Source organism: Marinoscillum furvescens DSM 4134 (assembly GCF_003386095.1).
GTDB classification, from domain to species: domain Bacteria; phylum Bacteroidota; class Bacteroidia; order Cytophagales; family Cyclobacteriaceae; genus Marinoscillum; species Marinoscillum furvescens.
This window is the reverse complement of the sequence record NZ_QREG01000014.1, coordinates 115,343-173,013: the sequence shown is the minus strand read 5'-3', so window position 1 is coordinate 173,013 and position 57,671 is coordinate 115,343. Positions and strand designations below refer to the sequence as shown.

General features: G+C 45.1%; 48 protein-coding genes, 1 other RNA gene and 1 pseudogene (2 of these 50 running past the window's edge). 14 read left to right on the top strand and 36 right to left on the bottom strand.

Annotation, left to right across the window (positions count from 1 at the left end; translation table 11 throughout):
- From ilvC to C7460_RS15155, 3 genes are all read right to left on the bottom strand, one after another.
- Window positions 1-6 carry the 5' portion of a ketol-acid reductoisomerase gene (gene ilvC, locus C7460_RS15165; RefSeq protein WP_115868963.1) on the bottom strand. 1,476 nt of this gene lie to the left of the window's left edge, so 6 of the gene's 1,482 nt are visible here — the first part of the coding sequence; it begins with the start codon at window positions 4-6; its stop codon lies beyond the left edge, outside the window.
- Window positions 7-92: 86 nt separating this feature from the next.
- A complete protein-coding gene (locus C7460_RS15160; protein ID WP_115868962.1) occupies window positions 93-977 on the bottom strand; it encodes a helix-turn-helix transcriptional regulator in 885 nt (294 codons plus the stop codon).
- 496 nt (window positions 978-1,473) lie between these two features.
- Window positions 1,474-2,694, bottom strand: a complete 1,221-nt coding sequence (locus C7460_RS15155) for an ATP-binding cassette domain-containing protein (protein ID WP_115868961.1) — start codon at window positions 2,692-2,694, stop codon at window positions 1,474-1,476.
- 107 nt (window positions 2,695-2,801) lie between these two features.
- On the opposite strand from C7460_RS15155, the gene C7460_RS24085 reads away from it, so the two are divergent.
- The 3 genes from C7460_RS24085 to C7460_RS15140 all read left to right on the top strand — a co-directional run bounded on the left by C7460_RS24085 (window position 2,802) and on the right by C7460_RS15140 (window position 4,203).
- Entirely contained in the window at window positions 2,802-3,041 is a 240-nt protein-coding gene (locus C7460_RS24085; protein WP_115868960.1) for a hypothetical protein, read from the top strand.
- A gap of 116 nt (window positions 3,042-3,157) precedes the next feature.
- Window positions 3,158-3,616: a mobile mystery protein A gene (locus C7460_RS15145; protein WP_115868959.1), complete on the top strand. Its 459-nt coding sequence runs from the start codon at window positions 3,158-3,160 to the stop codon at window positions 3,614-3,616.
- Window positions 3,607-4,203 carry a mobile mystery protein B gene (locus C7460_RS15140; RefSeq protein ID WP_115868958.1) on the top strand — a complete coding sequence of 199 codons (597 nt, stop codon included), beginning with the start codon at window positions 3,607-3,609 and terminating at the stop codon, window positions 4,201-4,203. The genes C7460_RS15145 and C7460_RS15140 overlap by 10 nt, the downstream gene beginning before the upstream one ends.
- Window positions 4,204-4,508: 305 nt before the next feature.
- On the opposite strand, the gene ssrA is transcribed toward C7460_RS15140, so the two are convergent.
- The 4 genes from ssrA to C7460_RS15115 all read right to left on the bottom strand — a co-directional run bounded on the left by ssrA (window position 4,509) and on the right by C7460_RS15115 (window position 7,939).
- Window positions 4,509-4,906, bottom strand: a transfer-messenger RNA (tmRNA) gene (ssrA, locus tag C7460_RS15130).
- Between the two features lie 188 nt (window positions 4,907-5,094).
- Window positions 5,095-6,084: a mechanosensitive ion channel family protein gene (locus C7460_RS15125; protein ID WP_115868957.1), complete on the bottom strand. Its 990-nt coding sequence runs from the start codon at window positions 6,082-6,084 to the stop codon at window positions 5,095-5,097.
- A gap of 73 nt (window positions 6,085-6,157) precedes the next feature.
- Complete coding sequence (locus tag C7460_RS15120; RefSeq protein ID WP_147302971.1) at window positions 6,158-7,294, bottom strand: THUMP domain-containing class I SAM-dependent RNA methyltransferase; 1,137 nt, start codon at window positions 7,292-7,294, stop codon at window positions 6,158-6,160.
- Window positions 7,295-7,306: 12 nt separating this feature from the next.
- Window positions 7,307-7,939, bottom strand: a complete 633-nt coding sequence (locus C7460_RS15115) for a DUF1684 domain-containing protein (protein WP_245986384.1) — start codon at window positions 7,937-7,939, stop codon at window positions 7,307-7,309.
- Window positions 7,940-7,980: 41 nt separating this feature from the next.
- Here C7460_RS15115 and C7460_RS15110 point away from each other — a divergent pair, with 41 nt between their 5' ends.
- Window positions 7,981-9,168 carry a thioredoxin family protein gene (locus C7460_RS15110; protein WP_115868954.1) on the top strand — a complete coding sequence of 396 codons (1,188 nt, stop codon included), beginning with the start codon at window positions 7,981-7,983 and terminating at the stop codon, window positions 9,166-9,168.
- Window positions 9,169-9,224: 56 nt separating this feature from the next.
- Window positions 9,225-9,842, top strand: a complete 618-nt coding sequence (locus C7460_RS15105; RefSeq protein WP_115868953.1) for a flavodoxin family protein — start codon at window positions 9,225-9,227, stop codon at window positions 9,840-9,842.
- Here the strand turns inward: C7460_RS15105 and C7460_RS15100 are convergent.
- The 7 genes from C7460_RS15100 to C7460_RS15070 form a co-directional block, all read right to left on the bottom strand.
- Window positions 9,839-10,384, bottom strand: a complete 546-nt coding sequence (locus C7460_RS15100) for a GNAT family N-acetyltransferase (protein ID WP_115868952.1) — start codon at window positions 10,382-10,384, stop codon at window positions 9,839-9,841. The two genes, C7460_RS15105 and C7460_RS15100, sit on opposite strands and share 4 nt — an antisense overlap.
- Entirely contained in the window at window positions 10,350-11,180 is an 831-nt protein-coding gene (locus C7460_RS15095) for an RluA family pseudouridine synthase (RefSeq protein ID WP_115868951.1), read from the bottom strand. The genes C7460_RS15100 and C7460_RS15095 overlap by 35 nt, the downstream gene beginning before the upstream one ends.
- Before the next feature lie 139 nt (window positions 11,181-11,319).
- The gene (locus C7460_RS15090) at window positions 11,320-11,625 is read right to left on the bottom strand and encodes a hypothetical protein (RefSeq protein ID WP_147302970.1); all 306 of its coding nucleotides are present in this window, start codon (window positions 11,623-11,625) and stop codon (window positions 11,320-11,322) included.
- A 160-nt stretch (window positions 11,626-11,785) separates the two neighbouring features.
- Window positions 11,786-12,790 carry a pirin family protein gene (locus C7460_RS15085; protein ID WP_115868949.1) on the bottom strand — a complete coding sequence of 335 codons (1,005 nt, stop codon included), beginning with the start codon at window positions 12,788-12,790 and terminating at the stop codon, window positions 11,786-11,788.
- A 46-nt stretch (window positions 12,791-12,836) separates the two neighbouring features.
- Window positions 12,837-13,715, bottom strand: a complete 879-nt coding sequence (cysM, locus tag C7460_RS15080; RefSeq protein ID WP_115868948.1) for a cysteine synthase CysM — start codon at window positions 13,713-13,715, stop codon at window positions 12,837-12,839.
- A 52-nt stretch (window positions 13,716-13,767) separates the two neighbouring features.
- Window positions 13,768-14,601 (bottom strand): serine O-acetyltransferase, encoded by an 834-nt coding sequence (locus tag C7460_RS15075; RefSeq protein ID WP_115868947.1) that lies wholly within the window; start codon window positions 14,599-14,601, stop codon window positions 13,768-13,770.
- Window positions 14,602-14,845: 244 nt separating this feature from the next.
- Window positions 14,846-17,218, bottom strand: a complete 2,373-nt coding sequence (locus C7460_RS15070; protein WP_115868946.1) for an ABC transporter permease — start codon at window positions 17,216-17,218, stop codon at window positions 14,846-14,848.
- A 378-nt stretch (window positions 17,219-17,596) separates the two neighbouring features.
- Here C7460_RS15070 and C7460_RS15065 point away from each other — a divergent pair, with 378 nt between their 5' ends.
- The 3 genes from C7460_RS15065 to C7460_RS15055 all read left to right on the top strand — a co-directional run bounded on the left by C7460_RS15065 (window position 17,597) and on the right by C7460_RS15055 (window position 21,920).
- A complete protein-coding gene (locus tag C7460_RS15065; RefSeq protein ID WP_115868945.1) occupies window positions 17,597-20,506 on the top strand; it encodes a response regulator in 2,910 nt (969 codons plus the stop codon).
- A 14-nt stretch (window positions 20,507-20,520) separates the two neighbouring features.
- Window positions 20,521-21,603, top strand: a complete 1,083-nt coding sequence (locus C7460_RS15060) for an AI-2E family transporter (protein ID WP_115868944.1) — start codon at window positions 20,521-20,523, stop codon at window positions 21,601-21,603.
- A 119-nt stretch (window positions 21,604-21,722) separates the two neighbouring features.
- Window positions 21,723-21,920 (top strand): hypothetical protein, encoded by a 198-nt coding sequence (locus C7460_RS15055; RefSeq protein WP_147302969.1) that lies wholly within the window; start codon window positions 21,723-21,725, stop codon window positions 21,918-21,920.
- 5 nt (window positions 21,921-21,925) lie between these two features.
- On the opposite strand, the gene C7460_RS15050 is transcribed toward C7460_RS15055, so the two are convergent.
- From C7460_RS15050 to C7460_RS15010, 10 genes and pseudogenes are all read right to left on the bottom strand, one after another.
- Window positions 21,926-22,603: a hypothetical protein gene (locus C7460_RS15050; RefSeq protein WP_115868942.1), complete on the bottom strand. Its 678-nt coding sequence runs from the start codon at window positions 22,601-22,603 to the stop codon at window positions 21,926-21,928.
- 42 nt (window positions 22,604-22,645) lie between these two features.
- Window positions 22,646-22,927: pseudogene (locus C7460_RS24310) on the bottom strand (alpha-ketoglutarate-dependent dioxygenase AlkB family protein); the annotation flags it as partial.
- Between the two features lie 12 nt (window positions 22,928-22,939).
- Window positions 22,940-23,248 (bottom strand): alpha-ketoglutarate-dependent dioxygenase AlkB family protein, encoded by a 309-nt coding sequence (locus C7460_RS24305; RefSeq protein ID WP_245986380.1) that lies wholly within the window; start codon window positions 23,246-23,248, stop codon window positions 22,940-22,942.
- Window positions 23,249-23,377: 129 nt separating this feature from the next.
- On the bottom strand, window positions 23,378-23,716 hold the full coding sequence (locus C7460_RS15040) for a single-stranded DNA-binding protein (protein WP_115868941.1): 339 nt from the start codon (window positions 23,714-23,716) through the stop codon (window positions 23,378-23,380).
- A 229-nt stretch (window positions 23,717-23,945) separates the two neighbouring features.
- A complete protein-coding gene (locus tag C7460_RS15035; protein ID WP_170148031.1) occupies window positions 23,946-25,031 on the bottom strand; it encodes a DUF4249 domain-containing protein in 1,086 nt (361 codons plus the stop codon).
- The gene (locus tag C7460_RS15030) at window positions 25,028-27,679 is read right to left on the bottom strand and encodes a TonB-dependent receptor (RefSeq protein WP_115868939.1); all 2,652 of its coding nucleotides are present in this window, start codon (window positions 27,677-27,679) and stop codon (window positions 25,028-25,030) included. Before C7460_RS15030 ends, C7460_RS15035 begins: the two co-directional genes overlap by 4 nt.
- A gap of 222 nt (window positions 27,680-27,901) precedes the next feature.
- Window positions 27,902-28,780 carry an alpha/beta hydrolase gene (locus C7460_RS15025; protein WP_115868938.1) on the bottom strand — a complete coding sequence of 293 codons (879 nt, stop codon included), beginning with the start codon at window positions 28,778-28,780 and terminating at the stop codon, window positions 27,902-27,904.
- A 53-nt stretch (window positions 28,781-28,833) separates the two neighbouring features.
- Window positions 28,834-31,992: a T9SS type A sorting domain-containing protein gene (locus C7460_RS15020; protein ID WP_115868937.1), complete on the bottom strand. Its 3,159-nt coding sequence runs from the start codon at window positions 31,990-31,992 to the stop codon at window positions 28,834-28,836.
- 158 nt (window positions 31,993-32,150) lie between these two features.
- On the bottom strand, window positions 32,151-34,190 hold the full coding sequence (locus tag C7460_RS15015; protein WP_115868936.1) for a ComEA family DNA-binding protein: 2,040 nt from the start codon (window positions 34,188-34,190) through the stop codon (window positions 32,151-32,153).
- On the bottom strand, window positions 34,187-34,993 hold the full coding sequence (locus C7460_RS15010; RefSeq protein ID WP_115868935.1) for a hypothetical protein: 807 nt from the start codon (window positions 34,991-34,993) through the stop codon (window positions 34,187-34,189). Before C7460_RS15010 ends, C7460_RS15015 begins: the two co-directional genes overlap by 4 nt.
- Window positions 34,994-35,049: 56 nt before the next feature.
- Between C7460_RS15010 and C7460_RS15005 the strand changes: the two genes are divergently transcribed.
- Entirely contained in the window at window positions 35,050-35,667 is a 618-nt protein-coding gene (locus tag C7460_RS15005; RefSeq protein WP_115868934.1) for a toxin-antitoxin system YwqK family antitoxin, read from the top strand.
- Here C7460_RS15005 and C7460_RS15000 read toward each other — a convergent pair.
- Entirely contained in the window at window positions 35,664-37,115 is a 1,452-nt protein-coding gene (locus C7460_RS15000) for a BamA/TamA family outer membrane protein (protein WP_221409539.1), read from the bottom strand. The two genes, C7460_RS15005 and C7460_RS15000, sit on opposite strands and share 4 nt — an antisense overlap.
- A 116-nt stretch (window positions 37,116-37,231) precedes the next feature.
- On the opposite strand from C7460_RS15000, the gene yidD reads away from it, so the two are divergent.
- Window positions 37,232-37,453, top strand: coding sequence for a membrane protein insertion efficiency factor YidD (gene yidD, locus C7460_RS14995; protein WP_115868932.1), 222 nt, complete (start codon window positions 37,232-37,234; stop codon window positions 37,451-37,453).
- Window positions 37,454-37,468: 15 nt separating this feature from the next.
- On the opposite strand, the gene nadE is transcribed toward yidD, so the two are convergent.
- The 4 genes from nadE to C7460_RS14975 are packed head-to-tail and all read right to left on the bottom strand — an operon-like array spanning window position 37,469 to window position 41,585.
- On the bottom strand, window positions 37,469-39,322 hold the full coding sequence (nadE, locus tag C7460_RS14990; protein WP_115868931.1) for an NAD(+) synthase: 1,854 nt from the start codon (window positions 39,320-39,322) through the stop codon (window positions 37,469-37,471).
- Between the two features lies 1 nt (window position 39,323).
- The gene (rnc, locus tag C7460_RS14985) at window positions 39,324-40,070 is read right to left on the bottom strand and encodes a ribonuclease III (RefSeq protein ID WP_115868930.1); all 747 of its coding nucleotides are present in this window, start codon (window positions 40,068-40,070) and stop codon (window positions 39,324-39,326) included.
- Window positions 40,070-41,323, bottom strand: a complete 1,254-nt coding sequence (fabF, locus tag C7460_RS14980; protein WP_115868929.1) for a beta-ketoacyl-ACP synthase II — start codon at window positions 41,321-41,323, stop codon at window positions 40,070-40,072. Before fabF ends, rnc begins: the two co-directional genes overlap by 1 nt.
- 25 nt (window positions 41,324-41,348) lie before the next feature.
- Entirely contained in the window at window positions 41,349-41,585 is a 237-nt protein-coding gene (locus C7460_RS14975) for an acyl carrier protein (RefSeq protein ID WP_115868928.1), read from the bottom strand.
- A gap of 127 nt (window positions 41,586-41,712) precedes the next feature.
- Between C7460_RS14975 and C7460_RS14970 the strand changes: the two genes are divergently transcribed.
- Together C7460_RS14970 and pyk are read left to right on the top strand one after the other, a co-directional pair.
- Window positions 41,713-42,147 carry an IPExxxVDY family protein gene (locus C7460_RS14970; protein WP_115868927.1) on the top strand — a complete coding sequence of 145 codons (435 nt, stop codon included), beginning with the start codon at window positions 41,713-41,715 and terminating at the stop codon, window positions 42,145-42,147.
- 98 nt (window positions 42,148-42,245) lie between these two features.
- Window positions 42,246-43,679, top strand: coding sequence for a pyruvate kinase (gene pyk / locus C7460_RS14965; RefSeq protein WP_115868926.1), 1,434 nt, complete (start codon window positions 42,246-42,248; stop codon window positions 43,677-43,679).
- 74 nt (window positions 43,680-43,753) lie between these two features.
- Here pyk and C7460_RS14960 read toward each other — a convergent pair whose 3' ends face one another.
- Window positions 43,754-46,780: a T9SS type A sorting domain-containing protein gene (locus C7460_RS14960; protein ID WP_115868925.1), complete on the bottom strand. Its 3,027-nt coding sequence runs from the start codon at window positions 46,778-46,780 to the stop codon at window positions 43,754-43,756.
- A gap of 255 nt (window positions 46,781-47,035) precedes the next feature.
- Between C7460_RS14960 and C7460_RS14955 the strand changes: the two genes are divergently transcribed.
- The gene (locus tag C7460_RS14955; RefSeq protein WP_115868924.1) at window positions 47,036-48,769 is read left to right on the top strand and encodes a sensor histidine kinase; all 1,734 of its coding nucleotides are present in this window, start codon (window positions 47,036-47,038) and stop codon (window positions 48,767-48,769) included.
- Here the strand turns inward: C7460_RS14955 and C7460_RS14950 are convergent.
- The 6 genes from C7460_RS14950 to C7460_RS14925 form a co-directional block, all read right to left on the bottom strand.
- Window positions 48,731-50,638, bottom strand: coding sequence for a M1 family aminopeptidase (locus tag C7460_RS14950; protein WP_147302968.1), 1,908 nt, complete (start codon window positions 50,636-50,638; stop codon window positions 48,731-48,733). The two genes, C7460_RS14955 and C7460_RS14950, sit on opposite strands and share 39 nt — an antisense overlap.
- A 74-nt stretch (window positions 50,639-50,712) precedes the next feature.
- The gene (locus C7460_RS14945; RefSeq protein WP_115868922.1) at window positions 50,713-52,263 is read right to left on the bottom strand and encodes an NFACT RNA binding domain-containing protein; all 1,551 of its coding nucleotides are present in this window, start codon (window positions 52,261-52,263) and stop codon (window positions 50,713-50,715) included.
- Between the two features lie 32 nt (window positions 52,264-52,295).
- Complete coding sequence (locus C7460_RS14940; protein WP_115868921.1) at window positions 52,296-53,057, bottom strand: MBL fold metallo-hydrolase; 762 nt, start codon at window positions 53,055-53,057, stop codon at window positions 52,296-52,298.
- Window positions 53,054-53,329, bottom strand: coding sequence for a hypothetical protein (locus tag C7460_RS14935; protein ID WP_115868920.1), 276 nt, complete (start codon window positions 53,327-53,329; stop codon window positions 53,054-53,056). Before C7460_RS14935 ends, C7460_RS14940 begins: the two co-directional genes overlap by 4 nt.
- Window positions 53,319-53,699, bottom strand: a complete 381-nt coding sequence (locus C7460_RS14930; protein ID WP_185148304.1) for a response regulator — start codon at window positions 53,697-53,699, stop codon at window positions 53,319-53,321. The genes C7460_RS14935 and C7460_RS14930 overlap by 11 nt, the downstream gene beginning before the upstream one ends.
- 9 nt (window positions 53,700-53,708) lie before the next feature.
- Window positions 53,709-56,972 (bottom strand): PAS domain S-box protein, encoded by a 3,264-nt coding sequence (locus tag C7460_RS14925; protein WP_115868918.1) that lies wholly within the window; start codon window positions 56,970-56,972, stop codon window positions 53,709-53,711.
- Between the two features lie 41 nt (window positions 56,973-57,013).
- Here C7460_RS14925 and miaA point away from each other — a divergent pair, with 41 nt between their 5' ends.
- On the top strand, window positions 57,014-57,671 hold the 5' portion of the coding sequence (miaA, locus tag C7460_RS14920; protein ID WP_115868917.1) for a tRNA (adenosine(37)-N6)-dimethylallyltransferase MiaA. Its footprint extends 266 nt past the window's final position; the window shows 658 of its 924 coding nt (coding positions 1-658); it begins with the start codon at window positions 57,014-57,016; the stop codon falls past the right edge of the window.

The following is a 57,671-nucleotide window of genomic DNA, read 5'->3' as shown; positions in this document are numbered from 1 at the left end:
GCCCATGTATCTGTTAGTTTAAAACGTGTCTTTTTTACCGATACAAAGGAGCAAAATCCCCGTGGGAAAATGGTGGTGATAATGTGGGTAGTTTAGGTACTTTTCAATGATTTGTCTCTGTACTCGTTTGGGGTGAGTCCTGTTTGTTTTTTGAAAAATTTACTAAAATAGGACGTATCGGAGAAGTTGAGGTGCTGAGAAATCTCTGTGGCTGTGAGGTCAGAATGTTTTAGAAGTCGCTTTATTTCAAGTATTTGCTTGTCTATGATGAGCTGTTTGGAGGTTTTGCCAGTAAGGTCACGTACGATGTGCGTGAGGTGGTTTTCACTCACATGTAGCAGCTCTGCATATTCTTTGATGCTGAGGTTTTGGTGGTATTTTTCCTCGATGAGCTTCCGCAGGCGTTTTACCATCATGTGCCCTTTTCCTTTTTCAATAGCACGGATGTCGTGCGGGTAAAGTCGCTCGCATGTGTTGAGGATCAGGTCGAGCAATGAGTTTGCAAATTCACCGATTTCGGGCTCCTGCATCAATGCTGCTCCTTTGCGAAAAAGGGCAGTCAGAAAGGCTACATCGCTGGTGTCTGTGAGAGCCAGAGGAGGGTTTTCCTGATTTAGATTAAAAAAGAAAGGGTACTCCAGGAGTTTGTTTTTGTTGCTGCGATCGAGTAGGTAAAACTCAGCGGTAAACAAGAATATATACCCGGCTATGTCATTCGAGAGCTCCAGCTTGTGGGTTTGCCCCGGGCTGAGGAAGAAGACACACGGTGGCTTGATTTCGTATTCGTTGCTATCGATCACATGGATGCCTGAGCCATGGGTGAGAAAAAGCACCTCGAAAAAATCATGACGATGCGGGTAGAGTACCTCAAAGTGGCGGTTGGCGTCAAACACCTCTATCTGAAAGGGAAGTGCAGAACCGGGTACGGGCTTAAACTTATCCAGGCTATATATGGGGATACCTTTCTGTTCGGGCATGGGTAAAATTAGGAAATATCCTGCAATGAGGTGAAGAAGGTGCAGCTCTTAACCGAACGGAGCTACCTTTCGTGTGAACGCCCGTCTTCCGGCGAGGCAGGCAGCTACCTTCCGCCCCAACGCGACTATCTTCCCTGTGAACGCAGGAACCTTCCGCCTCAACGCGAGTATCGTCCGCATGAACGCAACTATTGTCCGCTTCAACGCAACTATCCACCATATGAACGCGACTTATCCCCGTCCTAACGCAACTACCTTCCGCCTCAACGCAGCCACCTTCCGCCTCAACGCGACGATCGTCCGCATGAACGCAACTATTGTCCGCATCAGCGCAACTTTCCACCCTATGAACGCAACTCTCATCCGCACGAACGCAGAAGCCCACCGCTTCAACGCCCGCCTGCCGGCGAGGCAGGCAACTCTCATCCGCATGAACCTAGAAGCCCTCCGCCTTAACCTGGCTATTCACCAGCGGCAAATGCAGTTAGCGTACAGGTTAGAGTATTTTACCTGCAGACCCCTCAGGGGTGGGGATGAGTTCGAAAACGTGCTCGGGTTGCAGGCCGGGTTCATCCTGATGTGAAACGTATAAGATGGCTGTATTACTTTCATTAGCAATCTTATTGATCAGCTCGGTGATGAGTGCTGTATTTTCGTCATCCAGATCAGAGGTGGGTTCATCCAATATGAGTAGTGGAGGGTGTTTTACCATGGCGCGTACGATCAACACCAGCCGGCGCCAGCCAACAGGGAGGCTTACAAATGGTTTCTCGCGTTGTTTTTCCAGGCCTATGAGCTCCAGCCATTCTTTGGTGCGTCTGAGCTGCAGTTCGGATGGACGCTGGTAGAGGCCTACCGAATCAAAGTAGCCTGAAATGACCATGTACTCAATGCTCTGGTGTCTCCAGAAATCGTGCGTCATGGTGGAGGTGTAGTAACCGATATTCTTTTTGATGTCCCATACCGACTCGCCGCTGCCTTTTTTATACCCAAACAGCGTAAGATCTTGTCCATAACCCTTGTGATTATCCCCAGTGATCATGGTGAGTAAGGTGGTTTTTCCCGCGCCATTAGGGCCTTTGAGTTGCCAAAATGCTCCCGGAGCTATCTGCCAGGTGATGTCTTGTAGTATCGGTCGCTCACTATAGCTGACACTGACCTGGCGTAGGTCTATCAGTGGGTTGGCACTGGTAGGAGGCTCGCTGATGGGAGCTGGCAGGTCTTGCGCAAACCATCGTTTGGTCGGCTCATTACTTTCACCTGGGTAGGCTTTCAGTGTCTTGTTTTGGTAAATCAGGTGAGAGGAATCTAGTGCTAGAAAATCTCGTTTACGACTCACGATATTTACAATGGCCGTGTCCGTAGCCAGTTGCGAGATTTGCTCAATCAGTGCTGTCCTGCCTGCTACATCGAGACTGTCCAGGGGATTGTCCAGTATGAGGACATCAGGTTTTTGCTGGAGGATATGCCGGAGCAGGGCTTTTTTGCGTTCTCCGCTGGACATGGATTTTAGCGGCTGCCCCCGCTCGTTGGTGACCACATAGAGGTCATGCAGTTCTTCTTCACGGATGTACCTGGCTATGGCTGAGGCCGCATACAGTTCAGTCTTTTGGCCTGCGAGCTCAGGCAAGAGTTTGTTGTTGAGAATGTCTTTGATGAGCTGCTCTTTGCCAGCGCCATTTGGCACGAGGATGTTCCAGTGTGTCGGTTGATTCATAGCAGCGCAAAGATAGGGGAGGGAAGGAATTGGGACTATTGAAAATTGAATCTGAAGAACATACCCGCATGCTATAGAGCACCCTCAAGATCAAGCATTGCGAGGGAATGATCACCAAGCTTAAAGCCGGCTTCTCTTCAATTCAAGAAATGAGCCAGGAGGATGAAATCCGTTTTTTCAAACTGATCAAGCCTAAGTTTACCGCCGAGCTTCATTTTCAAATGGCCAACTTTCAATACTGCAAAGGCATGCCAAAAGGTACAATCAGGAAAAAGAAGAGGCACATCAATCAAAACATGGAAAAGGAACCTCATTTCATTTGGCATGTCGATGATAAGAGATCATAGCCATCCGGGGAGATATTTAAGGTATTTCGTCAGGTTATTCCCTTACTTTATATTTTATTTTGTCAGGTTATATACTTACTTTAGTGAGAAATTAGTCAGGCTATACCCTTACGATTATGAGCAAGCAAAGACTCTTGATTGATCAAATGAATGCCAAATTGAAACCATTTGAACCATTGGCCCAAGTAGTGCCTCCACCCACTGGATGGATCAAGGCGGTTCGTACGGCTCTGGGAATTTCATTGCAGCAGCTAGGCAATAAGCTTGCTATATCCAAACAAAGTGCTTCGGAGATTGAGCAACGGGAGAAAGACGGGAGTATTACGTTGAAGTCATTGCGGGAGGCAGCTAACGCTCTTGAAATGACTCTGGTCTATGGGTTTGTACCAAAAGACGGATCCCTTGATTCCCTGATAGAGAAGAAAGCCAAAGCCCTGGCCACTCGAATTGTGTCCAGAACCTCAAACACGATGAAACTGGAGGATCAGGAAAATTCTGCGGAAAGGATCAAAAAGGCCATTGACCAACGAACAGATGAGCTCAAACGAGAAATCCCGAAAATACTATGGGATTGAACCTGGAATACATCGATGGTCAAACACCGCTGGATGAGGAGGAGAAAGAAGGGCTAAAAATTCCGACGATCTCCACTCGCGAAGAATTGGATGAATTTGAGCAACACAATATTGAGGAATCACTTCAATGGTTGCTCACCAGGAAATTCAAACCTGAGCAGATTCTATCCGAAAAATTCATCAGGGATTTACATAAGCGCATGTTTGGGGAAGTCTGGAAATGGGCGGGCCAGTTTCGCTCCACTCAGAAAAACATTGGTGTAGATTATTGGCAGATCCCAACCCAGTTGAAAATGCTACTAGATGATGCAATGCTCTGGTATAGAGATTCCGTATTTGAACCCGATGAATTGGCGATCAGGTTTAAACATCGGATAGTAAGCATACACTGTTTCCCCAATGGCAATGGCCGACACAGCCGGTTGATGGCAGATGTCATTATTGAGAAAATTTACGGACAAGAAGTCTTCTCCTGGGGGGCAGGCGACCTCTCCTCAAACAGTCAGGCCAGAACCAATTATCTGAAGGCTGTGAAAGCAGCAGATCATAATGATTTTAATCTTTTATTTCAGTTTTCTAGAACTTAATGGATTTGATCAATAGTATTAAGTAATTTCAACGCTACCGAATATGTCAACAGACTTAGCTTTTTTACCAACGAGAAAAATTAATCCTTACTCGATAGGTTTAAACCTACCCTGAGTAACACAAGGTACTTTGATATTCTTGTTGGTTATTTCATGTATAGTGGTTTTTATCAGTTGTTTGAATCACTGGAAGATATTGAAAAGATCAGGATTTTGGTTGGTCTCAACGAATCACTTTGTTTCAGGATTGACCCAATCATTTAAAACACGAAAAGCCCACCTAAAAGGTGAGCTTTTTATGTTTTATGTGGAGTCGGAGGGATTCGAACCCTCGTCCAGCAAAGGAAATCATATACCCTCTACATGTTTAGTTGATCATTTGATCTCGCTAGCAAGCCGGAGAACAACACCCTACTTAACTAGCCAGCCACTGGAGTTTCGCATGAGCTTAGTAGCCTCACTCACACTAGTCCTGAAGGTCGACACCCCTGAGTCCGGATTACAGGACAGAATCCTGGAGGGATGTGGCAGGGGGAGGCTTTGGCCTCAACCCTGGTTAATCACAACATCTGAGTCGTGATTAGGCTGCCATGGCGTAAGATTCTTCGCCAAGTATAGTTCGAGCGAATTGATCACAGGTGTACACTCTCCACCTGACATGCAAGTATATCATTTACACTTCCTGTCGATTCCGGTCGACCCCAAGTGTGCCTCTCTGCCTGCTGCAAAAAGGTGTGCAAAGATAGTAACAACTTACCATCCCCAAATAATTCCACAAAATTTCTCTTTTTCAGGGGAGAACCACCCCTGCGCATCACCACCGATATCCGGGCTATTCGCTATATCCTGCTGCGCAGGGATGCCGCTGCTATCCCGTCCAGCTGGCCAGCGTTATTCCTTCGAGCCACTTGCGCCCTTAGGGGAGCCACTCGTAGTATTTAGCTGCATCTGGCTCAGTGTTTCACCACCTTTGATACCAAAGTCCAGCGTACGAATAGGGAATGGTATCGTGATGTCATTTTCATCAAAAGCCTTTTTGATAGCTTTTATAGCACGTGTTCGCATCGCTAAGAATCCAGGATGGTCGGGATAATCTACCCAAAATTTGATTTCGAAATTGATGGAGCTATCCCCGAATGCTGTGTAGGTAAATATCATATCATCGTGCCGGATAACTCCTTCCAGATTATGGATAGTCTCCAGTACCAGCTCTTCCACTTTTTCCAGATCATCGCCATAAGAGATGCCTACAGCAAGATCAATACGGTACTGCCCCAGAATCGAAAAGTTTTCGATAGGGCTTTGGAGTACATCCTTGTTTGGGATGTATACTTCCTGTCCCTGAAATGTTTTTACAACCGTCACCCGTAGGTTGGTGCGAGCCACCGTACCCATATAGTCACCTATTTTCACAATGTGACCAATGGTGAATGGCGTGCGAAACGCAAGTATTATTCCACTCACAAAATTTGCAGCAATGTCCTGAAAGGCAAAACCAAGTGCCAGTCCTACTACCCCTACACCGGCGAGCAAGGAGGTAACGGCTTTGTCTAGCTGTAAGACCTCCAGTATGATAAATAGGCCAGTACCCAGCACAATGTAATATACGATCGTCCCGAATAGGTTTTCCAGGGCTTTGTTTTGTGAAGATTTTTTAAAGAGCTTCAGAAAAACCTTCTGTACTGCTTTGGCAGAAATTAGGAAAAGTATAAAAAGCACTACGGCTACTGCCATGTTTGGTAGCATAGCTACTAGTGCATCCAGCCAGTTGTTAATTTTACTTGTGATGGTTTCCACTGGAGCTTCCATCTCTGCCTTTAGTTCTTTAGCTACATTCTTGGTAGCCTGAGCTAGTGAATCTGCAGTGCTTCCGTTATTCATTGTTTGTTGGTTTTATTTTTGTTTGACCCAAAAAACCAACACCAAAAACTATGGAATGTTTGCTGTAGGTGAGTTACTCTTTACTACCCCGGTAGAGCTCATATTTTTGAAACTTACATTCTAGTGCTCCATTGAAAAGCACGATCTTTTTAGAAGCACGCAGCTTCAAATGCTTGAAGGCCTGCATGTTGGAGCTCATCACCCAGGCATCATATCCTGTAAAATTGTTTTTGAGCACGTCACTGATCGTTTTGTAGAAATCATTGGTATTCGTTCGGCCAATGCGCTCCCCATACGGAGGGTTGGTGACTACCATGCCTCTACCGGCTACTTGTGGTTTGTGGTCCTCCAATGCTACGCGCCGGATGCTCACAGCATCTGTAAGCTTAAACTTCCTCAACGATTTGTTGGCCCGCAGCACGGTATCTCCATCTATATCTCCACCACTGATGTCCAGTTTCGCCTTGCGGATACCAGCACGTCCTTCAGCCAGCACCTTGTTCCAGAGCTCTGGATGGTAGTTGGTCCAGTTTTTAAATCCAAACTCACGTCTATTGAGGTTTGGAGGGATGTTTTGGCCCATCATGGCAGCTTCTATCAGGATGGTGCCTGTTCCACACATGGGGTCTACCAGCGGTATAGACTTGTTCCAGCCCGCAAGCTTTAGCAAGCCTGCCGCCAGTACCTCGTTCATAGGTGCCTCATGGCCAGGCTCGCGATAGCCCCGCCGATTGAGGGTATGGCCAGAGCTGTCTACAGAGATGGTAAACTGGTCTTTAAAGGCATGCAGGTCAAATTGCACGTCCGGGTTTTTGATATCTACAGATGGTCTGCGGCCCATTTTCTTACGAAACTGATCCACCATCGCATCTTTGGTTTTCAGTGCAGCGTATTTGCTGTGCTTAAAGTACTCAGAAAAAATCGTGTTGTCTATGGCAAAAGTTTGCTCCAGCTTGAGATACTTGGACCAGTCATGTTTCATTACCTCATCGTAGAGCTGCTGCTCATTGCGGGCCGTAAATTTATGTACAGGCACCAGTATTTTGAGTGCCGTGCGGAGATTGAGGTTTGCTCGGTAGAGAAACTCCAGATCACCCTCGCAGGAAACTGAGCGTTTGTGTGTACGAATGTTGCTGGCTCCGCCAAGTTGTTGGAGCTCTTCGGCTAGGATGTCCTCTAGCCCGTGCATGGTCTTAATGTGTATCTTCAATGGCCTCTTGCGTTACTTTTTCCAGGCTTTTACACCTGCTTTGATCTCCAAAGCTAAGTCATTCTCACGAGGAGGAATAGGACAGGAGTAATTGTCACTGTAAGCACAGTAGGGGTTGTAGGATTTATTGAAGTCCAGGATGATGGTGCCCGGAGTGTCTTGCATGCGTAGGTCCATGTAGCGGCCACCGCCATAGGATTCGTTTCCACTAGTCAGGTCCGTAAAAGGGGCGAAAAGGTAGTCAGCGTATTCTTCTGTGGTTTTGAGCTGGAGGTTTTGGTACAGGCTGAGTTGAAATGATTGGCCATCTATTTCAAAAGTAGCAATGCCGTATTTGACATAAATGGGTTTCGTGCCCGAAGTTGTAGGCATCATGAAAGGTTCCGCATCAGGAGTTAGCTCTAGTATTGCTTCTACACGGTATTTAGGGGCTATTGGAAAGTAATCCAATCCCTTGAATTTTTTCCGTGCTTTTTTGGGTAGTGGGCTTTCCTCAGGATCCTTATAAGAGTCGTTCAGTTCCTCTTGCCATTCCTTAATGGACTGTACATAGTCCTCGCTGTTGTCTGTTTGGGCAATGGTGACCTGGCAGGTGCTTATGATCAGGGTAATGAGGATATAATTTGTGAGCCTTCGAAGAGTCATGAATTCCATTTAGATTTAATCCAAAAATACGAAGACAAGATATGACGAAGCTATGGTTTTTCGCTGCAATGTGTGTTTTAGTCGGTTTTAAGACCCAGGCGCAGGATGAAGGTATCGTTTTTCGGGATATCTCATGGGATGAAGCCCTGCAGGCCGCTGCTGACGAAAGTAAGCCGATTTTTCTGGAAGGCTACGTGCATTGGAGCCAGCCATGTGCTGTTTTGGAGAAATATGTGTTCACCGATCAGGAGGTAGGAGCGTTTTTCAATGAAAATTTTGTGAACATCCGCCTCGACATGGATGATTTTCCAGGAGCGCAGCTTGGCGAACTGCATGGGGTAGATTCATATCCTACCCTTTTGTTTTTGGATGCAGAAGGAGAACTGATCCACAGAGGGTGTGGGGCAGTAGAAACCAACGAACTGATAGCGCTCGGGCGTCAGGCGCTTGGGGATAGCACTTTGCGGTGGTACCAGGAGCAATTTGCTGCTGGTGAGCGCTCCAATACATTTTTGGTCAACTTTTCGCTGCTTTTGGCCGATGCCTGTATGGAATCAACTTTTTTGGTGGATACTTTTTTTGCGGAAACGCCAAAAGAGCAATGGGTGGATGAAGTGGCGTGGAACATGATCAACTTAAATATCAGTGATGTCCACAGTGAGCAGTTTCAGTACTTGCTCACCCAGCAGCAGGCTTTTGCAGATCGCTATGGCAAGGACACCGTAGAGGCCAAAATCTACACGGTTTTGCTAGATCAGTTGATAGCCATCTATGAGGGGGAGGATCTTACTCTTTTTGCCACCCAGTCGCTAGAGAAGCTTATGCAGGAAGTAGACTTTGCCAGGCAAGATGAGTTGCTGTCACTGACCCAACTGAAAACTGCGGACCTCAAAGCCAACTGGAAAAAGTATGGTGCGAGTGCGGTGAAGGTGGTGGACGAGCAAGACGTCACTGATCCAGATCAGCTTAATGAATTTGGATGGAAGTTTTATTTGTTTGTGGAAGACCAGGCACATTTGGCGAAAGCCGCAGAGTGGATGAAGCAAGTGATCACCACCTACCCAAATGCGACCTATCTGGATACTTATGCTTCGCTCCAATACAAGCTGGGCAATAGCAAAGCAGCAGTGAAATACGGCAAGCAAGCGCTACAGGCCGCAGAGTTGGAGCTAGAGGACCTGATGCACTACCGCGAGCAGCTGGCTATGTTTGAGGCGGAGCTAGACTAGCTACTGGCCTAACATATTGGCAGTGCGCATGTTCTGTGTGTAAAAACAACAGAACGATGAAAGCTTTATTCCTGAATTGTACGTTAAAACCCAGCCCGGAGGAGTCCAACACCGCAGTGCTCAATCAAAAATGCAGAGACGTGCTGGAAGACCTGGGAGTGGAAACAGAAGAAATTCGTGTGGTAGACCATGAAATCCCGGCGCGCATGGAAGCAGATGCAGGGGCAGGTGATGAGTGGCCCGAAATATTCCAAAAAGTACTTGATGCCGAAATACTGGTAGTGAGCACCCCTATCTGGCTGGGTGAAAAGAGCTCACTGGCCACCAAGGTGATGGAGCGCCTCTATGCCAGCAGCGGAGAGACCAACGACAAAGGCCAGTGGATCTACTACAACAAAGTAGGAGGCACAGTGATCACCGGAAATGAAGATGGAGGCAAAGCTTCCGCCAGGTCTATTTTGTATGGGCTCCAGCACATTGGCTTTACGATTCCACCCAATGCGGATGTATACTGGGTAGGCGAAGGAGGCCCGGGGCCTTCCTACATAGAAGCTGGCCAAAGCAATGAATGGACCCAGCGCAACACCCGTATCATGGCGCATAATCTGTATCATTTTGCCCGCATGTTTGCTGAAAGGCCGATCCCAGCAGAAGGCAATACCATGGAAAGCTAGACCCTGAGACGATAGATGTAGTCGCGTTGCACTTCATCTCCCAGCTGAAAATCATGGAATCCGATACGCTCAAAGCCCAGTTTTTCATAAAAGGCAATGGCTTTAGGGTTGTGCTCCCAGACGCCCAGCCAGATGTATCGGAGGTGTTGCTGACGACAGATGGTGATTGCATGGTTGATCATTTGCCTGCCGATCCCACGTCCTTTGAGCGTGCCTGTCACATAGATGCGCTCGATTTCTAGTGAGTTGGGTTGATCGCTTTCGGTCTGTGCGGTGCCAGTATTGGTTTTGTAGTAGCCTATGATTTTTTCGTTTTGAAGGACGAGGTAGAATATGGACTCAGGGTGGTCAAATTCCTTTTGGAAATTTTGAGGGCCAAAGGCTTGCTCCAGGTAGATAGCCAGGTTTTCAGGGGTGTTTTGCGCTGCATACGTAGCTATAAAGTGTTCACGTGCAAACTGGCGCAATTGCTCAGCCTCTTCTGGCTGTGCGGCCCGAATAACTAGCTCATCGGCGATGACGTTTCCAGCGTTTGTCTTCATTTTTCATTCGGTTTTCAAATTTGGCAGGAAGTGCAATAGTCACTTCTAAATTGGCTCCGGTAATTGGGTGCTCAAAGGCGATGGCTGTGGCTGCCAGAAATAACCCTTTGTTTTGAATCGTATGCTCCGCATATTCCTGGTCTCCATAGATGGGAAAACCCGAAGCTGCACAGTGGATGCGCAGTTGGTGGGTTCTACCCGTTTTGGGCTGTAGCCGAAGGAGTGTCAGGTAGTCATTCATAGGAGATCGCACAGCGCTTACTTTCTGAAAGGTGCTCATGGCTTCTTTTCCAGCTATTGGCGTAGTGATAACACCCGAGGCGGGTGTTTCCCCCATGACCAGCGCGTGATAGGTTTTTTGTATGCTGCCTTTTTCAAACTGCTGCCCCAATAAAAATCGGGATTTAGCTGTTTTGGCCGCAATGACCAGCCCGGTAGTGGGACTGTCCAGCCGATGAACAGTCCGGGGTGAGAGCAGGGCACCGGCAATTTTCGGGAGCACATATTCATGTGCTAGAGCGGCTTCCAGGGTGCGATAATAATTGCCATTGGTGGGTAGCCCGGCAGGTTTGGAGACAACCACCAGATGATCGTCCTCGTAGACCTTTTCTATCTCTAAAGGGTAGGGGGTGAGTGAAATAGGCGGTTCAAAGAGGCTGATGACCATGCCCTCTTCCACATAGATGCCAGTGGTGGCTTGTTGCTCATTTACCCGTATTTGGCCGTTTTTGATGGCCTTTTTTACCGTATTTTTAGTGGGTAGCTCCTCAAAAATCCCAATAGCATAGTCGCTCAACCGGACAGGTTGGTGCAGCCTGGGGACCGTATGTTCTTTGATCTTCTCGATGACGCAAAGGTAAAACGGTAATCCTGCAAACCACCGATTGGGATAAGCTAAAGCATCAGGTCTTTACATCATCGAGGCTGATCTCGTATCAGCTGATGGTATCATACTCGCCGAGGAGTGTTTCTTCAGTGTAGAGTTCGCTATACTGGGCATTGAGCTGCTCGTATAGGCTCTGTTGCTCCTGCAAAAAGTCGTTGTAAGAGGCTTTGGAAATCCATTTGTCAATTCGAAGATAGCTGCCATCTCCAGCGTTTTTGATGAGCTCCAGGCCTAAAAAATCCTCACACTTTTCGAAAAAATGAAACCACTCACCATTGGGACTGTAAACGGCTTCAAACTGGTCCGTCTTGTCAGCAGCTGCCACATAGCTCCTGACGATATAATACATATTCATAGCTGTTAGGTTTATCCAGGGCCTGCTTAAAACCGCATTTCAACGAATAAAAAGGTGTCTAATACACCTGAAACTTCTTAAACAAGCCCTACCTAAAGCTAATCATATTTTTTTCGAACCTCAAGAGGCTAGCCGTGACCTCAGGGTTATCTGTTGGTAATTATTTGCGTTCTTCCCGTCCATCTGCGTGCCGGGCAAACCGTCCACTTTCTCGTGGATGTACATGATCGTCTGTGGGCCATGGCCATCCACCAAACTGTGTGCGCTGGTATTCCTGGTAAGCTTCCTGGATTTCCTGCTGGGTGTTCATCACAAACGGACCGTATTGAGCTACGGGCTCATTGATGGGTTTGCCTTGAAGGAGTAGCATTTTGGAGTCTTCGTCACCGTTTTCGATGATCGTTTCTCCAGATGTATCCAGCTTGGCCACATGCTGTAGGGGAAGATTTTCGCCCGCTACCTTAGCAGAGGATCCACCGTAGTAGTAGAGCGATCTGTTAGTGGCCTGGTCTGCTGTGGGTAGCGTCCAGGTAGCTCCTGCCTTCATGGAAATGATCCAAATGGCCACATCATTGGCTGGGTCTGCAGCCCATGAGTCGGGTGCTGGTGCCGGTGCAGTGGTATTCCCTATGCTTCCGGCTATCACTTTTACGCTTGTTTGTTGGTCTTCGGAGGTGTAGTGCGGGATGTCTTCAGACCACAGCATTTTAAAGTGTGGCTCCACAAACTTGCTCTTTTTAGGGAGGTTGAGCCAAATTTGAAACAGTACTAATGGGTTTTCTTCATCATCCTTGAGGAGCGGAAACATTTCCGAATGGTTGACGCCCTTGCCGGCGGTCATCCACTGTACATCACCATTGCCAAACCGACCGGCAGCACCTAGCGAGTCCGAGTGATCAATTAGCCCTTTTTCTCCAATAGTCACAGTTTCGAATCCTCTATGTGGATGCTGGGGAAAGCCCGGAACTGTGGTGCCGTGGTACATTCGCCAGCTATTGGAAGGATCAAAATCCTGTCCGAGGTTGCGACCTGCCAGTGAAGCATCTGGACCAAGTTTACCATTGCCTTTTGGATAGTCGTCCTTGTGATACACACAAAAAAGGAAGGGATCCTGTGTAGCCCAGGGAAAACCCAATGGTTCGATTGACTTGATGGAATTGTTCATGTAGTTATTTACGTGTAGCTACATGTAATTGTTTGGTGATTTGGAATTAATCGAACAAACCAGAGCTCAGATAGCGCTCACCAGTATCGCAAACGATGAAAACGATAATGCCTTCTTCTAGCTCTTGTGCCACTTTAAGAGCGGCCGTAAGTGCCCCTCCGCTGCTCATACCAGAGAGTATGGCTTCTTCCTTTGCCAGCCTTCGAGCCATGGTGCGGGCTTCATCTTCTGTGACATCTATGGTGCGGTCCACCCGTTCTTTTTCGAATATTTTAGGCAAAAACTCCGGTGACCAGCGGCGTATACCTGGGATGCTTGAGCCTTCGGTGGGCTGGGTGCCGACGATCTGTACGTTGGGATTTTGCTCCTTCAGGTATCGGGATACTCCCATGATAGTGCCAGTAGTGCCCATGGCCGATACAAAATGCGTTACTTTTCCTTCCGTATCTCGCCAGATTTCAGGTCCGGTGGTTTTGTAGTGCATGCCGTAGTTGTCGGCATTGGCAAACTGGTTGAGCATGAAGTAGCCTTCATTGGCAGCCATTTCCTCTGCCAGTTCTCGTGAGTACTCAATGGTTTTCTCCGCAGGCGTCAGGATCACTTTTGCGCCATAAGCTCTCATGGCTTGTATCCGCTCTTTGGTGCTGTTTTCGGGCATCAGTAAGGTCATGTGCAGTCCGGCAGACTGAGCGATCATGGCCAGGGCTATGCCGGTGTTGCCACTAGTAGCTTCCACGAGCTTGTCGCCTTTTTTGATATCACCACGGCGGAGTGCTTCGGAGATCATGCCATAGGCCGCCCGGTCTTTCACACTACCACCCGGGTTTTGACCTTCCAGCTTTCCAAAGATTTTTACGTTTGGGTTTTGGTAAATACTGGTAATCTCCACCAGCGGGGTGTTGCCAATAAGCTCTAATAATTGCATGCTGTATGTTTTTGGTTGCTCCTAACTAACGATTCTTTGTGAACGGGCGATGTTAGGCTTGCTTTACTACAATCATTTCTGATTTGTCCTCAGATTCGTCGTGAAGTGCAGCTTTGTAATATACCCGAGATTCGGCCGGGATACTTTTGGTAAGCCACACATTGCCACCTACGATCGAGTTTTTGCCGATGCGCGTTTTGCCACCGAGTATGGTAGCTCCAGCGTAGATCACCACATGATCCTCAATGGTGGGGTGGCGTTTTACGTTAGCGTCTTTTTTATCTACACTTAGTGCCCCCAGCGTAACTCCCTGGTAGATTTTGACATGCCGTCCGATGATGGTCGTTTCGCCGATCACGATGCCCGTGCCATGATCTATGCAAAAATGCTCGCCGATGATGGCATTGGGGTGGATGTCGATACCCGTTTTGCTGTGGGCGTGCTCAGTGATAATTCTGGGAATGTTTTTCACACCAAGTAGGGCCAGCTCATGTGCCAGCCGATAGGAAGCTATGGCATAAAAACCGGGATATGAGCGTATGATCTCTGCTTTATCGGAGGCTGCCGGGTCACCTGAAAACATTGCATCAATGTCTTTCTCTAAGCGCTCATAGAGCGTAGGCAGTGCCTCGAAAAAGGCCTGGATTACTTCCTCTTTCGTGTCACCTTCCAGTGAGATGTTTCGAGACAAAATGGTTCTTAACTTGCCTTTCAGGTCATCCAGTATTGATGCCAGTTGGTCTTCTGTTTTCACCCGGTGACTGGAAAAGTCTGGAAAAAGTACACCAAGTAGTTCATTGAAAAAATGGATAATCGATGACTTGGTAGGGGTTTTGGTATACTCCAGATGACTGTCAAATATCTTTTTGATGAACGACTCGTTCATGATTGCTTCGTAATTATGTTCTTAAAGATAGTAGGTACGTCCTCGGGGTGAAAGGGTTTGCAAAGTAAAGTCGTGCAGGACACTTTTCGACTGCTTTTGCAAAAAGAAAAAAGACCCTACATCCAATTTCAATGTAGTTTATTTATTTAAAATATAACGTATCGTAGTGAGGGTTGGCGTTCTTGATGAATGCGATTGCCCTAAAGACAGTATCGTCAGCGAAGAGATATATTTGCACGGCTATTTATTCATATTTCAGTTGATCCGCAGGATTGGTATTGGCTGCTCGAAGTGCATAGTAACCTATGGTAAACATGGTAATAGTTCCAATGATCAGGAGCACAAGAATAAATAGGAGGAAGTTGAGCTCCACGTGGTATTCAAACGACGCAAGCCACTCATTCATAAAGAAATAGGCCAGTACAAAGGCAGGCAACGCACCTATGAGGACCAGCACAATAAAATCCCTCACTAGCAAGCTAACGAGCCCTCTGGAAGTAGCACCCAGGACTTTGCGAATGCTGATTTCTTTGGTACGCTGCTCAGCAGTAAAAGAGGCTAAACCAAGCAATCCCAAAATGGAGATTAGTATCATCATGATGGAAAAACCGAGAAATAGCCTACCTCTAAGCTGGTCAGTTTCATAAGCCTCCATAAAATCCTGATCCAGAAAGGAATATTCGAACGGTGTATTGGGAAATGTGCTTTCCCATGCCTGGCGGATGGCTGTCAGTCCGTCGGAGGTAGAACCGGAGATTTTCACCAGAATGTTGGAGTTGTTGACGGAGGGGATAAAAAGTAAAGCCTCGATAGGGTCGTAAAGGGAGCGTTGATGAAAATCTTTCACTACACCTATGACCTTGTGAAACACGGTGCTGTCCTGATCAAACTGAAACTTTTTGCCGATGGGGTTTTCCCACCCCATGCGGGATACCATAGATTCGTTGACGAGAACGGCAGTAGCGGTATCACTGGGAAATTTCGGACTGATATTTCTCCCAGCGACTATAGGGATGCTCAGAGCAGTGAAGTAATCATAGTCAATGGCATAGGCATCTACTCCATATTCTTCCATGATACCTGTGTTTGTTTCCACACTCATTACATTTTTGCCAAAACCGCGCCCAGGTGATGTACTGGCAGTAGCTGCGGATTTAATTTCTGGGTGCTGAAGGAGCTTTTGCTTCAGTACGGGCCATTTGTCCCGGTTGTCAGGATTGTCTTGTACCAATCTGATCACCCGATCTTTGTCAAATCCCATGTCTTTATTACGCAGGTAGTTCATCTGGTCATAAATGATCAGGGTGCCAATGAGCATGAAGATAGAAATGGCAAACTGCAGGGCAACGAGTGTGCTTCTAAGTTTCTTATTTCCGGCCTTGCCGCCTTTTCCTTTTAGCACAGCTGCAGGTCTAAACCCAGACAGATAAAATGCCGGGTAACTTCCACTGGCTACTCCGGTGATCAGCAGGATAATGAGAAGCGCAGATAACAGCTCTAAACTAAACAAGTTAGCGAGGGAGAGGTGTGTTTGTAATGTGTCATTGAGCCACGGCACCAGTACCAAAAGCAGCCCAATACTCAATACCAGTGCCGCCAGAGTGAGCAAGATTGACTCAGTGATAAATTGTCGGATTAGGGTGCTCCGTTGTGCACCCATTACCTTGCGTATGCCTACCTCTAGTGCTCGTTTCATAGATCGGGCTGTAGCGAGGTTCATGTAATTGATGCTAGCGATCATCACCAGAAACAAAGCTACAGCCAGGAAAATGTAGATGTATTTCATGCTACCGATGGCTTCTGGCTCCCCTTCAAAAGTAGAGTGTAAATGGATGTTCCTCAAGTTGATAAGCTCGTAGCGGACCTTTATGCCAAACTGATCAAAAATTACAGCTACAAACTCATCTATGATGGTGTTGAGTTTTTGTTGTACCGCATCAGCAGCTTCCGGGGTATGGAGGAGGATGTAAGTGTAGATGCCAAAGCCGCCCCAGTTTTGAGATTGGCTACGGTCGGCCGTGCTGGCAGATATCATGGCCCTGGGTCGGATGTGGCTAGTTACAGGAGGATCTGCATAAACTCCCGTTACTTCTACGCTCTCTCCATCCGACTGGAGAAGCTGGCCTACAGGGTTTTGGTCACCAAAGATCTTTTTGGCCAAACTTTCACTCAATACAATGGATGAAGGATTGTCCAGTGCTGAGCCTTCATCCCCAGCGAGAAGTTGAAAGTCAAACACACTGAAAACTGTACTGTCTACCAAATAGATTTTTTCTTCTATAAAGCGGTTGTCCGCTTTCACCAGATGTGTGCGTCCATTGGGAATAAAGCGGACATAGTTCTCCACTTCAGCAAAATCCTCTGCCACTTTTCGTCCAAGTGGCATTTGAGTAACCGCCCATCGAAAAGCATTGTCTGGCTCAGTGATGTCTGAGGAGATACGAAAAATCCGGTTTGCTTTGGTGTGCTGCTGGTCAAAGCTGGTTTCGTGGTGAAGGTAGAGGATGATGAGTAAGCTGGAAGCTATCCCGAGGGTAAGTCCGAGTATGTTGAGCGCGGCATATCCGGGTTGTCTTTGGAATTGGCGAATGGTGATTTTCAGGTAGTTGGTAAGCATGGTGAGATCGTTGGGTGTTTCTTTTTAGATACACTCCGAATACTCTCCTGTGTTGCTGAAGTTACATGAACGGTCAGCAATTAAGAGATTTTAACAAATGTGTTTGTTTTGGCTGTAGAGATGCAGATAGGACGTGAGTAAGGGGGAAGATTGCTTATTATAGTTAAAAAAAGCAGGCAGGAAAAGTACCTGCCTGCTTACTAAGAGACGCTATACAACCACAACCTAGCATTCGCCTCTAGTGTCTCTAGTTGATTGATTGAATCTTTTTTAAAACGACTGAAATTCAATGTATTAACTATAGTCTATGCCGGACTGTTTAGAAAAATCGAAATTTACCGTTGCGGGATTAAATATGGTTTTAATACCTTGCTATCGATGGAACTCACAAAACGTAATTGCATCTTTTTTATTGGGGTTATGTCCATTCTGGGCTTTTCACAGCAGTTACCGGCTCAGTCTAAAGAATTGTTGGAAGCACAACTTGATTCTTTAATTGAAAAGGGCCGAGAGCTGGAAGTAGACGAACCCGAAATAGCTTTGGATCTATACAAGAGCAGCTTATCTCTGGCTAAGGCAAATGACCTACACATTTACCGAATAGATGCTTTAAAAGAACTAGGGTATTTCTACCGCTACCAGAACCCTGATAGTAGTTTATATTATTTTGAAGAGGCTTTGAGCGTAGCTCTAAGGTATGGTAAGCCAGGAGATATCATGCGAGTGTATGGAGCGACGGGTAGACTATATTCCGATCAGGGTAATCATGTAGCCGCTATTCAAGAGTTTGAAAAAGCAGTGCATCAAGCCGAGGTTGTCGGCGATCCGGAAATGCTGGCTTTTTATTACCTGGATATTGGAAGTTCCTATAGTCAGATAGCGGCTTATGATCAAGCACGTACTTATACCATGAAAGCTTTGGATCAGGCCACTCTGGTCAATGACAAAGAGATGATCATGAGTATATATGGAAATTTGGGGATACTTTTCAATCAACATGATAAGTACGAGGAGGCTTTGGCTTATCAACAGAAGGCACTTCAGGTGTGGCCAGAAGCTCCAGAGCTCCAGGTTGCTTATGCGAAGATCAATTTGGCTTTGACTCATAAGAAATTGGGGCAATTTTCGCAAGCAATGGTGTTGTTGAATGAAGGTCTTGACTTGCTGAAAAACAGCAATGACGCTTATGGTTCTATTGCATGTCATCACAATATGGGCAGTGTATTTTTTGCAATGGGAGATTATGCAAAAGCCAAAGAGCAATTACAAGTGAGTGATTCACTGATGAAATACCATAATCTTCAGTTTCCTGCGGTTCAAAATGAGCTTTTGATGGCACAAATCGCTTTCGCTGAGATGCAATACGCTTATGCCTTACAAAAGGCCAATAGTTGCATCAGGTATTGTAGAGAATTTGGTGTGCTCGAGACCTTATTTGAAGCGCTGGAATTGAAGTCTGAAATTTTGGAAAAACAGGGTAAACCTGTTGACGCACTTCTCACTTTCCGCAAGGCAGGGGAGATGAAAGACTCTATTCGAACATTGGCAAATGAAAAAAGCCTTAATGAGCTCCATGCACGGTTTGATCTCAGTGAAAAAGAACGATTGATACAGTTACTCAATCAGGAAAAAGCATTAGAGGCTTTAAAGTCAGCAGATCAACAAAGACAAAATCTCGTGCTCGTTATTATTCTATCGATGCTTTCGTTGATCACCGGTCTTATTGCATATGGCTACCGCAAAAACCTCCGATTGCACAAAAGGCTAAAGGAGAGTCATCGGGTAATATCGCAGCAGGCCAAACAGTTACAGCAATCGTCAGAAGAGAAAACGACGTTTTTCTCAAACATATCCCATGAGCTCCGTACACCGCTAACCCTGGTAAATGGCGTTCTGCATAGTGATCATTTGGATGAGGAAAATTTGCAAATGGCACGAAGAAGCACCAGACAATTGGAGCATATGATCGATGAGCTACTGGATCTGGCAAGGATGGAAATGACACCTGTTGAAATCGACTTGTTGCCACAGGCTGTATCTCCCCTGCTCAAACGAATAGTCTATTCCTTTGAGTCGCTTTTTGTAGAACATGAGATTCGATTTGAGGTTCGGCTTGAACTGACTGACACCATTGTAGCAGACCTTGACATCACCCGATTTGAACGAGTTATCAATAATTTACTCGTCAATGCACTTAAGTTTACTCCAAAAGGAGGCTGTGTGACATTTTTGGCTGAGGTCGAACAAGAACTGTTGCAAATTCATGTAATGGATACAGGACCGGGAATTCCAAATGATGAGCTTTCATATATTTTTGAGCGCTTTTATCAGGCACAAAATCAAGCACACACTTCACAATTTGGTACAGGATTGGGATTGGCTATTGCCAGAGATCTTACACACAAAATGAATGGGAAACTCCAGGTATGCAATCGGGCAGAAGGTGGAGCCTGTTTTACACTCACTATGCCTATTTATGAAAAGGAGCTTGAGGTACAAGAAGTGTCAGATAGTAGGCTGGTTTCATTAGAAGCTATCGGCAAAAAGCGCATTTTGATCGTAGAAGACCATCCAGATATGCAGCAATATTTGCAAAAGATTCTGGGAGCCCATTTCAAAACTACTGTGGTGTCTGGCGGAGTAGAAGCACTGGAGGTGATCGATAAGCAAAAGCCTGACCTGATTATCACAGATGTGATGATGCCAGAAATGGATGGGTTTGACCTTATTAAGCAGCTAAAAGAAAATGAAGGCTTGTATCAATTGCCGGTGGTGGTACTTACTGCCAAGGGATCCAAAGAGGACAAGTTAAAATTTCTTCAACTTGGCGTAGACGATTACCTTACAAAGCCATTTCACCCGGAAGAGCTGTGTACTCGTGTTTACAATCTATTCGAAAATCAACGGGCACGAGCACGTTGGGAATCGAAAGTGGATGAGTCTGAGAACGAAGAGTCTAGCCCGCCTGAAGCTCCAGATCTAATAGAGCGAATTAGTGAGTATGTGGTAGCTAGTATGGGAGGGCACGACCCATCAGTAGGGGATATTGCACATCACCTGGCCATGAGTGAGCGTCAGCTTTATCGAAAATTGGGTGAGCTTACAGGGTTGTCTCCGGCTAATTTGGTGCGAGAGATCAAGCTTACACATGCCATGAAACTTTTACAACGAGGTGAATATCAAAAGGTGGAGGCAGTAGCCAGGTATGTAGGGTTTAATAATACCAGCTATTTTTCTCGTTTGTTTTTTAAGCGATTTGGCAAACGTCCAATGGACGTAATTACCTGAAATTTGAAATTAGTATGGAAAACCAACATGATATAGCCAGATCACTGAGAGTGATCAAGAATATACTCGTGGTGTTTTTGGCGTTTCTCATTCTTTATCTGTTGAAAATACTGAGCGACTTGTTTGTTCCGCTGGCTTTTGCATTGTTTTTTGCCATTTTACTGCAGCCCCTTGTTGGGCTTTTTCGTAAAAAGTTCTCATTAAACCTCAGTGTGGTATTGACCACTGTACTATCAGTGATCGCATTTTTGGGACTGGGGTTCGTATTTTACAATGCCGTAAGTGGTTTTATAGCCAATAGAGATGCTGTCCTCGCTGATGTCACACGAGAGTTGAAGCCTATGGCTGATGAATTGGCTTCATTTCTGGGTACAGAGTTAAACGAAAAGGAGCTCAAAGACTATATCTCCAGAATCATACCCACAGATAAAGTACTCTCTCTTTCCAGCTCGTTTTTAAATACCCTGAGTGGATTTGCCACTGAGCTGCTCATGACCATTCTCTATTTTGCGGGATTGCTAGGCGCCATAGCCCAGTATGATAAAGTGATTAACTACATCATGGGCACAAGCGGTGAAAATGGTGAAACAGCTGCAGCAGAATCTTTCAGGCGTGTGAAAGAATCTATCAGTGTATATATAAAGGTAAAGACCATTGTCAGTTTGATGACTGGCACAGGAATCGGCCTGATTAGCTGGTTGTTTGGAATTCAGTACGCCCTCCTATGGGGGATATTGGCCTTTCTGCTCAACTATATTCCTTATGTGGGCTCACTCATTGCTATTGTGCCTCCACTCATTATTGGTGGGCTCCAGGCTACCAGTATTTCACAGTTTGTTTTTCTGTTTATAGCGCTAGAAGGTATCCAGTTGGTGATGGGTAGTATTGTGGAGCCTAAAATGACCGGAGACTCTTTATCTATCAATACTGTGACCGTCTTGTTTAGTTTGGTGTTTTGGGCTTTTATGTGGGGTACGGCTGGGATGTTGTTGTCTGTGCCGCTGACCTTTCTAATCAAGGTGATTTTAGAACATGTCGCCGATGCAGGCTTTTTCGTCCGGCTAATGAACAAAAAGAACGAAATTAATCTTGAGTAAATCCAAGTCCTGGTGTAGATTCGTATATCATAAAAATGATATTTTTTTGTACTTAAATGAGAAGTGCAGCGTTTAAGGAATTCAGCTATTGCTATAAATTACGAAAAATGACCAAAATTATGAAAGGATATATCTGGTACCACAAGGGGATTCAGTTTGGCTCAGAATCAGACTTCCTGGTTTATCAGGCACAGTACCCCAGCAGCAAAGTAGTAATGGTCTTTAGTGATGTGACCATGCACCACCTTCAAAATATCGCCAACAATCTGATGCGTTCCAATTTTCCAAAGGCGTTGGCGTCCCGCTTTTCTGATTAGCATTTTTAAGCTTCTAGTTTCTGAAGGAGTAGTTGGATCTGTTCACTTCTTTGGTTGAGTTCTTCAGCTGTAGTTTCAAAAGATTTTACCATTCGTAGGTTGGGAAACTGTAATCTACCGTGTGCCAAACTCATCGTACACAGCAGGTTGGGGTAGTTTAGCGTAAGGATTATCAGTTGAACTTCATTTTTAGAAATGGTTTTAAACCCTAGCCGCTTTAGGGTATTTTTTCCCACGATATGTGTGGTAGCCTGTATAGTGGTATGAGGTGGTAGCTCCCGGTAGATCAGCTGTTGTAGACCAAGTAAATACTGATGAAGAATGTGTCTTTTTCTTTCCGAAGCGTTCCATTTTTTGTCCAGATAAAACCAATATTCCACCAGCGTACCTCCATGAAGTATTATTTTGTCATTGCTCTTTTGCCAAAGCAAAAAAGGGGATAAGTAGCCTATGCGATTGTTTTTGACCAGGCTGGGAAGGTCTACAAAAGGTGCTAAAATAGAAAGTGAAACACTGCAACCTATTGCAACGGAGACCACCAATACCATGAGTGAACCGAAACCCCACCATGCCAACATGCTCAAAGCAAATACTCCCAAACCACAGGTCAGGGCACTTTTGCCTATAAAAATAGCCCGTTGTTTTTTCGTGAGCCGAAAGTAGGGGTGGTCATCGGGGATCATTACTGCAAGGATATAAAGCTGCTGGCAGTTATCAAAGCCGCATTAGCTGACTATGGTCCTAAAGGTAAGATTGATGCGAGGTTCTTTGATCTTTTTGGACTTTGGTAGACTGTGTAGCCAGTGACGCTGGGTCATGCCTTTCATTACCAACAGGCTACCGGGCGCCAGCCACAGCTCCACCTTAGTGTTCAGCTTTTTATGTTTAAAGACAAATTTCCGCTCAGCACCCAGGCTTACAGAGGCTATCGCTCCGAAAGGAAGCATTTCGGGTTCGTCATCACTGTGCCATCCCATGCCCTGGCTCCCGTCCATATAGTGGTTGAGTAGGCATGAGTTTTATGAGTGATCAGTGGTGGTTTCTACCTGCTTTTTGAGGTTGAGGAGCGTAGTAGTCCATGGCAGAGCATACCGTGTTGTTTTGGAATAAGTATAGCCAAAAGGCTGGTCGCCGTACCAGGCTTCTCGTCTTGGAGTGATGATTTCTTTGCCAAACATGACCACCCGGTCATGTTCCCAGGTTACTTCCTGTTCTAAATCCTTTAAAAATACCTGTTGCTTGTCCCAGGTTAGGAATTCAAAATAATAAACTTCTCCATCACAGGGGAGCAGGTTTTGTGACTGTAGATCAATAGGAAAGAGACTCACATGGGTGAAAAGTATCTGTGGTAGGAAAAAGTTTCCACTCGTATCAAAAAAAGAAAGGTGCCAAAACTACTATTGCTCAACAAAGCTATAGCGTTTGGCACCCTAACGGTTGGCTAGAGGTGTGGTTGGTTATGCTGGTTTTTTGTCCAGCATCAAAAGTTCATTCAAATTGATTTCAGTGATATACTTCTTTTCACCGTTGCTTTCATAGCTTCGGTTGATCAGTTTGCCTTGTACGGCTACTTCGCTGCCTTTTTTAAGGTATTTCTCCGCGATATCTACCTTATTGCCCCAGATTACGATGTTGTGCCACTGCGTGTCCTGTACTTTTTCTCCTTTGTTGTTGGTGTAGGACTCGTTGGTAGCGAGAGAAAAGGTGGCCATTTTTTTACCACTTTCAAATGTACGCACTTGAGGGTCTGTACCTAATCTGCCAATTAGTTGAACGTTGTTTTTTAAAGTTGTCATGATGCATTGAATTTTGTGTAAAACATGAAAGTCTCTGAAGGCAGATGACTTTGTGTCGAACTGACAATGCAAAAGTGTGAGCAGTAGAAACAGTTAGTCGTAGGTTAATCGTATCTATTCGGATACATCCGGTAATAACCGGTTGCAATCGAATAAAGTACAGAAAAACAATAAGTTATAATAAGATTTAATTCTGTAGTATTAATGGATTAAAGTTTGATTGTTTGGGTTATCTCCACCAGGCGGGTCTGGCATTGGTGACATTGCCTGAGCCTCTGTGTTGTCTGCAGTCATAGCAATCGGCTGGCCTTGGGCCAGGGGCATTGTTGATGCAGCTGGTAGAGTAGTCCCATAAACCTGCGAAACCCAGGTCTGTGTGGTTGGTAAACCATCGGTAATGGTTTTCATTGACTACAGTGAAAAAACCGGCCGTTCGCACGCCCTCACCGCCGGTTATATTTGTGGGCAGATTGTATGGGGGAGAATCGAAGATGGTTCCTCTTACGGTTTGTTCTTTTAGTCCGTCGAGGTACTCGTAAAATTCGGGAGATAATTTTTTCTGGGTTACAAATACTGTAAACTGGTGATCTAGTCTTGCATTGTCGACTGGAATGGCAAATATCTCTGTGACAGGACCTTTTGATTTCACGGTAGCCAAAGTGAGGTCATCGATGTAATATGCAGAATGTACGTAGCACCTTCTCACACTCGAGTTTTTACCAGCAAGCCATGCTTCGTATATCCAACTGGTGTGAAAATCCCAGGTGTAAAAGTCCGGCGTACTGGACTCATTGTCAGGCAATGTGGTTTTATATAAGAGCATTTCCGTTTCCAATATCTCTCGCTTACCGGTAGCAAAGCTGTATTCTGTTCGGGTTTGATAATCTATTTTAGGACGTGAGATGATGTTTTCACCTGAGGGGAGCGATTGCCACCCTGAGGTGAACGTTTGCTCGTCAAAATGGGCCACTACACGATATGCTTCACCCTCAACAGCTCTGAAGGTTTGGTCACACAGTTTATAGATGCCATTATCTGAATGCTCCAGGGGTATCAGCGCTCCACTTCCCGCTTCCAGGTGGACCGTAGCATAGTCTATACCGATCGGGGAAAACTCACCTATGGGCTTACTTCTGCGTACAGTGACTTCAAAGTATCGGCCATCTCCACTAGCGGCTATCACGTCCTGGTAGCTTTTATTGGAAATAAACCCATCTATGACTACTACGTCCTCGCTTTCGTCTATCTCAAAGGAGATGATTTCCTGACAGCTGGCTATCAATACTATGAGTGGGAGATATAGAAAGTTTTTCACAGAAATTTGAAGTTATAAGATATGGATGGGAAGATGTTGCCAAGTACGTATAGCTTTCGGGAGATACCTCGATCGTCAAAGTATACCGAAAACGCATTTTTTCTACCGTAAACATTGTAAATAGAAAAATTCCATTCGCCTTTTATTTTCTTGTTACGAATGTCCTTGTCTTCAACCTTCATGGATAAATCCAAGCGGTGATAGTCTGGTATTCGATAGTCGTTGCGCTCAGAGTAGACATTTACATAGCGTACACCATTGCTTTCAAAGGTGGTAGTTGGGATTGTGATAGGTCTGCCGGTTCGGTAATTGAAGTTTACTGAAAAGGTGACTCTGTTAGACTTTCGGAAATTGGCCACCAGAGTGAGGTCATGTGGTTGATCAAAGGATGAAGGGTAGTATCTGCCCATATTTACTTCAGGCAAAGCTCCTTTAGCTATTATTTGTTTTTTACTTCTAGAGAGGGTGTAGGAGATCCAGCCAGTAAAGCGTCCAGATTTTTTCTTTACAAGGGATTCTAATCCATATGCCAGACCTGTGCCCTGTTGCAGCGATTGTTCTACGGATGGGTTTTGTGTAATGTCGCCACCGTCTATATAATCTACAGCATTTTGTACTTTCTTGTAAAAAACCTCCGCTGAGAGTTCCCAGCTATCATTTCGAAGGTTTTGAAACAGACCTGCACTGACTTGATCAGCCAATTGGGGTGCTATGTTGGGACCAGAAGCTATGTAGTAATCTTGTGGAGTAGCTGCGCCCGTATTGGAAATGAGGTGGATGTATTGTGCACTGCGATAGTAGCTGGCCTTTATTGAAGTCTTCGGAGATATCAGGTAGCGCAAAGAAATTCGGGGTTCTAGCGCATGATGAAAACTCACCATTTCTCCAGAGGAGTGCCTCAGAGTGTCTTCAATAGAAGGTAAGTTGCCATCCGTGTTTTCAAAGTCAAACTTGTAGGTATTTGCGCTTCCCAAACGTGTAAATGATGACCACCGGAGGCCTGCGGCTATCGCGAATGATGGAGTGATATCCCAGTCCCCTTGCAAGAACAAAGCATTTTCAATGCCTTTATGAGGGGTAGATTTTACCGGAGAATCGGTACGTTCGTCCAGAGGTGTGAGATCTCCGGTTTTGAGGCTGTACCAGTTGCTTTCTATTCCGTAAGAGATGGCCAGGTGGTTGTAGTCTTCTGATACAGCTGCCTTGAGTCTCATATTGTCCACTCCGGATTTCGAAGCAAACCTTCCTGTATAGTTATTGCCAATGACTTCACTATTGTAGTCTGCTTTGGCTAAGGATACGCCTAAGGTGTGTCGGTCACTTAGTTGATGGTTCCAAAGCAATGAAAAATTTAGTGTGGACCATTGGTTGTATACACTGTCTTCAGAAAAGAGAAAGTCATCATAGCTATAGTATGTTGTAAAGTCGATCAGGTTTTTATTGTTGATTTTACTATGAACTTTCATCGTGAAATCGTGGAAGTTTGCCTGATTATCGCGCACGGATTTGTTTTGTGATTGGCGTATGAGCCAATTGGGGTAGGCTATACGTGCTCCAGCGATGATAGAGGTGTGGTCTTTAATGATGGGCTGTTCTAGCGTAAGGCGTGAGGAGGTAAGGCCCAGTCCGCCACTTACTTGCGTTCTTGTTTGGTTGGCATTTTTAAGTCCTACCTGTAAGGTGCTCGAAGCTCTTCCTCCGAGAGTGGCAGGCCCTCCGCCTTTATGAAGGTTCACCTCCTTAATAAGGTCCGGGTTAAAGGCCGAAAAATAGCCAAACATGTGTGAAGGGTTGACAATCAATGCTTCATCCTGCAAAATCATATTTTGGCCAGACTCTCCACCTCGTACGTTCATTCCTGAGGATAGTTCACTGGAGCGTACGCCTGGAAGAGCAGTGAGGCTACGAATAGGGTCTACTTCACCCAGAAAGGTGGGCAACGATTTTATGGAAGCAATCGACATGGTTTCGGTACCTGCTACTGCACTTTTTACATTCTCATCCGAACGTTGTGCCGTGATTACCATGGCTTCTAGTTCCAGAGTACTTTCTTTCAGGCTTAAGTCCTGCCGTCCGTGTTTTTGCAAACTGATCATGTAGATCATAGGCTCAAATCCAACGTATCGGTATTCTAATCTGTGAAATCCCCGTGGAATATTGATGCTGTATTCTCCAGCAAAATTACTGGTGGTGCCTATTCCGAGTTCCGGCAGGATAACCTGTACGCCTACCAAAGCTTCCCCTGAAGCTTTGTCGTAGAGTTTGCCAGTGAGGGTATAGCTTTTACTGGTGCCCCGCACATATTGGTCCTTATAGATGAGGTAGTTGTTGTCCTTCGCGCCAAACTCCTGGAACGTAGCTGCGTCCACAATAAGGTAGCTTCCACTTTCGTGACTCAATACTTTAATACCAAAGGGCTGGAAAAAACGGCGTAAATAGTCAATTACGGGCTCATTATCCTGAAAGTTATTGACGGCAATGGACGGGATTTTGTTAGACTCATAGACCAGCGTGAGGTTGTGTTCTTTCTGTACCTGGTTTAGAAAGGTGTGAATGTCCATTCCCTCATAGGAAGAATCTATGTTGGGAGATTGTGCCAGTGAGGCACTGAGACCAAAGACAAAGCAAATAGCGATGAGGTGTTTCAAGGGGATTGGGTAATTAAAAGCTGAAAAGGCAAATGTATTTAATCAGCATACATTACTGACCGGTATGTGGAGATATTCCATTAACGGCGCTTTACTTGAATGAACGGTCTTGCCTGTGCAATATTAATTAGTTTTTATTGCTGAATTTTCATAGTAATCAATCAGGTGTTGCGGAAAGTAAGGTGAAATGTTGATTTCTATGAGAAAATGGAAAATGGCCTATCAGTTGAGCCACTTGATCCATTCCACCAACTCTAGTGGCCAGGATGACAGTAATTCTTTGTCTACAGCCAAGCCATAGCCGTGCCCACCATATGGGTATATGTGCATGCTTGAAGTTATGCCTTGTTGCTGCAAGGCCTGGTACATGGCCAGGCTATTGCCTACATCTACAGCTCTGTCATCTGAGGAGTGCACTAAAAAAGTAGGAGGTGTGTCAGCGCTAACTTGCAGTTCATTGGAGTAGTAGTGAATAAGTTCTGAAGAGGGCGATTCACCCAGTAGGTTTCTACGAGATCCTCTATGGGTGAGACTATCCTGCATAGATATTACAGGATATATTAAAGCCGCAAAACTGGGGCGAGAAGTGCTATCAAAGTGTGTGGCCGCTGTGGCTGCCAAATGTCCACCGGCTGAGAAGCCCAGGATGCCTACCTGTGTTGGGTCGATGTTCCATTTTTCGGCATGCTTGCGTACCAATCGAATGGCTTGCTGTGCATCCATCAAAGGTGTTTTGTGAGGTTCTTTGTTGCTCGCATCTTCTGGAAGGCGGTATTTGAGTACGATACCTGCTATGCCGTGTCCGTTGAGCATTTTGGCTACATCTGTACCTTCATGAGTATAGGCGAGAATACGGTAGCCACCACCCGGGCATATGATTACCGCCTGACCTGTAGCATAGGTTTGGGCGGGTAAATACACCTCAATGGATGGATTAATTACCTTTCCGATTCTAACCGTATTGCTGGTATCTCTGGTTTCGATCAGGTCATTTGGAAGTGCGTTGGGGGGTTCTCCTTCATAAAGTGGTAGAAGTGCATCTTGCGCCAGGCCAAATTGTGAAACCAGAAGTATCAGAATAATGCAAAAGGAAATTCTCATCTGTTGGGATTTTTAGTGCCAAACTAATCAGATTTAACCTTTTGAGCAGGGTTTTAGCGCTTTATTACTCGGAGAGTCTGTGCGTTGGTTCTGATGTAGTAGACCCCATTTTCCAAACCTCTAAAATCAAACTCAATGTTCTCTCCTTTCACTAAGGATTGCACCTCGCTGTTTAGGTTGGTGCCTTCTGCATCAAAAATGGAGGTTTCTGCACCTGCTCCACTGAGGGTCACAAAGTCTGAGGTAGGGTTCGGAAAAACTTGTATGATTTTGGCTGGCGCTCCAGCTATTTCTACTCTTCTCATTTCGAAAACCTCAGTAGTGCCATCAAAATCTGTTTGCTTTAGGCGATAATACCAGAGTCCTTCACCAGGATTGGTATCGGTGTAGGTATAGCTCAGGGGAGCGTTATGTGTCCCAGCGCCTATCAGCTGAGCGACCGTAATGAATGTGATTCCGTCACGAGATTTCTCTATAGTAAAGTAGTCGTTGTTAAGCTCTGATGCCGTTTTCCAGGAGATCTCAACATTCGTAGCTTTTATTTTCACGTCAAAACTGAGCAGGTCTACCGGTAAAGAGGTTTGACTAAGGTCAGCTGAGCCTAGCGTCATTCTGCGCCCATCCACTACGCCAGTAACACCTGCAAACTCAAATACTCCGCCACCCAGGTCCGTAGCGCCGAATATAGCAGTCTCGTCAGCGAATGTGCCATCATTGTCTGTGTCGATGAGTAATGCCAAATCGCTGGCATTGGTGCTTGGAAATGCGCTAAGGTCCCATCGGATATCTACACTTCCCACGTCTACTGCGCTTCCTGAGGAGTTGGTTTCGCTCATTCTCCATACCCGATGTAATCGACCTTCCACGCCAGCAGGTACATCACTTTCGTTACCAGCCTCAAGTAGAGCATTGTTGTGTCCCCAGATCAGGTATTCGTCATCACCGAGATCAGATGGGTTACGCATGCGCAAAATACCTTCTCCCTGTCCATCATTTTCATAAGCCAGGGCATTTTCTCTTCCTATCCCTGCCACATCAAAGTCATAGTCGCCCTGCCCGGCACCATCTTCGTCGTAGAAGTCGTTGGTAGATAGTGCAATGTCAAACTTTGAAGATAAGTAGTTTTCAATCAATATCCGCTGTGGGTTGTTTAGGGCTACATTGTACGCGATGAATTCTCCTATAGCACCTGAAAAATAGTCTCCGTCATTATTACTTCCGCCATTTTCGTAGTAAGTGTCGTTATATTTCGCACCCAGGCCAATATCTCCAGTATGCTCATACAATCCTCCGATAGCAGGTATTTGTCCTATCTGTGCTCCATTAAGGTACATGGTGATTGTGCCGTCCAGACAGCTATTTCCATCAAAAATGTAAGTGACAATGTAGTCGGTATTTGCTGAAACAGTAGTGGCGGTACTCACAAATCCCCATGGAGCGTCAGCACCATCATCGTTTAGGTTCCATCCACCAATGTACAGTTCACCATTAAAAATGTATATGTTGAGGCCTCTGCTGGCACCACCTTCTTCGAAAATAACCTGACGGGTAATTACATCCACGCCTGTTGTAAATTGTACAACAAAAGACCTTTTATAAGCTGGGCCTCCCAGATTTAGGTCATTGTTGTTATTCATGGTATAAAAGTCATTTATACCATCGAAGACTAATTGTGCTACCCCATTTTGTTGGTTTTCGCGATAAAGAGGACGAGCGCTTACAGTGTTTTGAAAGAAGTTTTCGGCAGTGCCTCCTTTGTTTGTCCATGTTTGTACTGTAGTGTTGTCAGTCTGGCTGAGGTCTTCCACGTCAAACCAAAATCGGTTGATAGAATCGTCACCAACTCCACCAGGACCTGGGACAGTCACAAAAGAAGTAGGGGCTTTACCATCTATGCCTATTGTAAAGCGTCTACCATTGGCCATTATTGTCAGGTTGGTGATTTGATAGTCACCACCCCCGATATCCGTTAGTTGAATGACACCTCCACCAGATACCGTTTCATCGGCGAATGTGCCATCATTATCTAGATCTACGAGTAAAAACAAATTGTCTGCTGTGGTGACACATGAGGAATTGGAAATGCTCACTGTCAGATCGAAAGAGTTGATGGTTCCACCCATTGTTGGTCTCCATAGACGGTCCATTCTGCCACCAATGCCTTCTGCAGATGGGATATCTGAAGTATTGCTTGTAAAACTATCGTCACCATTGTCGTGTCCCCATCCGAAATACTCAAAGTTGCCCAATCCGCCTGGATTAGAAAATCTGAAAATTGAGCTTCCTTGTGAATCAGTGTGGTTGTCGCCTGCCGAAAATTGCCCCAATCCTGCTACCTCATAGTCATAATTACCATTGGCTACATTATCCATTGTATAATAATCATTGGCGATACTTAGTCCATATTTGGCAGCCAGGTAATTTTCTGTAGCTACTCGTTCTGTGAAATTGGGGACATCATTTTGGATGATCCATTCGGCGATAAGGCCACTGAAATAATCTCCGCTACCACTGCTCGAACCTGTTTCATATCTGGAGGAATTTACTTTGCCACCTATATAAGTAGAGTTATGATTGTAGAGCAGTCCCACGTTGTTGATAGTGCCAAACTGTGTGCCATCGAGATAGCCAGTAATGGTACCTGTCGAGGTATTATTGCCATCCATTACGTAGGTTAGGATGTAAGTTGTATTGGTGCTGATTGCTGTACTGATGCTCGAAAACCCCCATGGCGAACCGGCTCCGTCATTGGCTTCATTCCACGCGCCAAAATAGAGGTTGCCATTAAATATGTAAATGTTCAATCCACGGGTGCCACCACCTTCTTCGAAAATCATTTGTCGGTTGGTCACATTTGCTCCTGTGCGTATGACCATGTAAAACGTTCGGGTAGCCCAGGGTCCTCCATTGTTTAGGTCTGAATCATTGGCTATGCCCAGATTATCGTTGGTGCCATCAAAAGACAGTGCGGGAAACCCATTAATCTGATTGGTTAGGAAAGTAGGTTGTTCGGATCCAGTAGATTGCTCAGCGTTTTTAGTGTTGCCACCATCATTTGACCATGAGCTAACTGAGGTGCTATTCGCCTGATTGATGGAATTGGCTCTGTACCAAAAACGTACATTTGTATCGTTGCCAACACCTCCAGGCCCAGTTTGGGCATAAATAGTTATTGCTAAAAAAAAGGTGTAAAAGTAACTGAGCGCTTTCATTGTTTGGTTTGTAAATAAGAAAATACCCTTAAATCATAGGACTATTCCAACTTCACTACCATAAAATTGGGAAGATTGTTTCAATTTCAGACGGGCTAGTCGAGTAAAGCCAGAATTTACCCGATTAAGTGAGGCGAATTCTCGTTGACCTGTTTTGATCAATTGAACTTGTATCGAGCCATCAGTTTTATTTCAGATTTCAGGTTGCCATTGACTTTAGATAGTCCTGAGCCGAACTCATCTAAGTTTGCAAAATGAAACTGAGCATACCTGGCCCAAATAGTCAGCTGTGATGAAAAGCGGTATTGAGCGAGTAGGTAGCTACGTGAGCCTACACCTTGATAAGCAGGAATGGAGAATGCATAGAGGACATCTCGTTCGTACATATATTGCCTGTTTTCAAAGTCATCCGTGTCAAAGACTGCAAAACGCCCGCTGAGCTTCAGATCTTTTATTTTAAGGTTGATGTCTTGCACAAGTGCCAAGCCGTGTGATTTCTGGCCTGATAACTGGAAGTCTGAAGCTTGTATACGCGTTTTGAAGCTAATACTTCTTGCAAGTGCATAGTCCAGGTTAATCAAGTAGGTTCTTTTTATGGTTTCGGTGAGAACGGAGAGGTTACCTTCAGAGATCGACCGTTCCTTATTTTCTTGGCGAAATTGAGCATAAAGACTGATCATTTTTTTTGGCTTGTAGGTAAGTCTTGCCAGGTATTCAAATCCCTCAGACGGAGCATCGGTACGGTACCTGAGCCATGGAAACCGAAATTTGTCAAAGTACAGGGCTAGTTGCCATTTTCTAGAAGGCTTGTAGGCAAGTCCCCAGTAAACTCCTTTCTCATTGATATTTCTAGAGCTTTCGCCAAAGGCATTTCCATAAAAGGAATGAAAGTTTTTGTCGTAGTTTCTCAGCGACCAGCTCAGGTCAAGTTGAGGAGTGAGAGAAGCCAGCAAGCCAGCTACATATCCTATCCCGCCAGACCTAGAGCGTGCAGCTTCTCCAAAGAACATAAAGTTTTGCCAGTTGTAGTTTGTATAGATACTTTGGATGATGTTTTTCTTTCCTACAAATTCAAATTGATTGTAATTGGTAGGGCGCTTTTGGATAGGGTTGCTAAACAAAGAGTACAGTGAAGTGGCTCCCACAGAAAACCGGGGACTGATCTCGAGGTGAGCGGCAGTGCCCAGAGCAATTTCATTTGTAGAGTTCTTCGCTGCTAGTTCGTTTGGTGTGCGATGAAGCCCGGTAGCCTGTACGCTATTTACAAAGAGTTCAAAATCCGAATAGGTGGTGTCTCGTAGCAAGTTGGCATCCTGCTGGAGGTAGGAGCCAAATACAGTGATGTCCAGATTTCCTAGAGACACTGTGGCAGCACCTCCACGAAAAAAGCCTGATTCTAAAACCGAAGCATAGGGTTTTACGCCAGTGGTGTTTCTTTTGATAGTGGCGATAGGGTTAGCTCCCTTACCAGCACTGAAGCCAGCACCAAAAACCAGCCCCTGGCCAAACTGCAGTTGAAAATCCCCCAGTGCCAGGGCTTTGAGCTTGCCTTTGTTTTGGAGAAATACATGCCCTGAATAGTAATCCATGCCATATTGATTTCGGCCCGGGTTTAGGGATAATTGCTCTCCGGCATCCTTTTCGAAGGTAAACCCCAGGCTAAAATCCTGTGCATGACTTACTCTAAAGCGTCCATAGAGGGTGTTGGGATCTCCCAAAAATCCACTCCCGTCTGTGCGTTTGTATCCCGCAGACTGCTGCAGTTGCCGGGTATAGCGGAGGAGTAAGTAGTTGTTCGGTTCGTTGGCAATTCGCTCTAGCAGAGGGCGTGTATCTACCGTTTCATTTACCGAGACAAAAGGCAGCAACTCTTTTATTGTCTGGATGTCGAAGAGGGGAATGGCCTGCAATTCGTAAATGGAAATCAATTTGTCCTGTTTTGCTCTATAAGCCGAAAACTCCCGCAGTTGAGCAGGACTGAGTATATAGAGGGAGCCTATTTCTTCTTCGGTGGCAGTGTTGAGATTTAGTGGATTGGTATGATAAAGCAGCAGTGATTCATATAGGTCTTCATACCCTATATCCTCTTCTTGAATTTGGAACCGGTGCTCAGCAAAAGCTTCCAGGTCGAATCCATCCTGTGCATCTACCCAAATGGAGCACACTAGCCATATACCAGTAAGCAGAACCTTTTTCATGGCTCTTTGAGTGTTAGTCCTACCGAGAGCTCGTGCACTGCACCCAGTGTGTGGGCACTAAATGCATAATCCACAGTTAATTTTCCCGGGGTAACTCCAAAACCAAACGCTGGAGTAATCTGAGTTTTGGAGTGTTTGTGGTTTTGGATCATGATACCAGTTCGAATTGCCAGAAATTCTATTACCTGGTATTCCATGCCGGTTTTGATCCGTTCACGTGTGTTTAGCTGTTTTTCTATTTCGGTGTTGAGCATGATTTGCTCCTGAGGGCGAAAAGAAAATCCTGCTTTCATAGTAGTGGGGTAGATGGAGCCATGCTTCAGGTTAAATAGATGAACGCCCAGTAGTATTTGGGGAGTGATTTCTGCGGTGCCGCCTAGCTCCAAAGCCAGTTTGCGATGAGGCTGAAGCCCCTCGGCACGGGTTTGGAGGAGTGAAATGCCACCACCGAAGCTGACCATCTGCAGTCTGTTGGCGATGGTAAGTCCCATCATTTGTTCGCTGTAGTATTTGTCTCCAAACTTGTAATACTTTGCAGCAAGTGTAAACCACGGGTGACTATAGGTTGCTCCTCCAGCTATGGTCATGAGGTTACTGATGTTGTAGCGGTTTTGAAAGCCGGCAATTGCTGTGGACTGGTCATAAGATCCCAGGGCTCCGGGGTTGTTAAATGCTGCCCACGGGTCAGCCAGGGTTACAGAGGTGCCTCCTAGTGCCTGATGACGTGCACCAATGGTATAATTGCGCAGCTGAGCTGTAGAGAGTAATGGCAGTATGCAGAGAATAAGGCAGGTGACTCGCATACTGCAAAGTAGTGTTTTCGGTGAATTAAACCAATAGGTGTAACTTAAGGTCGTATATGAAAAAGCTGTTAATAGCCGGAATATTTATGTTTTTGATGCCTGTTCTTTATGCTCAGGATACACTCACATATGCCTCCGGAGAGGTCAAGGCCATAGGAGAGTTTGCTTCTGGAAAGAAGGATGGAACCTGGCTGTATTACTACCCTAATGCGCAGTTAAATGCAGCGCTCAATTATGTCAACGGAAGTTTACTGGGGAAACAGAAATATTATCATGCCAATGGTCAGCTAAAAGCTTACGAGCGCTGGGAAGTGTATGGTCCAGAGGATTCGGCTTATTACTATCATCCAAACGGGCAATTGGAGCGCAAGGGCAGCTACAATGAAGGGCTGTATGAAGGCTATTGGGTGTTTTACTACGAAGATGGCACGCTGCGGCAGGAAGGCAACTATCAAGGGGGAGTACCTCATGGGCTTTGGTTGAGTTATCATTCCAATGGTAAGGTCATGCAGGAGGGAATGTATACCCATGGTTTGCAAAGCGGGGAGTGGATGTACTATAACGAAGATGGGAGGCTCACTTACCTGGGGGCTTTTCGGCAGGGTGAGCGCTCAGGACAGTGGTACTACTTTAAGAAAAACGGGAAACGTAAAAAGTGGAAGTACTTTGATTAGAGCTCAGCCATAAAATTGGGCGCAAAGCGAAACTGTCCCTCCGAATTGTAGGAATACTCCAGCCTCAGCGTGATGTCATACAGCATGACTATGTCCAAACCTATGCCAGCACTGTACAATGGTTTGTTGGTAAGCCGAGCGTTTTGCTCGTAGTTTGGATAATTGTTTACATAACCCACATCCACAAAGGTTTTGGCATAAACAGCAAACGGTAGTTTTTTAAACTTCTTGATGGGCATAAACCTGCCCAGGTTAATGTCGGTTTTAAAGATCTCACGTTTTAATGAGTTTTTGGAAAGTACGTTATGCGGCCCTTCTACCAGAAACTGCTCAAAGCCTCTCACGTAATAGGTACCTTCGCCAAACTCTGTATAGTTGAAATACGCAGCGTCTGGAGAGGTGATCTGACCTCCAAAACTAGTGCTGAGGTACCATTTGTTTTGAAAGTCAATATAGTGCTGGTAAAAAGCTGTGGCTCTCCAGATGTCTACATCTCCGAATATGCCTAGTCCCAATTTTTCCATTTCTCCGAAGATCCGGTAGCCATCCAGAGGGTAGTTTCTATTGTCTCGGCGGTCTCTTACGTAGGAGTATGACAGACCAAAAGCTGCCTGATGAGTGGCCCCATCTCCGAAATAGTTGGGGTTGAGGTTAGCAATGTCATCAGAAATGGTCATGGTGTATCCTTGTAGCGTCAGGTAATGATAGTCGTAAAATGACGGGCGAAATTTATAAATAAGATATCCAGAATAGGCTTCACGATTGACCTGATCTACAAACTCTGAGGTATCGGTAATAAAATTGTTAACATGGTTTACCGTCTCATAGGGCATTTTTTTGTTGATCACTGAGCTGGCACCCAGTGTGAGTCCATGTTTTTGGTTTTTGTCTATGTATGGAAATGAATATTGAAAAATAAAACGTCTGTCGAACCCAAAAAAACCGATAAAACGCAAGCTTTCTTTGCGGCCTCTCACATTGTAGATATCCAGCTTTGGGCCAAAGCGAACCCTGCTAAAGTCTTTATCACGGTTTTTCCACCAGTCGATAAAGTTTCGGTCTATGGGTTTTAAAATAAATGAAGGCCAAACGTACCAGCGTTCTTCTAATTTGATCAGCACATCTATTTCGGTATCACTGATTTCCAATTGTTCAAACTCTACCGTGGAGAAAAGATTGGTATTGTAAACGTTGTTTCGCGAGCGGGTCATTACCTCATCCAGGTTCGTCAGCGCGATCTGGTCACCTTCTTTGAAACCTAACTCTCGTGTAATGATGTATCGCTTGGTTTTGTCATTCCCAAGTATGTAGATCTTATTGATGGTGATATAAGCATCAGCCACGGCTTGAGAGGTGTCAGCCTTGTGCTTTTGCGCAGAAGCTGTCATGGCAAAGCATGCCCAGGAAAATAATACCAATAAGGTAAGTCTTATGCCAGTTTTATTCACTTCTGTCGTTGTTCGGGTTTTTAGATATCGGTATTCAGACGGTGCATACTGTAAGCTAACTTGCAAACAGAGCGAATATAATTGTTCGTGCCAAATTTGCTGGGTACTTTTGATGAGTGAAAAACGTAATCCGCAAGCTTTTTATTCTTCCGGTACTGTTTTATCAGTACAGCATATCACCATTGTTTCCCAGCACTTGCAGGTTTACGCCTACCTGTTCACACTATGCCAAAGATGCCATTATGAAACATGGCGTCTTTAAAGGTACCTGGCTGGCCATTCGTCGCATTGCCAAATGCCATCCCTGGGGTGGTAGTGGGTATGATCCGGTGCCATAGCCCGGGAAACTGCGTCTATTTAAGTTTATCGAGCTCGTCTAGTTCTTCTTTAAACCCACTCGAAAGTATCGGAAATCGACACCATGTGCGAGGGTCCACATTGAAATCATCTAAATGAAAACTAGGCGCAATTCGTTCCCTTTTCCATTGATTGATGGACCACATTCTAAAAAACTTATGAATCCACTGCTTGAGGAGTACATGATCCGGCCATTTTCCTTTGAGCCTATTGTACACCTCCACGGGAGATTTTCGATCTCTGATGGCTTTGGTTTCAATGTCTACCAGCACTGCGTAGGGCATCAGGTCGATTTCATCTGTTTGGTGCTGATCCTGCGGTCTTAGCTCGGCAGTGGGGGCGAGGCTGTTGACTTTGGCCAGGCCATCAAAGCCTAGCTGGGCTTCGGCAAATTTTAGCCAGCTGAGTACAAACTGCTTATCCACTGCAGCAATGGGAGAGATGCTGCCGCTGGTATCACCATCCATGGTAGCGTAGCCTACGTCACCCTCGCTGCGGTTTGAGGTAGACAGCAGGAGGCAGCCCTGGATGTTGGCCAGCATCCAGATGATCGGAGATCTGGCCCGGGCTTGTATGTTTTGGAGTGCAATGTCGTCTTGTTGCCAGGTAAGCTTGCGTTGCAGTACCTCTTCTATAGACTCAGTATAGGCTGCTACTTCCCGGTCTATGGTCCAGTGATAAAACTGCGCGCCAATACTTTCTGCTAATGTCTTTGCTGAGTTGAGTGTGTCCTCAGAGGAGTTTTTTGTGCCCTGGTAGGCGGTATATAGCAGCTGTCCTACCAGACCTTTCCAGTCATCTGCCTGATGCAGCTGGCCGTGAAGTTTGCGGTTAAATTCGTCAAAGCCCAATTCTTTAAGGCCGTTTTTTACTGCAAGTGCTACTAGTGTGGCTATACTACTGGAGTCAGCACCACCGCTTAACGAAAGCACAAATCCTTTAGCCCGGCTTTTGCGCAAATAATCAAACAAGGCCAGAGAGGCGGCCTGGCCAAACTCTTCAGTGGCACCATCTACGTCTGGGCGAATGTCCGTATCACTGTTCGCGCCATCCTCAAAATCTATCTCGCAACCAAGTGTTTTAAAGTCTTTGAATGACAGGCGTGCATTTTTGGCTTTCAACTCGCCATTTTGAGCAATTAAAATATCTCCGTCATAGATCATTCTGCCAGACTCATTGCCTAATAAATTGGCATATACATAGGTACACTTGAGGAGGTCTGAGCTACGAATAACTAGGTTTTCGCGGTAGTTGGCTTTGCCAAATGCAAAATGGCTCGCAGATGGGTTGAGGATCAGGTCTGCACCGTGATTGATCGGGTGGACCCCTGGCCGATCTTCTCTCCAGGCATCTTCACAGATCTCAAAACCGATTTTCAACCCTTCATGGGTGATCGTAATATGTCCAAATGGGATTTGCTGCTCACCTACACTTACATTAACTACTTTGCCTGCTGGCCAGGGAGTAAACCATCTGGGTTCGTAGTGTACGCCATCATTGGCCAGTTTTTGTTTGGCATAGATGCCTTTGATTTCGCCCTGAGCTATAAATGCCGTGGTGTTATATACATGGCCTTCATATAGAAAAGGTATTCCCACCGCTACGGCAATGTCCGAGCAGTCCGGAAGTAGGGTGAGAAGCTTGTCTAGCGCTTTCTGAGGAAGCCATTCACTTAAAAAAAGGTCCTCACAGCCATAACCAGTGATGCAAAGTTCGGGTAGACAGAGGATTTTTATTTGTTCGTCACGTGCCTGGGCTATAGCAGATCGGATGTTTTGCAGGTTGTTTTCCCAGTTTATTGGAATCTGGTTGAGACATGCACCGCCTACTTTTATTTTTTTGTTTGCCACCTTATTCGAGGTTTAGCTGCTCCAGTGATTTTTGTGCAGCGTCTTGTTCTGCTTTCTTTTTACTAAAGCCAAAGCCTTTTTCGAGGGCTTCGTCATCAATGAACACCTGAGAGATAAACTGCTTGTCTCTGGCATCTTCATTGGATTGGATAATCTCAAACCGAATGGCTTTGTTTTCTTTTTGTGCCCATTCGATGATTTTACTCTTGTAGTTGGTAGTGGTTTTGGCCAGCTCTTCAAAATCGAAGTGAGGGCCTATCAGTCGATGCTGGATAAATTTTTTGCTGTATCTAAAGCCCTGGTCCAGGTATAAAGCACCGATCAGGGCTTCGAGTGAATCACCATAGACTGACTTGTGAGAAATTCCAGCACCGCCGTGCTTATGATACTTCACAAGTCCTTTGAGGCCTATTTTTTTCGAAAGGTTGTTGAGCGATTCTCTATTGACGATTTTAGACCTCAGTTCGGTGAGGAAGCCTTCCTCCTTGAATGGGAAGCGCTTATAGAGCATTTCTGCTACTATCATACCCAAAATGGCGTCACCAAGGTACTCCAATCGTTCGTAGGAGTCCTTGAGGCCTTTTTCGTTTATTTCGGCAGCACTTACGTGTCGCGTGGCCCGTTCGTACAACTTGATGTTGTTGGGCCTGCGACCAGTAATGATTTTAAACTTTTTATACAGGTCTTTTTCCTCGGAAGAAAAGAGGTAACGAAGATAGCCGTGAGACTTCCTAAAGACCGAGGGCACTACCCGTTGTATTTACCAAAAACAATAGAAGTGTTGTGACCACCAAAACCAAATGTATTGCTCATCACTACATTTACTTCGCGTTTTTGTGCTTCATTAAATGTAAGGTTGAGTTTCGGATCGATATCCGGATCATCAGTAAAGTGGTTGATGGTAGGAGGGATGATTCCTCGCTCCAGTGCCATCAATGATGCGATACTTTCCACGGCACCTGCAGCTCCCAATAGGTGTCCGGTCATGGACTTGGTACTGCTGATGTTGATATTGTATGCGTGATCTCCGAATACTTTTTGGATGGCTTTTACCTCACCAGAATCGCCCAGTGGTGTAGAGGTACCATGAGTGTTTACATAGTCTACAGCTGTAGGGTCTATGTTGGCGTCAGACAGTGCTTCGTTCATCACCAGTACGATACCGTCACCCTCAGGGTGAGGTGCTGTGATATGATGAGCATCTGCAGACATACCGGCTCCCAGTACTTCAGCGTAAATTTTAGCTCCACGAGCTTTTGCATGCTCGAGCTCTTCTAAAACGAGCGCACCGGCACCTTCTCCCAGTACAAATCCATCTCTGTCTTTGTCATAAGGTCTGGATGCTGTTTCAGGTGAGTCGTTTCGCTCAGAGAGTGCTTTCATTGCATTGAATCCTCCGATACCACTTTCGTTTACTGCCGCTTCAGAACCACCCGTAAGGATTACATTGGCTTTTCCTAGCCGGATGTAGTTAAGTGCGTCGGTAAGGGCATTGTTAGAGGATGCACAAGCAGATACGGTTGCGAAGTTAGGACCTCTGAAGCCGTATTTGATAGAAAGAAGACCTGGAGTGATGTCCAGGATCATTTTAGGAACAAAGAAAGGGTTGAAGCGAGGGGAGCCGTCTCCATTGGCAAAGTTCATCACTTCATCCTGGAATGTGGTAAAACCACCTATGCCGCTACCCCATATTACACCAACTCTATCTTTGTTGATTTTTTCCAAATCCATGCCTGAGTCCACAATAGCCTCATCACCGGCTACCATGCCATACTGAGCATTGGGGTCCATTTTTCGGGCCTCTTTTCGATCTAAGAACTGTAAGGGATCGAAATTTTTGACCTCACAGGCGAATTTGGTGCGGAATTTCTCCGCATCGAATCGAGTTATAGGAGCGGCACCGCTAACACCCTTAGCAAGTGCGTCCCAATAATCATTCTTATTGTTTCCTAACGGTGTTAATGCACCGATTCCCGTAACTACGACTCTTTTTAACTCCATAAAATTTCTAAAATGGGTAAGTGAATTATTTTACGTTTTCTTCGAGATATGATATTGCCTGACCTACAGTAGCGATGTTTTCTGCTTGATCGTCAGGGATAGAAATATTAAATTCTTTTTCGAACTCCATGATCAGCTCCACAGTATCCAATGAGTCAGCTCCCAAGTCGTTGGTGAAGCTCGCCTCAGTAGTCACTTCTGATTCTTCAACACCTAATTTGTCAATGATGATTGACTTAACCTTTTGTGCTATTTCTGACATTTTTGTAATATTTAGTTAAAAATCCAGTGCAAAGAAATACATTCTGATCATTAAAATCAAAACAATTTAAACCCTTAAAGAATGGTGCGAAAAACGCTGTTTTGGGTATTTTAGCCACACATTAATCATGAGGATGAAGAAGAGTAGGCTGACATCTGATTATCCAATAGATTTTGAGCTGATAGGAATAGTATCCAGCGCGAGGGAGTACAAGCTGGCCTGGCACATCAATCAGCTGGAGGATATTCACCTTGTAAAAAGTGAAGATTTGAAAATTGATTTTGCCGATAATCGACAGATACGGGCATCGTCTATGACAGATGAAGGCGACTATTATAAGGTGTGCCTTATCAAAAACCGCCTGGTTTCTTCTAATGTGGTGGGCAATCAACATTTGGTTTCTGAGCTGCAACAATTCGATTATCTTCTGAAGATAACTAATCAAACCAAAGAAAACTGGGCGAAAACGTTAGTTTTGGATCTCAAGCAACTACCAGTCATCGATTATTGTGTGCAAATCGATGTGGAACGAGTGAAAATGAAAGATAATTTACTGTTCTGATAAAGAATATCTTAAAAACGGGTGGATATACTGTCAGGTAGTTAGATATTTGCCCATATTTTTGAATCGACTGCAAATACAACACTTACATTTTAGGTATGAAAGAAGCGCTTTTTAAGAAGACTAAAATAGTAGCCACCATCGGGCCTGCCAGCCGAAATAAGGAGACATTGCGCGAATTGATTAAAGCCGGAGCCAATGTGTTTCGACTGAATTTTTCGCATGGTAGTCATGAAGACCACCAGAGTACTATCCAAATGGTACGTGAGCTCAATGAAGAATTGGGTGCTAATGTGGCACTACTTCAAGATCTTCAGGGACCAAAAATCAGAGTGGGTAAGGTAGAAAATGACGGGGTGCCAATAGCGCCAGGTCAGCCTCTTATCATCACTACTGAAGAAATGCTGGGGACCAGCGAAAAAGTGAGCACAGTATATGAGGGTATCGTAAATGATGTGAAGCCCGGAGATACTATACTGATCGACGATGGAAACATCGAGCTGAAAACGATCAAAGTAGATGGTAATAACGTGCATACAGAAGTAGTGCATGGCGAATTGTTAAAGTCTCGCAAGGGCATCAATTTGCCTAACTCTAATGTATCAGCACCTTCTATGACCGAAAAGGATATAGAAGATTTGGAGTTTGCTTTTCAGTTTGACCTGGAGTGGGTTGCCCTATCTTTTGTACGTAAAGCCAGTGATATTATAGACATCAAAGAACGTATCAAAAAAGCTGGTATCAATACTAAAGTGATCGCTAAGATCGAAAAACCAGAAGCCATTACTAATCTGGATGAGATCATAGAACAAACTGACGGCCTGATGGTAGCACGTGGTGACCTGGGTGTGGAGGTACCGTCGGAAAATGTGCCTTTGCTGCAAAAGCGAATGGTGAAGAAATGTAATGAAGCAGGTAAGCCGGTGATTATTGCTACTCAGATGATGGAGAGCATGATAGAAAACCCGCGTCCTACACGTGCAGAAACCAATGATGTGGCCAATGCCGTTTTTGATGGTGCTGATGCATTGATGTTGTCTGCAGAATCTGCTTCAGGTAAGTTTCCGGTGCAGGCTGTACAGCAAATGGCAAAAACAATCGTGGCGATAGAGTCGGAGGCCAATTCTATATACTCTAAGTATCACGACGAAAAAGAATCTTCTTCTACACGATTGAATGATTTGCTTGTTCGCTCGGCTTGTAGAATGAGTGACCAGGTAGGTGCTCAGGCACTGGTCGGTATGACCAAATCTGGATATACGGCATATAGATTGTCAAAGCATCGTCCTAAGTCTTATATCTTTATTTTCACCAATCAAAAGCACTTGCTGAGGCAGCTTAACCTTTTGTGGGGTGTAACAGGGTTTTACTATGACAAGACCGAAGGCATAGATGAAACACTACAACACATAGAAACTGTATTGGTGAATGATGGATATCTCCAAAAAGGTGATGTCTTTGTAAATACAGCTAGTATGCCAATGCACTGGAAAGGCCACACCAACATGATGCGTGTGAGTCAGGTAGAATAAGCTGATAGAGAAGGCTATATATGAAAAGCTCCGATCACTCGCTAGAGATGATCGGAGCTTTTTTGATTCACTACCTACTGTTTAATCACCCGGTAAGTTCGTCCCTGAATTTCCAGGAGGTAATGCCCCTGAGGGTGAGCAGAAAAGTCTAACTTCAAAAGACCTGAAGAACTCGACGACACTTTAGGTGCCACCAGCTTGCCTGTGGTCATTTCCCGAACAGTCACCCGTCCACTTTTTTCTTGAGTTTCTCCCAATCGTATGGTGAGGTAGGTGTCGAATGGGTTGGGATAAGCCAGCGCCTTAGGTTGGGCTTGCTGGCTCTTGGCCATTCGACTGGTCGACCCTGATGAGCAATCCGTGTCGAAAACCACTCCCTGATCTACATCATCTTGCCAGTTGTTTTCAGCGTAGGCCACGTCATCTACCTGTACACAGGAAAGGTTGTTTTCTGTGGCTTGAAATAGGTGGAAGTTTTCATTGTTGCCATTTTGGACATTGAGGGTACTAAGGCTGTTTTGAAAACAGCGCAGTTTTTTGATGTTAGGATTTGCGCTAATGTCCAGGGAAGTCAAGCTGTTTTTCTGGCAATGGAGCTGCTTTAGTGCAGTATTGGCGCTCAGGTCCAGAGTCTGTAGCTGATTGTTGTGTATCCGTAGGTCAGTCAGCGCAGTGAAATGCTCGATTCCGGTAAGGTCAGCGATATCCGCAGAATTGACATTGATTTGCCCACTGAATGCTTCGGCCTCTGATACCTGTATTTCACTATCCTGATTGGTGTTGAGCTCCGAGATGGCCAGCAGCGCATCTTTAAAGTTTTGATCTGGGATGTTCACAATTGCACCGTTACAAAAAGATTTAAAGGAAACACCAGGGTCTACGTGATTTTGCCAATTCTCTTCGGCGTGCGATACATTGCTCACGTCTATACAGGTGAGTTCATTGGCGGATGCATCAAATGCCTCTAAATGTTCATTTTGCCCATTTTTTAGATTCAGTGTGGTTAACTGGTTGTTGTTGCAATACAGTGTGTCCAAGAGCGTGTTTTCACTCAAAGTGAGTTCAGTGAGTTGATTAAACTGTATATCCAGTACTTCCAGTACTGGTAATGCGCCTGGCTCCAGGGAGGTGAGGGTATTGCTGTTGAGCTTCACCGTGTGTAGGTTGGAGTTGTCACCAAAGTTCACGCTGGAGAGTTGATTGGCCGCACCAATCACCACGCGTAGTTGGGTGTTGGACGAAATATTGAGGCTGGAAACGTTATTGTTTTTAAAGTCCAGTTTGGTAATTTCTGTAAAAGCCTCCAGTCCGGTAAGGTCGTCAATTTGTTGGTTTTCTACCACTAGCTCTCCGGAGTATTGCTCTGCTTCCTCATATTGGATTTCTCCATCCTCATTGGTGTCTATAGAGTGGTCGTTGAGCAAAGCTTGCTTGAAATTGGCATCTGGGATAGCGACTATGGCCTGTCCACACTGGGTTCTGAAGGTGACGTCCGGGTCTACATTATCACTCCACTGAGCCTCAGCGGCCGGTGCATCGTCCACCTGAATGCAGGAGAGCGCATTGTTTTTGGCCTGAAAAAGATCGAACTGGTCATTGTTCCCATTTTTGATGTTAAGCTCGGTCAGCTGGTTGTCAAAACAACGTAGCTTGGTGATGTCCGGATTCAGGCTGATATTTAGTGATTCCAGCATATTGTGCTGACAATGAAGTTGTTGTAACTTCTTGTTGCTGCTCACATCCAGCGAGGTGAGGTTATTGTAATGCACCCGAAGGTCCGTGATGTTTTTGAATGCAGCGATACCCGTTAAATCATGAATGTCAGCGGAATTGGCCTTGAGCTGACCGTTAAAATTTTCTGCTTCACTAACCTGAATTTGCCCATCACCATTGGTGTTTATCGAGGTGTCGTTGAGTAGCAGGCTTTTAAAGTTGTTGTCTGGGATATGCACGATAGGGTCACCGCTATAGGCTTCGATTTCTACAGGAAATGATTCATCCCACTGTCCTGTGGTTTGAGCTTGGAACTTGACGGAATAGGTGCCCGGCTCCATAACGGTGTAGTACCTTGAATCGGTACCCTCAAGGTCCTGACCATCTTTGGTCCATTGATAAGCTGAAAAACCCGCAGAAAAACCAAGTTTTACCTCTCCATGCTCGGTGATATACAAATTGGAAGTGTCTCCAAAAATGTGAATGTTACGTTTGTCTGCCCTTCGCATAAATGGAAAAAAGTCCGATTCGTAGTACGCTTCATTCCAGGTATTGTGACCATTGTCTGGATAGATAGTGAGTTTGGGTTTGCCACCTTTTTCTTCGAGGGTTTCGATCCACTGCTCAGCGGCCCCCGGGCTGGGGTTGGTGTCTTCACCTCCCTGAAACAGCCAAACCGGAGTAGTCGTCAGCGTTTCCGTAGTGGACTCCAGATCTGCTCCGATGCCTGACATGGGCAATATGGCAGCAATCAGATCCGGTCGGTAGTTTACAAAGTCCCAGGTGCCTTTCGCTCCGTTAGACAGCCCGTGCATACTGATGCGGTAGGGGTTTACCTGGTAGTGCTGGATCATGTGCTCGATGATTCCGGCGAGCATACGTTTTTCATCTGAATCCCATGCCGCATTGTAGCTGCTTTGTGCAAAAAGCACGATTCCGGGAAATTTCCCATTATTTACCGCATTTCGGTGCTTGCGCCCACCCCAGAGCAGGTGGTGGCCATTGTTGTCATACTCAGGGTCTGTGGGCTCGTAGTTAAAATATCCGGTCCATTTTCTGCCAGATTCACCTGCGCCATGCATCAAAATGATCATGGGATATTGGTCTGCGGATGTACTGTCATACCCCGGTGGAAATATGGCTCTCCAGTTCATAAATTCCATAATGCCCCCCTGGGAATTTTCTTTCCAATAGGCAAATTCTTTGAATTCGGAATCATCCCACCCTACCATCTTGTGGTAGTGGCTTTTCTCGTAATTGCGGATGGATATTCCTTTCTGAAAAAACGACTCTTGAGCCCATGCATTTGTCACAACTACACCTAAAAGCATGATCAGAAGTGCAGAGTGGAGGAACGAAGTTAATTTTAGGTCTTTGTTGTTTTTCATTTGCTGAAGACTTTGATGTTTGGTTGTTTACTACTACAAGACAAATCAAACGACTTCTTGGCTCCGTATTCTCCTTTTAAACTTCTTACAGGCATGTTATGAAACCCTTATGTCTCTGGGGAAGGGGGGTGGTCTGATGGCAGCGGTTATGTAGGGAAAAGGTGCTCACTCACCGATATTCTTTGCTTACTCACCTAATATGCCGGATGAAAACTACTGAACTACTGATCTTTAACGAAGATCAACACTTGAATCATGAAGTTTTTCAGTCCCGGCCAGCGCCTTCAGACCATTTTTCTAGCTGCTATCATCTTATTTGGTACTTTTTACCTGCCTTTTGTGCTCGACTACATGGAAGAGGCACAGCGTGAAAAAGCAGCCATAGCTCAAACGAAGGTACACCAGGAGGCTGTACGGTCTTTCCAAAATTCAGTAGACCAGTTTGCCATGTTTATGTCGGGCATACGGTCGTATATGGTCAACAGTGAGACAATGCCTTCTCAGGATGATTTGCAGTCGTTTGTGGAGTATCAACTCAAGGACCTAAATTATTCCGACTCTCTGATTCTTACTTATGTAGATACTGCTCACATTTTCAGGTATTCGTTTAGCCGAACTCAAACTGATCCGGGTAATCTGATAGGAACTTCTGTACGCGATATAAGGGATCAGGATGAAATAGCGCGACTGGATGCGGTAATGCAAGATGAGGAGTTTCACTTATTCACGCCCATCAATCTAGTGGAAGGCATGATAGGTGTTCCACTAAATTTCAATATAGTACGTCATGGTCAATCTGTAGGGTACATCGCTGCTATTGTAGATTTTAAAACACTCATCAATCCAATCTATGAAAATCCGTTAGTGAAAAATTACGTATTCCGGTTTGCGGTGAATGATTCTACTGATTTCGATCGGGAACAAATTCATGATGGATCGAGAGTATTTCACAGTAGAAAAGACAGCCAGTACTACGGTCATCTGGGCATGGCGTCCTCCGAATTTGCATATGAAGAACTGACGCTCTATGGTATGAATTTTAAAATAGGGATAGCTCCTTCGGCCAATATGCCAAGTGGAATCCCTTACATCAGCTGGCTACTATATGGTTGGTATGTTTTGCTCGTATTATTTGTGGTGGTGTCCATTCTACGTTTGGTGAAATTTGTGAAACTAAACAGTGTATTAGCCACTACCAACAGACAAGTAGCGAATCAGAAAGAGGAGTTGGAGAAGCAAAATAAGCAGCTGGAGAAACTCGTGGGTATGAAAGATAAGCTCTTTTCGATCATTGGGCATGATTTGCGCGGCCCGCTATCGTCTATCCTGACCATTATGAGTTTGGTAGAAAGCAATAAAATCAGTCAGGAAGAAACACGGCAATTTTTGAAGGCGCTTAACGATGCAGCGCGCAGTAATTTGTCACTCCTTGATAATTTGCTCAAATGGTCTATGATGAACACAGAAGTTGATTCATTAAATAAGAGTGACTTTGAGTTTAGCCGCCTGGTCAACGAGTGCCAGCTGTTGTTACTACCCACTGCGGCTAAGAAAGGGGTGAAGTTTGAGGTGGATGTTCCTGAAGACCTGCAAGTGCAGGCCGATTATGACATGCTGGGTACGGTGATTCGCAATCTGATGAGCAATGCTGTGAAGTTTAGCCATGAAGGTGGAGAAGTGAAACTTACTGCCTGGCAAAAAGGAACTCATTTTTACATGAAGGTGGAAGATGAAGGTGTCGGTATGCCAGAAGATGTTCAGAATAAACTTTTTGATCTGGGTAAAGATTCGGTGCGAAACGGTACGAACAACGAGAAAGGCACTGGATTGGGACTGTATGTTTCTAACGAATTTGTAGAAGCTCACAACGGTAATGTGTTTGTGGAAAGTGAACAAGGGGCTGGAACTTCATTTCTGGTGGTACTTCCTGTACCTGGTGCCTTTACTGAATCAGTTCTTGATCAGCCGATGGAATTGCGTGTGGCCTGACCGTGGTATTACTTCTACGAAATACAAGCCCGGCGATAAGCCAGCCACATTCAACTCGTTCACATCGCTTGCCTCCAAAATCAGCTGACCTGCACTGTTAGAGAGACGGAGTTTTTGGGCTGGTGCCGAAATGTAGAGCCAGTCAGATACCGGGTTTGGAAATAGCGCAGGCTCATCAGGTTGGTTATTGAGGATTACATTTCCATTTTCATCGGTTTGCACAAACCGATCAACTTTTTTAATGAGCCAGCCATTTGGGTCAAAGGTAACCCGCTCTACAGAACCTTTGGCGGCTATGAGAAATGTTTCCTTATTGGTTTGCTGTGTAAGTAAGATACGCTTGGTTTGCCCACTTTTGAACGTAATGTGAAACTCTAGCGGAGTAGTAAACAGTTCGGTCAGGTGTGACGTGCTTTGATCAATGGCGATGCTGATCGTGTTTCCGGGCAGTTTGGTCCATGCTATGTTAAATATCGGATATCCATTGCCATAGTACCACTGCTCAAAAAACTCTGAAAAGTCCCGTTGGCTTTCTGCCTCCAGTATAAGCCGAAAATCTTCGCCCGTAGCAGTACCGTTTTGGTGTGCAGATAAGAATTTACGAAGTGTCTCGAAAAACACTTCGTCATTGCGTATGATTTGTCTGATCATATTGAGCATAAGGCCCCCTTTCGCATAGGTCAGCTTAAAATTGAATATCCTTTTGTCTGTCAAAGGGTGATGGTCTGGGATATAGATGGATCCAGTATCTAGATTGATGACTGCTAACATGTCATTTGCTATGGCGGCTTTGGCACTGGAGGCTCCTAGCAACCGTTCTGCAGCCAGGTATTCGCAAAAGCGAGCAAAGCCTTCATTGATCCAAATGTCGTTCCAGGTAGCGCAGGTTACATGGTTGCCAAACCACTGGTGGCCGAGTTCGTGGGCATTTAGACCGAAGGTGAAAATGCCCATAGAGCTCATGGTTTGATGCTCCATACCGCCACTAAATGGTGCCATCATGTGACCATATTTTTCTTGTCTAAAAGGGTAGGGTCCAAGTAATTCGCTAAAGAGTTCGAGCATTTGAGGAATCATGTCAAGTTGATCCCGATAATAAGGCAGCGTTTCAGGGTTGTCATACAGATAATTTTGGATGAGAATAGAGTCGCCTTTCATATCCGCAGGATGGGCATAGTTGTTATACTCTACATAGGCACCTACGGCAAAAGCCATTAGGTAGTAGGCCATCGGGTATCGGGTAGACCATTCATACCTGACTTTGTTATTGGGTAGGTTTACCACGCTTTGAAGGACCCCGTTAGATCCTGCTTTCAAATGCCCGGGAATGGTGATGTGTATATCGGCAGAATCAATTTTGTCGGAGAGGTCTTGCTTGGCTGGCCACCACATTTTGGCGTTGAATGGCTCACTTAGCGTCCAGGTGATTTGATTTCCCCAGGCATTAGAGCTGGCATTGTTGATGCCAGAGAAGATATTGTTGTTGGCCGGTGTAGGCTTACCCGAATAGCTCACAGCTATGGTATAACTCCTTGGTTCAAAATTCCCACTGGGTGAGGATATGCTCAAGAGGTCGTTAGAATGAGCGTAGGTCGTGGGTGAATTGTTGACAGATACCTGGCTGACGGATAGTTCGTTGGTAAGTTCTAATACAATTTGTTGGGTGGTCGTTTTTACCTGAAAAGTAAGCTCAGCTCTTCCGCTTAACTGAGTGGAAGTGTTGGTGGCGTTTAGGTCCAGAAACACGTAGGTGAGGTCGGTGGCGGATGAGCTGCTTGGGGTGGGGCGTTGTTGTAAAACACTACTTGTATGGTAATGCTGAGCTACAAGTAGATGGGGAAGAAGGAGAAGTATGAGGAGGCGGTGCATTTCTTTTTTCAAACTAAACAATCATAACGTCTCAAAACCTCATAAAAGTTTGCTGATGCGTTGTTCTTTTCGTGTTAAGTTGAATTGGATCTCCACGGCTCCACCATGATGACTTCTTCTTTTTCTACTACCACTGCTCCTGGGGGATCACCTTTTCGCTTGCGAAGGTATTTCTTGGGTGTGTAGATAACAGGGCATAGGCTGTCAGTTTTTCGCTTAGAGGCTCCTGCTGCAAGCCGTGCTGCAAACTCGATAACGGGCTTGGGAAAGTTTTTGCCTGCCTGATGGCGGATTACCACGTGAGATCCGGCTACATCTTTGGCATGGAGCCAGAGGTCATTTTTGTTGGCTACCTTAAGGGAAAGCTCGTCGTTAGAGCGGGAGTTTCTCCCCACCATTATTTGATACCCCTGATATTCGTGTAAGTGATAGGGGAGTAATTTTTCGTTCTTTTTGGTTTTAACAGCTGGGATTTCTTTCCGGAGTTCTTTGACGCTTTCCGAAGCCTCTATCTCAGCGATATGCCGCTCTATTTTGTCTTGTTCTTTTTGTCTCGCTTTCAGGTTTTCCTCCAGCTGGTTGAGCTCTAGCTGTTGGTTTTTGGATTTCCTGTAGAGGTTTTCAGCATTTTTTTGAGGGGTCAGTTCAGGGTTGAGCTTTATCGTTATGTTTTCGTTGGTGTAAAAATCCTGTAGCGTAACTGCTTTTTGGCCTTTTGGGATTTGGTGCAAGTTGGCCATGATGATGTTGGCTATCTCCTCGTGGCTGCGTTGGTTTTTCAGCTGCTCCAGTTTGGCTTTGGTTTTGTTGAGGTAGCTTTTGGTCTTTTTTAGCGCCTGGCGTAGCGGCTGTAGTCTGCGCTGCTTTTCTGCAGCGAGGTAGTAGGATTTCGTATACTGCCTAAATAGGAATGTAGCAGCTTCAAGAGCACTTTCTATACGCAAAAGCACCTGCTCATTTTCTTCAAGCAAGCTCAAATAAGGAAGCCCTTTTTGGTCTTCATAAATGCTGATGGAGTTATTCTCCAGAGTGTCCAATAGTTCATTCATCAGATCCCACTGCTCGTTTAGAGTGAGGGTCGCATAGTTTTTCTTTTTGAGCCATTGTTTTGCTTCTTTGCCTAGTGCTGGTAGGAATTGCTGCGGATCACCAGCTGCTGCTTCAAAAGCTTCTTTGCTGAGGTCGGGGATTTGATTGAGTTCGAGGGGAACAATTTCTTTATCTGCTGGCATGCTGTTGCGGAAGAGCTGTGTGACTTTGCCTTCTTCACTTAGCAGAATATTGGAGCGGGTGCCATGCATTTTAAAAATCAGGGAAGCTGCTCCAAACTGAATCTCAATCGACCGCTCATAATTGAAGACGAACACACCCGTTACTTTTTGGTCCAACAAGGAATCGAAAAGGTCAATGCTATTTTTTTTTGCTCTATGGAAGTCCTCCGAAATGTCAATCAGAGCCACGGACGGCTCGAGATTAGCTCGTAGGTAAAGGCTCCTGGCATCTTTGCTAAATCCCAGAATGAGCTCATCCTTGTTTTGCGAAAAACATTCCAGTAGGCTGTGGCCTGCCAGGTGGTCATTTAGCTCAGTGGCAAAGCGTTTGAGAAAAAAGTAGTTGTGAAACATAGAGCAAAGCTCAATATAAAATTGGAGATCCGCTAGAGGGTTATTTTCAATCCATCAAAAGCGAATTCTACATTATCGGGTACTTCATTTTCAACTACCCGGTGTTTTCCCATTTTGTGGCTTATATGCGTTAGGTATGTTTTTTCTACTTCTAGTTCCTGAGCAAGAGCTACTGCTTCATCCAGGGTAAAGTGGCTTAGGTGGTCTGTTTTTTGTAAAGCGTTTAGCACGAGGACTTTAGATCCTTTTATTTTGGCTTTTTCTACATCGGAGATATTATTGGCATCCGTGATATAGGTGAAGTCATTGATACGAAACCCAAGGACTGGTAGCTTATGATGCATAACCTCTATGGGTGTAATGAGCGTTTCGTTTATTTGGAAAGCGCAATTATCGATGGGGTTCGTTTCTATGCGTGGGATTCCGGGGTATTTGTCGGCAGCAAATACATAGGAAAATTCCTGTTGGAGCTGCTCTATCACGGGTTTGGTCGCATAAACGGGCATATCCATTTTTTGCTTGAAGTTGAAACTGCGGACGTCATCCATCCCTGCAGTGTGATCTTTATGGGCATGGGTAAAAAGGATGGCATCTAATTTTTTGATGCGCTCTCGAAGCATTTGTGTGCGGAAGTCAGGACCGGTATCTATTACCAGGCTGAGGTCGTCTACTTCTATGTGCACGGAGGTGCGGGTGCGTTTGTCCCGATAGTCTACTGAGGTACATACCTCACAGTCGCAAGCTATCACTGGTACCCCTTGCGAAGTACCTGTGCCTAAAAATGTGACAATCAAAATGAAAGTTGAGTTTGGTTGATTTCTTGATACAGTTTCCTGTTTTTTTCGCTGAGGTCTTTGGTGTTAATGTCTATTTGCTTGAGTATTTCCAGTAAGCTGTTGATTTTGCCATCTAGAGAGTAATATTTATTGACAATCGCAATGCGCGTGTCTTTCAGGATGCAGTATCCTGACTGAAAGTTGCCTTTCTCGTACCTGAGCATATAGTCAGTTTCAGAAAAAATATCTTCCAGGCGGTTTAGAAAGTGTTTTGTGTATTTAATTTCCATCTACCAAATATCCATTTACTGTTTCTACCAGGCTGTCGTAATTTAAAGGTTTCGGAATATAATCGTCAATACCTGCGTCTTTAAAATCGTCCATGCTGTAGTTGTTGGCATTTCCAGTGATGGCAATGATCGGTACTTTACCGTTTTTGTCATCGGGCATTTGTCTGATGGCCCGGGCACATTCCATGCCATCCATGATAGGCATATGAATGTCTAGCAGTATCAGATCAAACACCTCTTTATTCAACTTATCCATTACCTGTTTTCCGTTTTTCACGGCACTTATTTCGTAATTCTGCAGCGACAGTATTTTCTTGGTAAGGTTTTGAATGACCGAACTGTCTTCGGCAACTAATATTTTCTTGGACATGATCGTCTTTTAACTGTTGATGAAGTTGTGATAGCTTTCTTTAAATTCTGCTAAATAAGTCTTTAATGAATCCATTTGCACATCCAGGTCGTGGTAATTTTTTTCTTTAAGTTGTTTTTCCATTTTCCTGACTACCGATGCCAGCCGTTCTACGCCAAGTGTACCGGCGTTGCCTTTGAGCGTGTGTAGTTCGGAGCGCATGGCTTCATATTCCTTATTTTTCAGGTGATTTTCCGCGTTGTTCACCTGCTCTGTGGCTTCTTTGTCAAAATCCATCAACACACTTTCTATCAGTTCTTTACCTCCATATTTATAGAGGTGGTTGAGTGTGTTTTGGTTGATTACGAGTTCTTCGGTAGAGTCTTCAAATACTTCGGAGCTCACCGTCTGAGGTTCAAAATGCAACCAAGATTTGACTTTTTCAATTAAAATGTTCGCTTTTATTGGTTTGGCCAGGTAGTCGTCCAGACCTTGATTGATAAACTTGCTACGATCTTCTTCCATAGAGTAGGCTGTCATGGCAATTATCGGGGGAAGGTGTTTCAGTCCCAGAGCTTTTATTTTTTGGGTGGCTACTACACCGTCCATGTCGGGCATCTGGATGTCCATAAAGATCAAATCGAAACGCTGTTTTTTTACTTTTTTGATAGCCTCATTACCACTTGCTGCTTCGGTCACTGTACATCCGGATTTTGTTAGAATGCTGCTCGCCACGTCTCGGTTTATATGGTTGTCATCTACAAGTAGTATGTTGGGGTTTGAGTCTGTAAACTGTTTGATGAAAACAGGGTCTTCCTTGGAGGCGGGAAGGTCAGAGGGGTTGACAGCATCGGCTTCAAATGTAAACCAAAAGGTGCTCCCAAATCCAGGTGTAGAAGCTACTCCTATTTTTCCACCCATTGATTTGACCAGCTCTTTACTGATAGCCAGGCCTAGCCCGGTACCTGCGTAGTTTTTGCTGCTAGAGCTGTCTATTTGGCTAAAACTCTGAAATAGTTTATCGATATCCTGGGCTGAAATGCCAATTCCAGAGTCCTTTATGGACACTTTAAACTTGTGCTTTTTACTTTTTTTATTGAGCAGGCGTATGCTCAGGTTGATGGTGCCTTTTTGTGGCGAAAACTTAATGGCATTGGACGTGAGGTTAGATAGCACCTGTATGAGTCTGGTTTCGTCGGCCAGTATGTACTCAGGCACCCTTTCGTCTACGTAATAGTAGAGTGAATTTTTGCTCAAATGTGCTTGCTGAGAGTAGAGGTCATACACTTTTTCGAACGTATCCATTACTCTCACCGGAGCTTTGCGAAGCGTCATCTTCCCAGCCTCAATTTTGGATAAATCCAAAATGTCATTCAATATGTGCATGAGACTGTCTGAGGACTTTTTGATGGTTCGGATGTATTCGGATTGTTCGCTATCGAGTGGCGTGGTACCTATCAGGTCTATCATGCCGATGATCCCATTCATTGGGGTTCGGATTTCGTGACTCATGTTTGCCAGGAAGCGTTCCTTTATTTGTAGGGAGCGTTCTGCCAGCTCTTTGGCTTCACGAAGCTGCCGGTTCGTGTCTTTGAGCTTGGTAATATCACGGGCTACACCTTCTATTTCAAAGTTGTTTTTACGTTTTTTGATCAGCCTTACATTGCTTAGAAATTCTATTTTTTTACCCTCGCGAGTTTTGATGATGCCTTCAAAGTTTTGAACTTGATTGTGTGTGTGCAGGTTGGTGAAGAGCTCAGATAGATTGGATTTGGAAATGAAAAAGTCCGTAATTTTTCTTCCGATGAGCTCTTGCGGTTCATAGCCCAATACCCTCTTCACAGAAGGGCTCACTAAAGAGATCATGCCTCGGGAGTTGCACCGAAAGAATATGTCCTGGAAAGACTCGAAGATGTTTCTGAATTTTTCTTCGCTTTCTTTAAGGGCCGTTTCACTTTCTTTTTTTTCGGTTACATCATTGGCTATCGCAGAGATCTCATGGATGCTGCCGTCTGGCATGTAGATAGGGTTTAGAAAAATGTCTCGCCAGACTTTCTTACCCCCATTTAGTTTGATGCTGTGCTGAAAATGGACGGTTTTACCTTCAAAAGCCTGGTCATATTTTTTCTTCCAAAAGTCAACTCCTCTTTTGCTAATGAGTTTGCCCTGCATGTCTGCGAGCTGAAGTCCCAATTTGGGTTCAAACCCATAGTATTCCTGAAAAGCATCTGCGTAATTGTGGTTGAAGGAGGTGAATTTATACTCCCGATCCAGAGACCAAATCTGGTGTGATGAGCTCTCAAAAATGGCATTGATCCTTGCTCCCTGGCTTTGGATTTTTTCTTCATTGAGCTTTCGTTCCATTGCCAGGGTGACCTGACCAGATACAAAGTCTAGTAGCTCCAGATCCTTATGGTTGTAGGCAGACTGGTCCTGGTAGGAAAATACCGATAGCACGCCAATGGGATTGTGGTCGAGATAAATGGGTACACCCAGCCAGATATTGGGTAGAGGGTCTAGTAGTCTTACACGTTTTTGATGGGCGATTTTTTCGATACCATCAGCAAAGATGATCATGGGTTTGCCACGCTCAAAGGTGTAGTCTGCCAGCAATTGCTCTACATCTTTTTTGAGTGTGACTCCTGTAGTTTTTTCATGCTCATTCACCCAGTAGGCGTAGTGATAAGACTTTCCCTGACTTAGTGCCACACTGAAGTTTCTTACTTTCAGGATCTCGTTAAGTTCTGAATAGATTCGTCCGTAAAAGTCTTCAAGGCTATTTTGCGAAAGCGTGATGTTGGCAATCTTGTAGTAGAGGCTTTGGGCGCGTTCTGCACGAAAGCGCTCTGTAATGTCGAAAAACACACACCTAAACTCAGTGGGCTCATCATTTTCAAATACGCAAGTGAGCTTGCCTATGACATAGATATTCTTGCCATACTTGGTTTTGAGTACAGTTTCGAAGCGTTCCAGGCGACTGCCCGCAGTGATTTTGAGTAGGTTTTGGAGGGTGGATTTGCGGTGATCCGGGTGAACGACCTCCACGAATTTAAGGTCGAATATTTCGTCTTCGAGGTAGCCGAGTTTGTTTCGCCAGGCTTCGTTGACAAATCGAAATTCGCCATTTGGCTTAAAAATCTGAATGAGGTCGTTGGAGGAGTCAAAGAGCTCTTTGAGATGGTGATTGGTTTTTTCTACCAGGCCATAGTAGTCACGCTGCGCCTGGTCGAGCTGCTCTTGTAGCCGCTTTATTTCTGCCTGTAATTTTTTTGTGTCTTTTTCTGCCACATCCATCTTTATAAAATTAGCTAAATAATGCTACTTTCGGGGCTGTGATGAGCGCTAAAACAAAGATATTGCTTTCGGTGGTGGGGCCTACCGCTGTAGGAAAAACGGCATTTGCTATACAGCTAGCCCAACATTTCAAGACGGAGATCATTTCTGCTGATTCACGTCAGTTTTATCGGGAAATGGAGATAGGTACTGCCAAACCTGATGCGGACGAACTGGCAGCTGCCAGGCATCATTTTATCAATTCGCATGCTATACAGGAGCACTACAGTGTAGGGATGTACGAACGAGATGCTTTGCTCTTGCTAGATAGACTTTTTCAGAAATATGATGTGGTGATAGCCGTGGGTGGGTCAGGCTTGTTTTTCAAAGCACTTTGGGAAGGGCTGGACGACATGCCTGAGGTAGATCTGAATGTTCGTGCTCAGCTCAACGCGACGTTTCAGAAAGAAGGTTTGGATCCTTTGTTGAAGGAGCTGGAAGCTGAGGATCCGATATATTATGATCAGGTAGACAGGCATAACCATCAGCGTGTGATCCGGGCACTGGAAGTGATCAGGAGCAGTGGTAAGCCTTTTTCTGCTTTCCGCAAAGGAGAGGACGCGGATAAGCCTAAGCGGCCATTTACCAATGTGAAAGTAGGACTTACCATGGATCGGGAAGTCCTTTTTGATCGGATCAACCAGCGTATGGATCAGATGA

Bases quoted from the DNA above. Each gene is read 5' to 3' on its own strand.
- C7460_RS15005 (WP_115868934.1), top strand. From the start codon at position 35,050: ATGAAAAAGCTGTTAATAGCCGGAATATTTATGTTTTTGATGCCTGTT.
- C7460_RS15020 (WP_115868937.1), bottom strand. From the start codon at position 31,992: ATGAAAGCGCTCAGTTACTTTTACACCTTTTTTTTAGCAATAACTATT.
- C7460_RS15015 (WP_115868936.1), bottom strand. From the start codon at position 34,190: ATGAAAAAGGTTCTGCTTACTGGTATATGGCTAGTGTGCTCCATTTGG.
- C7460_RS15115 (WP_245986384.1), bottom strand. From the start codon at position 7,939: ATGACTCTTCGAAGGCTCACAAATTATATCCTCATTACCCTGATCATA.
- pyk (WP_115868926.1), top strand. From the start codon at position 42,246: ATGAAAGAAGCGCTTTTTAAGAAGACTAAAATAGTAGCCACCATCGGG.
- C7460_RS15065 (WP_115868945.1), top strand. From the start codon at position 17,597: ATGGAACTCACAAAACGTAATTGCATCTTTTTTATTGGGGTTATGTCC.
- C7460_RS15025 (WP_115868938.1), bottom strand. From the start codon at position 28,780: ATGAGAATTTCCTTTTGCATTATTCTGATACTTCTGGTTTCACAATTT.
- C7460_RS15040 (WP_115868941.1), bottom strand. From the start codon at position 23,716: ATGACAACTTTAAAAAACAACGTTCAACTAATTGGCAGATTAGGTACA.
- C7460_RS15075 (WP_115868947.1), bottom strand. From the start codon at position 14,601: ATGAACGAGTCGTTCATCAAAAAGATATTTGACAGTCATCTGGAGTAT.
- C7460_RS15100 (WP_115868952.1), bottom strand. From the start codon at position 10,384: ATGAAGACAAACGCTGGAAACGTCATCGCCGATGAGCTAGTTATTCGG.
- C7460_RS14970 (WP_115868927.1), top strand. From the start codon at position 41,713: ATGAGGATGAAGAAGAGTAGGCTGACATCTGATTATCCAATAGATTTT.
- C7460_RS15145 (WP_115868959.1), top strand. From the start codon at position 3,158: ATGAGCAAGCAAAGACTCTTGATTGATCAAATGAATGCCAAATTGAAA.
- C7460_RS14945 (WP_115868922.1), bottom strand. From the start codon at position 52,263: ATGTTTCACAACTACTTTTTTCTCAAACGCTTTGCCACTGAGCTAAAT.
- C7460_RS15105 (WP_115868953.1), top strand. From the start codon at position 9,225: ATGAAAGCTTTATTCCTGAATTGTACGTTAAAACCCAGCCCGGAGGAG.
- C7460_RS14935 (WP_115868920.1), bottom strand. From the start codon at position 53,329: ATGGAAATTAAATACACAAAACACTTTCTAAACCGCCTGGAAGATATT.
- C7460_RS15085 (WP_115868949.1), bottom strand. From the start codon at position 12,790: ATGAACAATTCCATCAAGTCAATCGAACCATTGGGTTTTCCCTGGGCT.
- C7460_RS15055 (WP_147302969.1), top strand. From the start codon at position 21,723: ATGAAAGGATATATCTGGTACCACAAGGGGATTCAGTTTGGCTCAGAA.
- C7460_RS15155 (WP_115868961.1), bottom strand. From the start codon at position 2,694: ATGAATCAACCGACACACTGGAACATCCTCGTGCCAAATGGCGCTGGC.
- C7460_RS24085 (WP_115868960.1), top strand. From the start codon at position 2,802: ATGATCACCAAGCTTAAAGCCGGCTTCTCTTCAATTCAAGAAATGAGC.
- C7460_RS14960 (WP_115868925.1), bottom strand. From the start codon at position 46,780: ATGAAAAACAACAAAGACCTAAAATTAACTTCGTTCCTCCACTCTGCA.
- C7460_RS15125 (WP_115868957.1), bottom strand. From the start codon at position 6,084: ATGAATAACGGAAGCACTGCAGATTCACTAGCTCAGGCTACCAAGAAT.
- C7460_RS15140 (WP_115868958.1), top strand. From the start codon at position 3,607: ATGGGATTGAACCTGGAATACATCGATGGTCAAACACCGCTGGATGAG.
- C7460_RS15070 (WP_115868946.1), bottom strand. From the start codon at position 17,218: ATGCTTACCAACTACCTGAAAATCACCATTCGCCAATTCCAAAGACAA.
- fabF (WP_115868929.1), bottom strand. From the start codon at position 41,323: ATGGAGTTAAAAAGAGTCGTAGTTACGGGAATCGGTGCATTAACACCG.
- C7460_RS14975 (WP_115868928.1), bottom strand. From the start codon at position 41,585: ATGTCAGAAATAGCACAAAAGGTTAAGTCAATCATCATTGACAAATTA.
- C7460_RS15050 (WP_115868942.1), bottom strand. From the start codon at position 22,603: ATGATCCCCGATGACCACCCCTACTTTCGGCTCACGAAAAAACAACGG.
- cysM (WP_115868948.1), bottom strand. From the start codon at position 13,715: ATGCAATTATTAGAGCTTATTGGCAACACCCCGCTGGTGGAGATTACC.
- C7460_RS15160 (WP_115868962.1), bottom strand. From the start codon at position 977: ATGCCCGAACAGAAAGGTATCCCCATATATAGCCTGGATAAGTTTAAG.
- C7460_RS14925 (WP_115868918.1), bottom strand. From the start codon at position 56,972: ATGGATGTGGCAGAAAAAGACACAAAAAAATTACAGGCAGAAATAAAG.
- C7460_RS14955 (WP_115868924.1), top strand. From the start codon at position 47,036: ATGAAGTTTTTCAGTCCCGGCCAGCGCCTTCAGACCATTTTTCTAGCT.
- C7460_RS15110 (WP_115868954.1), top strand. From the start codon at position 7,981: ATGACGAAGCTATGGTTTTTCGCTGCAATGTGTGTTTTAGTCGGTTTT.
- C7460_RS15010 (WP_115868935.1), bottom strand. From the start codon at position 34,993: ATGCGAGTCACCTGCCTTATTCTCTGCATACTGCCATTACTCTCTACA.
- C7460_RS15090 (WP_147302970.1), bottom strand. From the start codon at position 11,625: ATGAATATGTATTATATCGTCAGGAGCTATGTGGCAGCTGCTGACAAG.
- C7460_RS14930 (WP_185148304.1), bottom strand. From the start codon at position 53,699: ATGTCCAAGAAAATATTAGTTGCCGAAGACAGTTCGGTCATTCAAAAC.
- C7460_RS14950 (WP_147302968.1), bottom strand. From the start codon at position 50,638: ATGCACCGCCTCCTCATACTTCTCCTTCTTCCCCATCTACTTGTAGCT.
- C7460_RS15060 (WP_115868944.1), top strand. From the start codon at position 20,521: ATGGAAAACCAACATGATATAGCCAGATCACTGAGAGTGATCAAGAAT.